A 54893-nucleotide genomic window follows, 5' to 3' on the forward strand; every position below is an offset into this window, starting at 1 on the left:
CCTGGGCACGGTGGAGCGCGCGCTGGTCACGGGCGGCCTGCTCGACGTCGGCGACCTTGCGGCGCAGCCGGTCCAGCTCGCCCGACTCCTGCTCGACGGCAGCGGGACGCTCGCGCAGCTCGCGGACGGCCTCGACCACGACGTCGTGCCAGCCCTCGGGCCGGGTCAGCCAGGTGACCGCCGCCCGCTCACCGGCGTCCTCGGGGACCGCGGGCACGCGCGCGGCCACCTGGGTGCCGACCCGGTCGCGGAAGTCGTCGTCCTGCACGAGCGCCTGGCCGATCGCGGTCGCGCCCAGGCGGGCCCGGCGTGCCGGCGCGAAGTCGGCCACCCGGCGCAGCGCCGGGGGCAGGCGCACCACGTCGGGCAGGGCGTCGGCGGTCAGCGCCACCACGCGCGTGCGCACCGCGTCGGGGAGGTCGGCGAAGGTCGTGTCGGCCACGGTCGCCCCGCTCAGCGGGACGCCGGGTCGTCGACCGCGGCCTCGTGACGGGAGACGTGCTCGATGGCGTCGGCGCGGCCGCACCAGCGGCAGGTCACGGCCTCGACGGTCTCGTCGAGCAGCTCGGTCTCCTCGACGCGGTGGTCGCCGGCGAGGTCGAGGTGCCAGTACTCCGTCGTACGACGGGTGCGCGTCACGTCGAAGCGGGTGAGGTTGCCGCACCCGGAGCAGCGCCAGCGATGGGCCGCATCGGGGATCGCGGTGCCCATGGCGGCCTCCTCTCGTGGTCGGTCCGGTCCCGGAGCCTCGTCCCCCAGCGTAGTGGCCAGCGCGATCGTGGCGGGTCCGCGCGCCGCCCACGCATTGTCGGTGGCCGCCTCTAGCGTCCGTCCCATGAGCAGCGCCGTTCAGGGTGCGCCTTCCCGCTGGGAGTCGCAACGAAGTTTCGACGAGCTGGGGCGACCGCTGCGCGACCTCACCTTCACCGTCGTCGACCTCGAGACCACGGGCGGCTCGGCGGGTGGCGGCTCGATGATCACCGAGATCGGCGCGGTCAAGGTCCGGGGCGGCGAGGTCCTCGGGGAGTTCCAGACCCTGGTGAACCCGCACACCCCCATCCCGCCGTTCATCGCGGTGCTGACCGGCATCAGCAACTCCATGGTCGCCGGCGCGCCGTCGATCGAGTCGGCCCTGCCGGCGTTCCTCGAGTTCGCCGCCGGCACCGTCCTGGTGGCCCACAACGCGCCGTTCGACGTCGGCTTCCTCAAGCACTTCGCGACCGAGCAGGGCCGGCCGTGGCCACGGTTCGAGGTCCTCGACACGGCGAAGCTCGCCCGCCGGGTGATCACCCGCGACGACGCCCCCAACTGCAAGCTCTCCTCGCTCGCCAAGGCCTTCGGCTCCACCACGACGCCCAACCACCGGGCCCTGTCCGACGCACGCGCCACGGTCGACGTGCTGCACGGCCTGATGGAGCGGCTCGGCAGCCTCGGGGTGCACACGCTCGAGGAGCTGCAGACGTTCTCCTCCCGGGTCAGCACGGCCCAGCGCAAGAAGCGGCACCTCGCCGAGGCGCTGCCGCACTCCCCCGGCGTGTACCTCTTCCGCGACGACCGCGCCCGGGTCCTCTACGTCGGCACCTCGCGCGACCTCCGCACCCGGGTGCGCTCCTACTTCACCGCCTCCGAGACGCGGTCGCGGATGGGCGAGATGGTCGGGCTGGCCTCGTCGGTGACGGGCATCGCGTGCGCGACGGTCCTCGAGGCCGAGGTGCGCGAGCTCCGGCTGATCGCCGAGCACAAGCCGCGCTACAACCGCCGCTCGCGCTTCCCCGAGAAGGTCCACTTCGTGAAGCTCACCCGCGAGGCCTGGCCGCGGCTCTCGCTGGTGCGACGGGTGCTCCCCGACGACGCCGACTACCTCGGCCCGTTCTCCTCGAAGAAGACCGCCGAGAAGTGCCTGGCCGCCCTCCACGACACCTTCCCGGTGCGCCAGTGCTCCGACCGGCTGGCCCGCGAGCCGTCGCGCGCCGCCTGCGTGCTGGCCGAGATGGGCCGCTGCCTGGCCCCGTGCGACGGGAGCGTCGACACGACGACGTACGCCGCCGTCGTCCGCCAGCTGCGCGACACCCTGCTGCGGCGTCCGGACGAGGTCGTCGAGGCGATCAACCACCGGATGTCCCTGCTGGCGGCGGACGAGCGCTTCGAGGAGGCCGGCATCCACCGCGACCGGCTGGCCTCCTTCATCCGCGCGGCGGCCCGCACCCAGCGGCTCTCCGCGCTGACCGGCTGCCCCGAGGTCGTGGCCGCCCGGCGTGAGGACGACGGGCGCTGGGCCGTGCACGTCGTGCGCTTCGGGCGCCTCGCCGCCGCCGGCACCATCCCGCCGGGCGCGGACGCCCACCAGTTCGTCGCCGAGCTCCGCGCCTCGGCCGAGACCGTGTCCGGTGCTCCCGGCCCGGTGCCCGCGGCCACCGCGGAGGAGACCGAGAAGGTCCTGCGCTGGCTGGAGTCGCCCGGCATCCGGCTGGTCGAGGTCGACGGCGAGTGGACGTGCCCGGTGGCCGGCGCGACCCGCCACCTGGCGCTGCACGACGCCGTCAACCAGTCCCGGCTCTCGCTGGTCCCCTTCGACGACCGGCGCGACCTGTCCCCGGTCCACCAGCCGGTTCGTTAGGGTCGGCCCATGATCACCGCCATCGTCTTCGTGAAGGCCGACGTCGCCCGCATCCCCGAGGTCGCCGAGGGCATCGCCGCGCTCGAGGGCGTCAGCGAGGTCTACTCCGTGACCGGCCAGATCGACCTGATCGCGCTGGTCCGGGTCCGCGAGCACGACGACGTCGCCCACGTCGTCGCCGACCAGCTCAACAAGGTGCCCGGGGTGACCGCCACCGAGACCCACATCGCGTTCCGCGCCTACTCGCGCCACGACCTCGAGTCGGCGTTCTCGCTCGGCCTCGACTGACGCGTCTTTCGGTGCACCCCGGGTAGTCCGAACGGACTACCCGGCCACCCCTCGCGCCCGTTGTCCCGTCCCCCGCGCGGCCCCTACGTTGCTCTCCTCGGGTCTCGACGGTGGAGGTGCACATGGACGGCAGCGCCTGCGTGATCGTCCCGGTCCTCAACGAGGCCGCCGTCCTCGGCCCGGTCCTCGAGCACCTGCTGCTGAGCTTCGACCACGTGGTCTGCGTCGACGACGGCAGCACGGACGGGTCGGCCGGGATCGCGGCCGCCGCCGGCGCCGTCGTGCTGCGGCACGCGGTCAACCTGGGCCAGGGCGCGGCACTGCAGACGGGCTTCGAGTACGCCCTGACCCACACCACCTGCTCCCACGTCGTCACCTTCGACGCCGACGGGCAGCACGACCCCGCCGACGCGACGGCGATGCTGGCCCTGGCCCGCACCAGTGACGTCGACGTGGTCCTCGGGACCCGCCACGGCAGCCGCCCGGCCGGGCAGCCACGCGTCCGGCGCCTGGTCCTCGGGGCCGCGCTCCGCTTCACCCGCTGGACGACCGGCCTGGCGGTCTCGGACACCCACAACGGCCTGCGGGTCCTCAACCGCCGGGCGGTCCGCCTCGTCGCCCTCGAGCAGCGCGGCATGGCCCACGCGAGCGAGCTGCTGGCCGCCGTCGCCCGTCACGAGCTGACCTGGGCCGAGCACCCGGTCTCGATCGCCTACACGCCGTACTCCCTCGGCAAGGGGCAGCACGGCCTGAACGCCGTCAACGTGCTCTACGACCTCGGGTCCGCCCGGCTGCGGGCCTGGTCGTGATCATCAAGGCGCTGCTGATCGCCAGCGTGGTCGCGATCGCCCTCTTCCTCCTGCGCGGGGACGGCTCGGGCCGGCACCTGGCGATCCGTCGTCTCGCCGGGCTGGTCTTCGCCGGCTGCTGGGTGGTCGCGGTGCTCGCGCCCGACCTCGTCACCCGGCTGGCCAACACGGTCGGCGTCGGTCGTGGTGCGGACCTGCTGCTCTACGTCCTTGTCGTCGCCTTCTTCCTCACCCTCGTCGCGCTCAACAAGCGGCTCGGGGAGCAGGACCGCAGGATCACCCAGCTGACCCGGGCCCTCGCCATCCGGGACGGGATGGCGCGTCCCACCCGGCCCGACGAGGTGGCCGCGGCCGCCTCCTCCCGGGATGACTGAGCGCGCACCGGCCGGCATCGACGTCGTCATCCCGTACGTCGGGGACCCGGCGTTGCTGCGCGAGGCCGTCGAGAGCGTGCTGCGCCAGCCCGGCGAGGACTGGCGGCTGGTCGTCGTCGAGGACGGACCGCAGGGGCACGACGTCGCGGGCTGGCTGGACGGGCTCCGCGACCCGCGGGTGACCCACGTCCTGCACGAGCAGAACCGCGGCCTGCCGGCGACCTTCCAGCACTGCCTGGAGCTGGCCACGGCTCCCTGGGTGGTCTTCCCGGGCTGCGACGACGTCCTGGCCCCGGACTACCTGGGCGTGGTCCGCGCGGCGATCGCCCGGCACCCGTCGGCCGTCGCGGTGCAGCCCGGCGTCGAGGTCATCGACGACGACGGTGAGGTCGTCCTCCCGCTCGGCGACCGGGTGAAGCGCCGGCTCGCGCCCGCCGATGGGTTGTGGGCGGGCGAGCAGCTGCTGCGCTCGCTGCTGCTGGGCAACTGGACCTACTTTCCCTCGATCTGCTGGCGCCGCGAGGCCGCGGCCGCGGTCGGCTTCCGGCAGGATCTCCCCGTGACCCTGGACCTCGCCCTGCTCGCGGGTCTGGTCCTGGACGGCGGCTCCGTCGCCACGACGTCCGAGGTCGCCTTCCGCTACCGGCGCCACCCGGCCAGCGTGTCGTCGGTGGCCGCCGAGGACGCGCACCGCTTCGCCGAGGAGGCGCGGCTGCACCGGGAGCTCGCCGCCGCCAGCACCGCACGCGGCTGGACGCGCGCCGCGCGGGCCGCCCGGCTGCGGCCGACGTCGCGGCTGCACGCCGCGCTACGACTGCCGGACACGCTGCGCTCCGGCCGGCGCACCGACACCCGGCGGCTGGTCCACCACGTGGCGGGCCGATGAGCGGCGCCGCCCGCCGGACCTGGGCGCTCTTCGCCCTGACCTTCGTGGGCATCAGCCTCGTCCAGCTCGCGTGGGCCCTCGTCGTACCCCCCTTCCGCGGGAGCGACGAGCACGACCACGTCTTCCGGGCCGCCGCGGTGGCCCGTGGCGAGTGGCGACCCGACTTCCAGCGCGTTGAGGACGGCCGCGGCGACCTCGTGACCGTCCCCGGCGACCTCGTCACCGCGGCCCACCCGGTCTGCGCGGCGCTCCCCTACACCGGTCCCGACGACTGCAGTGCCTCGCGCACCCTGGCGGACGGCCAGGTGCAGGTCGGCAGCGCCGCCGCGCGCTACCACCCGGCGTTCTACTGGGTGGTCGGCACCGCGGCCCGGCCGTGGCACGGTGCCGAGGCCGTCTACGCGATGCGGGCCGCCACGGCCGCCCTCTGCGCGGCGCTGGTCGCCCTGACGCTGGTCACGCTCCGACGCAGCGCCACCACCGTGTGGCCGGGGGCGGCGCTGCTCGTCGTGCTGACCCCCGTGACGACGTACTCCATGAGCATCGTCGCGGCGAACGGGGTCGAGATGGCCGCCGGCGCCCTGTTGTGGGCGGCGCTGCTCGGCGTCTCGCGACGGCGGGGCGCGCAGGACGTGCGCTGGTTCGGACCGGCACTCCTGGGGGCCTGCCTCCTGGTCACGCTGCGCAGCCTCGGCCCCCTCTGGTTCGTCCTGATCCTGCTCGCCGCAGCACTCGCCGTCGGACGCTCCGCCTGGTGGTCCGCACTCGTCGACCTCGGCCGCACGCGGCTCCTGGCCGGCGGCCTGCTGCTCGGCGCGTGCCTCGCGGGCGGCGTCGCGTGGACGATGACGTCCGGCACCAACCAGCCCGCGGCCACGGACTCCTTCACCGGCTCCCCGTGGCCGGGCATCGTCGAGCAGCCCGTGGTCTGGGTGCTGCAGACCGTCGCCGCCTTCCCGGCCCGCGACGACTCCGCCTCGCCGATCGTCTACGCGCTGGGGCTCATCCTGTTCTGGGCACTGCTCGCAGCGGGCTGGCGCACCTCCGACGGGCGCGGCCGGCTCGCCGCCGGGCTCGTGGTCCTCGCGTCGGTGCTGCTGCCGCTGGCGATCACGGTGCTGACCTTCGCGAGCGTGGGCTTCGCGTGGCAGGGCAGGTACGGCTGGCCGCTCGCCCTCGGGGTCCTGCTGCTGGCGGGACGGGCACTCGACGGCGCCGCCACGCAGCCGTCCCGACGTGTCGGCCTGGTGCTGGTCGCCGCCGTGGCCGCGGTCCTGGCGACGGCGACGGCGGTCGGCCAGCTCGGGGTGCTGCACGGCGAGCTCGTCACCAGCCCGCTCGCGACCGACCCGGCCTGGCTCCGTCCGTCCGGCGCCCTGGTCGTGCTCCTCACCGCGCTCGGCTGCGGCCTCGTCGCGCTGGCCGCCGTCAACAGGCGCGACGAGCCCGCGGAGGCGGCCACGACGATGCCCACCCGTCGTACGTCTGCCAGTAGCCTCTCCCGGTGAACTGGCTCGACGACCACTGGCTCGACCTCCTCGGCTGGGGCGGCAGCGCGCTGCTCGTCTTCTCCCTGCTGCAGGCCCGGGTGCTGCGGTTCCGCACCCTCAACCTCGTCGCCTGCCTGATCCTGCTGGTCTTCAACGCCCTGCTCGACATCTGGCCGATGGTCGGCATGAACCTCGTCCTCGCCGCGATCAACATCTGGTTCATCGTGAAGCTGCTCGGCGAGCGGCACGACGACGCGGCCTTCGAGGTGCTCGAGGTCGGCCCGGGCGACGAGTACCTCCGCCACGTGCTGCGCGTGCACGGCGCCGACATCCTGCGCTTCCAGCCCGACTTCGTCTGGGACCCGGCCGACGAGGGCGGGCACGCCTTCGTCGTGCTCAAGGGCGACGAGACGGTCGGCGTGGTGCTGCTCCACGCCGACGGCGAGGTGGCGCGGGTGCGGCTGGACTACGTGACGCCGCGCTTCCGCGACTTCTCCCCCGGCGAGTTCGTGTGGCGCCGCAGCGGCCTGCTCCAGGACAGCGGCTGCCGCAGCGTCGTGACGCCGCCCGGCATGGTCGGCGCGTACTACGACCGGCTCGGGTTCCGGCGCGAGGGCGAGTCCTACGTCCTCCGGCTCGGCTGACCACCCGCCCGGTCTCCTCCGATCGGTCAGACTTTCCCCGAACGCCGTTCCCGCCGTCCCACCGGCGGTTAGCCTCCTCGGGCTCGCGCTCTCGGGAGGACCTCCATGCACCAGCACCAGACCCGTCGACGCCGTACCCGGCACCTGCTCGGCGCGGTGCTCGCGACCGTGCTGGTGGTCGCGTCCGTGCCCGCCTCGGCACTCGGCTCGGCCCCGGCCCGCGGTGTCCCGGCGCCGTCGCACCTGAGCCCCTCGGGCACGGTCTCGACGCACACGCCGACGCTCTCGTGGAAGCGCGCGAAGCACGCCGAGCGCTACCAGGTGCAGGCCGACGACTCGTCCGGCTTCGCGAGTCCGCTGCTGGACGTGACCACCACCAACCGACGTCTGGTCCCGACCGTGGCCCTGCCGACCGGCACGGTCCGCTGGCGGGTCCGCGCCGTCGCGTCCTCGGGTCGCGCCAGCGGCTGGCGCTCCGCGTCCTTCAAGGTGTCGGAGACGGCGGCGCCCGCACCGATCGCGCCGGTCGAGGGCGCCGCGCTGCCGCAGCCCGCCAAGCCGGCCCTGCTCTCGTGGGCGCCGGTGCGGGGCGCGACCGGGTACGACGTGGAGATCGACTCGGACGGGGACTGGGTGGACGCCACGGCGTACTCCTCCCCCGGCCCGGAGCTCCAGGTCCCCGTGCCCCAGGCACCCCAGCAGTGGTCCTGGCGGGTGCGCGCCGAGCTCGGCGGCGGCAACGTCTCGCTGTGGAGCGCCGGGTCGACGTACGAGATCCTGCCCCTCGATGCCGTGCGGATCGACCCGTCGATGAGCACCACGACCCTCACCGACGTGGCGCTCAAGTGGCTGCCCGTGCCCGGCGCCACGAGGTACGAGCTGCAGGTCGGGCTCGACCGCGACTTCACGCAGCCGGTGGAGACGAGGACCGTGACCGGCACCCGCTACTCGCCGCCCACGACCTACGACAACGACCAGTACTTCTGGCGGGTCCGCGCGATCGACCCCGCCGGCACCAAGGCGCCGTGGCCGGCCGAGCCGTTCCAGGTGCAGCGCAACTGGCCCGAGCGGCCGCAGCTGCTCTACCCCCCGGACAGCGTCGCGCCCGCGGTCTCGGACGACTTCTACTACCAGTGGACGCCGGTGCCGCACGCGAGCTCCTACCAGCTGCGCGTCGGGACCGACCCGAACTTCTCGCCGGGAACCTTTGAGGTCTGCGCCACCGCGCAGACGACGTACACGGCTGGCTACCGGGGCGACCGGTGCATGCCGGGCCAAGGACAGACGTACTACTGGGAGGTGCGCGCCCTCGACGCACCGCGCAACGCGCCGGTCGAGGGCATCTACTCCGAGATCCACCGCTTCGCCTACGACTCCGGCAAGGTCAGGCAGGTCGCTCCCACCGAGGGCGCCGCGGTCGCGACGCCGGCACTGCGTTGGGAGGCGGCGACGGACGCGGTCGCGTACTACGTGGAGGTCAAGAACGCGGTGAGCACCGTGGTGGCGAAGACCACTACGAACTCGCTCAGCTGGACCCCCGAGGGCAAGGCACTCGACGCCACCAAGGGACCGTTCAGCTGGACCGTGCAGTCGATCGACGACAACGGCTCCTACAGCCCGCTCTACTCCGGCTCGACGTTCTCCCTCGCCGGCGCCCCGCCCACCAGCGGCGCAGCGCCCTTGACGCCCCTGGTCGGTCCGGACGGCGAGTCCAGCCTGCGCTTCCCGTGCCTGACGTGGGAGCCGATGGACGGGGCGACCTCCTACCGGCTCCGCCTCAAGGTGCACGGCGCCGACTACTGGGACCCCGCCACCACCTCGCGCATCAACACGGCCTCCTACGCGTACCCCTCCGCGACCGACACCGGCGACCACTACCTGAGCGCCGGGTCCTACGACTGGCAGGTGCAGGCGTACGGTGCGAACGGGGCACTGCTGAGCACCGGGCCGATCGGCACGTTCACAATCGCCGAGCTCGGTGCTGTCACGGGCCAACGCATCGCACTCGATGGGCTCGCCCTCGACTCCGGCGCCGCGTGCAACGCCGCGTTGCCGGCCACCGTCACGGACGACTTCATCTGCACAGGAGTGCCTGCGACGCCTGTTCTCGACTGGACGCCGGTGGCGGGTGCAGGGTTCTACATGGTCTACCTGGCCAACGACCGGGAGCTCACCAACCGGGTCTACGGCGACACGATCCACGCGACCGCCGGAAGTCGTTGGACACCGCGGTCATTGATGGATCCGTCTCAGCTGGCCGACAACCAGGCGGGCCAGTCGTACTACTGGATCATCCGACCGTGCAAGACCGAGAGCGTCTGTGCACCGGACCCCATCTCCACCCACGCGGCGGCGACCAACGCCTTCCGCAAGATCTCCCCGTCTCCAGAACTGGTGGCACCGGGAGCCAACCCGTCGAACACCTGCACCGACACGACCACGGTCAGCGGTGCCGTGTGCTCCGACGACATCGCGCTGTCCTGGGCGGATTACTACGACACGAATCAGAAGACGTCCTACCCGCCTGCACAATCGGGCGCACCCACGTCCTCCCAGACGGCGCAGCGGTACCTGGTGCAGGTCGCCACGTCCGACACGTTCACCACGCTGGTGGACTCTCGCGAAGTCGACCAGACGACCTACACCGCCTTCGACAGGACCTGGCCCGAAGGGCTCCTCTACTGGCGGGTCCAGGCCATCGACGACGAGGACAACCACCTCAAGTGGAGCGCTCCTGCGACCTTCACGAAGCAGTCCGACGTGGTGACCCTGACCCGGCCGACCGCCGGCGCCAAGGTCGGCGGCTCGTCGCCGTTCGTGTGGGAGGCCCATGACGGGGCGGCGAGCTACCAGCTCGAGGTCTACCGCGGGGACGACGCCACGTTCTCGCCCGCCAACAAGGTGCTGGGCGTGACGACGAAGCTGGTCGCCTACAACTGGTCGCGGTTCCTGCCCGCCGCCACCTCGGCCTACCGCTGGCGGGTGCGCTGGACCGACGCCGGCGGGCACGTCGGCGCCTGGGCCGACAGCGGCCGGTTCTTCGTCCAGCGCGGCGGGGTCGGGCTGGCGTCGCCGAAGAAGGGCGCGACCGTCCGCGGCGACGAGGCGCTGTTCAAGTGGCAGAGCACCCCGTCCGCGTCGTCGTACCGCGTGGACCTGCGCAACAGGACGACCGGCAGCAGCCTCTGGGTGCAGACCCCCGGGCTGTCGTGGGCGCCGACCAGCACCCTCGACAAGGGCCGCTGGACGTGGCAGGTCACGGCCTACGACCCCAGCGGCGGGTCGCTCGGCACCAGCGCGAAGCGCGGGTTCCGGGTGAAGAGGTGAGCGGCGCGGCCTAGCGGGCCGACGCCGCCACCCAGCGGTCCAGCAGCGCGGTCGCCGCACCCGAGTCGATCGCGTCGCGCGCCTTCGCCATCCCGGCGGCGAGAGCCTCGTCGGGGGTGCCGGGCGCGTCGTCGTACACCGCGAGCGCCGCTCCCGCGTTGAGGAGTACGGCGTCCCGCACCGCGCCCTGCTCCCCCTCGAGCAGCCGGCGGACGACCGCGGCGTTGTGCGCCGCGTCCCCGCCGCGCAGGTCCTCGGTCGTGCTGAGGGCGATCCCGTGGTCACGTGGGTCGACGGCGGCGGTGGTGACCTCGCCGTCGCGGACGATCCACACCGAGGAGGTCGTGGTCGTGGTGAGCTCGTCGAGCCCGTCGTCCCCGCGGAAGACCCAGGCCGAGACGCCCCGGCGGGCGAAGACGCCGGCCATCACCGGCGCGAGCCGGGCGTCGGCGCAGCCGATCGCCTGGGCCGCGGGGCGGGTCGGGTTGGTGAGCGGGCCGAGCAGGTTGAAGGACGTGGCGATCCCGAGCTCGCGGCGCGGGACGGCCGCGTGCCGCATCGCCGGGTGGAAGGCGGCCGAGAAGCAGAAGGTGATGCCGGCCTCGGTCGCGACCTCGGCGACCCGCGCCACGGGCAGGTCCAGCCGGATGCCCAGCGCCTCGAGCACGTCGGCCGAGCCGGACTGCGAGGAGGCCGAGCGGTTGCCGTGCTTGGCGACCAGGGCGCCCGCGCCCGCGGCGACGATCGCCGACATCGTGGAGATGTTGACCGACATCGACCGGTCCCCACCGGTGCCGACGACGTCGAGGAGCCGGCCGGGCACGGAGATCGGGGTGGCGCGCGCGAGCATCTCGTCGGCGAGGCCGAGGACCTCGTCGATGGTCTCGCCCTTGGCACGCAGCGCGACGGCGAAGCCGGCGATCTGGCTCGGGGTGGCTTGGCCCTCGAGGATCTCGCGCATGATCCAGGTGGTCTCGTCGGCGCCGAGGTCCCGGCCGGCGACCAGCGCGGTGAGGACGTCGGGCCAGGTGTGGCCCATCAGGTCGCGGCGGGGACGCGCGCCCGGAGCAGCGCGACCGCGGACTCGGCCAGCTGGATCGGGTCGAGCGGGTGCGGCACCGCCGCCTCGGCCCTCGACCAGGTCGCGAGCCACGCGTCCTGGGGGCGGCCGGTCAGCACCAGCACCGGCGGGCACTGGTAGATCTCGTCCTTGAGCTGCTTGGCGATGCCGAGGCCACCGGCCGGGACGGCCTCGCCGTCGAGGATCACCAGGTCGATGTGGCCGGCGTCCATGTTCTGGATGACGACGGGCTCGGTGGCGACCTCGACGTACTCGAGCTCGGGCAGGTCGGGGTGCGGCCGACGGCCGAGGGCGAGGATCACCTGCTGGCGGGTGTTCACGTCGTCGCTGTAGACGAGCACCTTGAGCGGGGCGGTCTTCGAGGAGGAGGCGTTCACGGCCGCGATGCTACCCGTCGCGACCGGCGACGCGCTGGCGCGCCTCCATCAGGTCCAGCCGGCGGTCCTCGCGCTCGGCCTCGCGCATCGACGAGCGCACCCACTGCGTGAACAGCACGGCGAAGAACACCAGCCCGATCAGGTCACCGGTCCCCCACAGGATCCCGCCGGCGAGGTGCTGGTCGTCGTAGGGGTCGGGCAGCCACGCACCCATCGGCCCGTCGTGCAGGGACGGGTACCAGTCGTGCCCGATCAGCTCGCTCTGCCCCATGATCGTCACGCCGAGGAACGCGTGGAACGGCAGCGTCAGCACGACCAGCATCATCCGGGCCGGGTAGCCCACCCGCCCGGGCACCGGGTCGATCCCCATCAGCGGCCAGAAGAACAGCGCCCCGACCATGACCAGGTGCACGTGCATCGCCTCGTGGACGTACGCCGAGTGCAGCGACGCGTCGTACCAGCCGGAGAAGTAGAGCGCCCACGGCGAGACGACGTACAGCAGCAGCGTCAGCGGGGGGAACGACAGCACCCGCGCGACCCGCGAGTGCAGCACCGCCAGCAGCCAGCGGCGCGGTCCGGGCGGCAGGGTGCGCAGCGCCAGCGTCACCGGGGCCCCGAGCGCCAGGGCGAGCGGCACCAGCATCGACAGGATCATGTGCTGGACCATGTGCACGCTCAGCAGGGTGAGGTCGTAGGTGCCGAGCCCCGAGGCCGTGGCGAGGTAGAACGAGCCCATCCCGACGACCACGAACGCGACCGTCCGACCGACCGGCCAGTGGTCGCCGCGACGCCGCAGCGCCCGCACCCCGAGCAGGTAGAGACCGGCCGCCCAGACCGTCACGACGAACGGCACGGGCGCCAGCGACCAGGCCGTGAAGACCCGCCCGAGCGTGAACTCCGGCAGGGCCGCGGAGGCCTCCATGACGACGTTCAGCGAGGGCCCCGGCACGGTGTGAACAATATGACCCCGAAAGTGAGGGGGTCGGGGTGCCCTCGTCGGCGGCTCACGACATAATGATCGCGTGGCGACAGCAACAGCGATTCCGGCATCCCGGCTGCACGGGCACCACGACCGTCCGAGCATGGTCAGCGTGGGGACGATCATCTGGCTCTCGAGCGAGTTGATGTTCTTCGCGGCCCTGTTCGCGTCGTACTTCACCATCCGGGCGGTGAGCCCGAGCCTGTGGGAGTCCAACACCGAGATGTTGAACGTCCCGTTCGCCTCGGTGAACACCACGATCCTGGTGCTGAGCTCGCTCACCTGCCAGCTCGGGGTGTTCGCGGCCGAGCGCGGCCAGGTCGGCCGGACCGGCTCGATCCTCAAGATCAAGGGCTGGGGCCTGCGCGAGTGGTTCGTGCTCACCTACATCATGGGCGCGGTCTTCATCGGCGGCCAGGCCACCGAGTACGCCGCCCTCGTGCGTGAGGGCGTCACGATCCAGGACTCGGCCTACGGCACGATGTTCTACCTCACCACCGGCTTCCACGGGATCCACGTGACCGGCGGTCTGATCGCGTTCCTGTTCGTGCTCGGACGCACGTTCCTGGCGCGCAGGTTCACCCACGAGCAGGCGGTCAGCGCGATCGTCGTCTCCTACTACTGGCACTTCGTCGACGTGGTGTGGATCGGGCTCTTCGCCACGATCTACCTCATCAAGTAGCCCCCTCCAGACTCCACCAGTGACTCCCAGCAAGGAATCAATGTGCGTCTCCTGAACCGCTCCGCAGGTCGACTCTCCCGGCACCGCCGCGGGCCGCTGGCCGGGCTGATGGTGCTGCTGCTCGGGCTCCTCCTGACCGGCGGGCTGTACGCCGCCTTCGCGCCGGCCCAGGCCGAGCAGGCCGACACGTCCGCCGACCAGGTCGCGAAGGGTCGCGAGCTGTTCCTCGTCGGCTGCGCGTTCTGCCACGGCCAGAACGGCGAGGGTGTCCTCACCGAGCGGGGCAACACCCAGCTCGGCCCGTCGCTCGTGGGTGTGGGCGCCGCCGCCGTCGACTTCCAGGTCGGCACGGGTCGCATGCCGATGGCCCAGCCCGGCGTCCAGGCGCCCCGCAAGACGGTGGCCTACTCGGACGAGGAGGTCGCCCAGCTGGCGGCGTACGTCGCCTCGCTGGCCCCCGGCCCGGCGATCCCCGACGCCGCCGACTACAGCATCGAGGGCCTCTCGGCCGACCAGCGCGAGGAGGCCATCGTCCGCGGCGGCCAGATCTTCCTCACCAACTGCACGGCGTGCCACAACTTCGAGGGCTCCGGCGGTGCCATGCCGCGCGGTGGCTACGCGCCCAAGATCCGTGGCGTCGAGCCCAAGTACATCTACGAGGCCATGCTGACCGGCCCCCAGGCGATGGACACCTTCTCCAACGGCAACCTGTCGCCGGAGGAGAAGCGTGACGTCATCGCCTACCTCGGCTCGATCAACGAGGAGCCCGGCTACGGCGGCTTCGGTCTCGGCGGCCTCGGCCCCGTGAGCGAGGGCCTCTTCGCCTGGCTGGTGGGCCTCGGCTCGCTGGTCGGCTTCGCCGTCTGGATCGCGGCCCACACGACGCGCTCGACGAAGGAGAAGGTGGAAGCGTGAGCTCCGAGACCCCCCACGGGAACGTCCCGGCCCTCCCCCCGGAGGAGCCCATCGCGAACCCGGGCCTCCCGGCCCACACGTGGCGTCCGACCGACGTCGACCCCAAGCTCGAGAAGCGTGCTGAGCGCCAGGTCGCGAGCATGTTCCTGCTCTCGATGGTCTGCGCCGTCCTCTTCCTCGTCAGCTACTTCGTCTTTCAGATCGGCGACAGCCACGACGAGCTCGCCGGCCTCGGCGCCTCGAACGTCGCCCTCGGCCTGACCCTCGGCGGTGCCCTGCTGTTCATCGGCGTCGGCATCATCCAGTGGGCCCGCAAGCTCATGGGCGACCACGAGATGGTCGAGATGCGTCACCCCGCCAAGTCCTCGGACGAGGACAAGGAGGAGACGCTGGCAGCGCTCAACGCCGGCATCGACGAGTCCGGCATCGGCCGCCGCCCGCTCGTGCGCAACAGCCTCCTGGGCGCCGTCACGATCCTGCTGGCCCCGGCCGTCGTCATGCTGCGCGACCTCGGCCCGCTCCCCGGCGACGACCTGCTCCACACGGTCTGGGCCAAGGGCATGCGCGTGGTCCGCGACGTCGTCGGCACCCCGATCAAGGCCTCCGACCTCGAGGTCGGCGACCTGGTCAACGCCGAGCCCGAGGTCATGTTCGCGACCAACGACGAGGGCGAGCCCGAGTACGAAGGCGTCGAGCTGCAGATCCTCAAGTCCAAGGCTGCCGTCGTCCTGCTCCGCATGGACCCCGACGACATCATCCCCGGCAAGGGCCGCGAGAACTGGTCCGTCGACGGGATCGTCTGCTACTCCAAGATCTGCACCCACGTCGGGTGCCCGATCTCGCTCAACGAGCGCACGACGCACCACCTGCTCTGCCCGTGCCACCAGTCGACCTTCGACCTCGCCGACTCCGGCAAGGTCATCTTCGGCCCGGCCGGGAGGCACCTCCCGCAGCTGCCGATCGCTGTCGACAGCGAGGGGTACCTTGTAGCACAGAGTGACTTCACGGAGCCGGTCGGACCGAGCTTCTGGGAACGCGACACCAAGGACATCGGCGAACAGGGTGAGGGCTCCTGATGAGCATCGACACGAGCAAGGTGGCGACCAGCAACTCGACGACCGCTGCGACCGCCAGCAAGCCCAGCAAGATCGGCGGCGTGGCCACCTGGGCCGATGACCGCCTCGGTCTCGCCACCGCCATGAAGAAGAACATCCGCAAGGTGTTCCCGGACCACTGGTCCTTCATGCTCGGCGAGATCGCGCTGTGGAGCTTCGTCGTCCTGCTCCTGAGCGGCGTCTTCCTCACGCTGTGGTTCACGCCCAGCATGGGCGAGGTCACCTACCAGGGCTCCTACGACCAGCTGCGCGGCGTCCAGATGTCCGAGGCGTACGCCTCGAGCCTCAAGCTCTCCTTCGACGTCCGTGGCGGCCTGCTCATGCGGCAGATGCACCACTGGGCCGCGATGCTGTTCGTCGCCTCGATGATGATCCACCTCCTGCGGGTGTACTTCACCGGCGCCTACCGCAAGCCGCGCGAGCTCAACTGGGTGATCGGCTCGCTCCTGCTGCTGCTCGGCACGCTCGAGGGCTTCACCGGCTACTCCCTCCCCGACGACCTGCTCTCGGGCACGGGCATCCGGGCCGCGGACGGCTTCATGAAGTCGATGCCGCTGGTCGGCACCTACATGTCGTTCTTCCTCTTCGGCGGCGAGTTCCCGGGCGACGCGATCATCCCGCGCCTGTTCACGATCCACGTGCTGCTGATCCCCGGCCTGCTGCTGGCCCTGATCGCCGCCCACATGCTGCTGCTCGTCTACCACAAGCACACGCAGTGGCCCGGTCCCGGCCGCACCGAGGAGAACGTCGTCGGCTACCCGATGCTCCCCGTGTACGCCGCCAAGGCCGGTGGCTTCTTCTTCATCGTCTTCGGCGTGACCGCGATGATGGGCGGCCTGCTGTCCATCAACCCGGTGTGGAAGTTCGGCCCGTACGACCCCAGCAAGGTGACCGCGGGCTCCCAGCCCGACTGGTACATGGGCTGGCCGGACGGCGCGCTGCGCATCATGCCCGGCTGGGAGTTCCACTTCTGGGGCCACACGTTCCCGTTCAACGTGTTCTTCCCGATCATCGTGCTCCCGGGCCTGATGTTCACGATCCTGCTGATGCTGCCCTTCATCGAGTCCTGGGTGACCGGCGACAAGCGCGACCACCACCTGCTCCGCCGGCCGCGCAACGCGCCGACGCAGACGGCGGTCATGGTCTCGCTGATGACCTTCTACGGCCTGATGTGGGCCGCGGGCGGCAACGACATCATCGCGATCAAGCTGCACGCGAGCATCAACCAGATCACGTACTTCATGCGTGGCGCGGTCTTCATCGGTCCCGCCATCGCGTTCTTCATCACGCGACGCTGGTGCATCTCGCTCCAGCGCCACGACCAGGAGACGCTGCTGCACGGCTACGAGACCGGCATCATCATGCGTTCGCCCGAGGGCGGCTACTCCGAGCGTCACCTGCCGGTCAGCCCGGCGACGGCGTACACGATGACGGCCCGCGAGCGTGACGACGAGCTGATGATCGGCGCCCCTGCCGAGACCGACGCCAACGGCGTCGCCGCTCCCGGTGGCACTCGCAAGGAGAAGCTCCGCCAGAAGCTCTCGACGCTGATGTTCGCCGACAACGTGCAGAAGCCCACCAAGGCCGAGCTCGACGAGGCGCACCACCACGCCGAGCACGAGCACGAGCTGCAGGCCCCGCTCGAGGGCCACGCGGCGGACGGTCACCAGTTCGACGGCCACCACTCCGTGGACGGCGAGAACCTCCGCTCGCACTGATCGACCCGCACCACCGCCGAAGGGCCCGGACCGCACCGCGGACCGGGCCCTTCGTCGTGCTCCTCTCCCCCACGCCCGCCGGGACGTCATACGGTCGGAGCAAGCGGGTGCACCGGACGTATGACGTCCTGCGGGCCCTGCCCCGGACTGGAGGCCCGCAGGCCCTGCAGCAGCCCGGTCGGCCCACCCGGGGACCGCGTCGGGCCCGAGGGACGTCATGCCGACGGGGCAAGCCCCTCCACGGGACGTATGACGTCCCGCAGGTCTCCCCCGCGGCCCGACGAGCCTCAGGCCCCCGTGGTGGCCGGGGCCGCCCGCCCCAGGCGTGGCGACCAGACCCAGCACGTCATACGGTTGGGGCCAGCGCCTCCACGGGACGTATGACGTCCCGCGGCGCAGTCGGGGTCAGCCGAGGGCGGAGCCGGCGCGGTACTCGGCGAACGAGTCGTTCCAGTCGCCGTAGCCGTTGGTGAGGGTCATCGGGCGGTCGGTGCCGGTGTACTCGACGACGTCGCCGCGGCGGGTCATGTCGTAGAGCCACTTGGCGTTCGCGTCGCTCATGCCGGTGCAGCCGTGGGAGACGTTCTCGCGACCCTGGGAGGCGACCGACCACGGGGCGGCGTGGATGAACTCGCCGCTGTAGGTCAGGCGCATCGCCCACTGGACGTCGTCGATGTCGTAGGCGTCCGGGCTGTCGGCGGGGATGCCGACGGTCTCGGAGTTCATCCGCTTGCTGGCGAACTTCTCGATGATGACCTTCGTGCCCGAGCGGGTGGTGAAGCCGGGCTTGCCGGTCGTGATCGGGATGGTGCGCAGCAGCGAGCCGTTCTGGAAGACCCGCATCTGGTCGGTCTGGGCGTCGACCTTGTAGACGTTGGCGTCGCCGACGTGGAAGTCCACGTGGCGGCTCTCCTGGCCGTAGATGCCGGCGCCGGCGGGGACGCTGTTGATGTCCACGTCGACGCTGACGTCGGAGCCGGCCTTCCAGTAGGTCTTGGGGCGCCAGTGCACCTCGGTGTCGCTGATCCAGTGCCACGTGCCGGCCTGGGCCGGGCTGGCCTTGACGGCCATGTGCTTCTCGATCGTCGCCTTGTCCGTGACCGGCACGTCGAAGGTGACGATCACGGGCATGCCGACGCCGACCGTCTCGTCCTGCAGCGGCGCCACGGAGGCGTAGGTCTGCTGGGCCAGGGTGAGGTCCTGGGTGTGGAAGCGGGAGGTCCTCGTGACCTTCTTGCCGTCGCTGCGCTCCGCGACGGTGCGTACGGCGTAGTCCGTGCCCGGCTCGAGCCGGCCGCTGGCGGTCCAGGAGTCCCCGGCCGACGAGAGCTTGCCGGCGAGCCGGCCGGCCTCCGAGGAGACCGTGACGGAGTCGAGGGTGCCGCCGCTGGCCGAGATCGTCACCCGCTGGTCGACCGGGACGGCGGTGCTGTCGCCGCCGACGTCCGAGCGGACCTTCACCGGCGAGACCTGGGCGGCCTCGGAGGTCGAGGACGAGCCGTCAGCGGCGGGGCCGGAGGCCTCGCCGGTCGAGTCCGACTGGCAGGCGGCCAGACCGGTGGTGACCAGGGCCAGGGTCGCGACGCCGGCCAGCCGACGGCGCAGGCGCCGTCCCTGACGGAACGTGTGGGTGCGACTCGTGGACATGCGACAACTCCCCGTGACGAGCGTGTGTGGACGAACCACCAGCGTAACCGCTGCCCGGGCATGCGAAGACCCCGCGCGGCGTGGGAACGCTCACGCGGGGTCTCGGCAACTTTTCCTGCTCGGAACGCGTCAGTGGGCGTGCTCGCCCCGGTAGTACTCGAAGATCCAGCCGCCGAGCGCCAGGGCGCCCAGACCGCAGCCGATGATGAACATCCACCACGCGCCGGCGGCGATGCCGAAGACGCAGACGCCCAGCGTCGCGCCGCACCACAGCGGCCACCAGGAGTACGGCGGGAAGAAGCCCAGCTCGCCCGCGCCGTCGGCGATCTCGCCGTCCTTGCGGTCCTCGGGCCGGGGCTCCATCTTGGCCGCGTGGACGCCGAGGTACAGCGTCACCATGAGCGCGAGCAGGGTGGTCATCGTGAGCGCGGACGTGCCCGTCCAGTCGCCGGTGATGAACCAGTAGGCGGGGCTGACGAGCACGAAGAACGCGGTCGTCATGCCGAAGATATAGGCCTCGGCCTTCATCAGGCGTTCTCCTCCGGGTGCTGGCCGCGCAGGTGCTCGGCACGACCCTCCATGTCGGGTGCGTCGGCGAACCCGCCCTCACGGGCGGCCTCGTTCTGCTCGAGCTCGATGGCCGCGACCTCGGGGTGGTGCAGGTCGAAGGCCGGCGACTCCGAGCGGATCCGCGGGATGGTGTGGAAGTTGTGCCGCGGCGGCGGGCAGCTGGTCGCCCACTCGAGCGACCGGCCCCAGCCCCACGGGTCGTCCACGGTCACCAGCGGCGCACGCTTGCTGGTGATGTAGACGTTGTAGAGGAACGGCAGGGTCGAGGCACCGAGCAGGAACGCCCCGATGGTCGAGATCTGGTTGAGCGTCGTGAAGCCGTCCTCGGGGAGGTAGTCGGCGTAGCGACGCGGCATGCCCTCGACACCCAGCCAGTGCTGGACCAGGAACGTCGTGTGGAAGCCGACGAACAGCAGCCAGAAGTGCAGCTTGCCGAGACGCTCGTCGAGCATCTTGCCGGTCATCTTGGGCCACCAGAAGTAGAAGCCCGCGAACATCGCGAACACCACGGTACCGAAGACGACGTAGTGGAAGTGCGCCACCACGAAGTACGAGTCGGAGACGTGGAAGTCCAGGGGCGGGCTGGCCAGGATGATGCCGGTCAGACCACCGAAGAGGAACGTCGTGAGGAAGCCGACCGACCAGAGCATCGGGGTGTCGAAGGACAGGGATCCCCCCCACATCGTCCCGATCCAGTTGAAGAACTTCACCCCGGTGGGCACCGCGATGAGGAACGTCATGCCGGAGAAGAACGGCAGGTCGACCGCGCCGGTCACGAACATGTGGTGGGCCCACACGGCGACCGAGAGGATCGCGATGCCGAGCGTGGCGCCGACCAGGCCGACGTAGCCGAAGATCGGCTTGCGGCTGAAGACCGGGAGGATCTCGGTCACGATGCCGAAGAACGGCAGCGCGATGATGTAGACCTCGGGGTGGCCGAAGAACCAGAACAGGTGCTGCCACAGGATCGCGCCGCCGTGGGCCGCGTCGAAGACGTGGGCGCCGAGCTGGCGGTCCGCCTCGAGCGAGAGCAGCGCGCCGGCGAGCACCGGGAACGCGATGAGCACCAGCAGGCTGGTGACCAAGGTGTTCCAGACGAAGATCGGCATCCGGAACATCGTCATGCCGGGCGCGCGCATGCAGATGATCGTGGTGATGAAGTTGACGGCACCGAGGATCGTGCCGAGACCGGCCATCCACAGACCCATGATCCAGAGGTCACCGCCGACACCCGGCGAGCGGACGGCGTCCGACAGCGGGGTGTAGGCGAACCAGCCGAAGTCGGCCGCGCCCTGCGGGGTGAGGAAGCCGGAGCCGGCGATGATCCCGCCGAACAGGAACAGCCAGTAGCTGAACATGTTCAGACGCGGGAAGGCCACGTCGGGCGAGCCGATCTGCAGCGGCATGATCACGTTGCCGAAGCCGAAGAACAGCGGCGTCGCGAACAGCAGCAGCATGATCGTGCCGTGCATCGTGAAGAGCTGGTTGTACAGCTCGTCGTTGACGACCTGCATGCCGGGGAAGGCGAGCTCCGAGCGGATCAGCATCGCCATGATGCCGCCGATCATGAACCAGGCGAACGACGTGCCGAGGTAGAGCTTGCCGATCAGCTTGTGGTCGGTCGTGGTGAGGATCCGGACGACCTGCTGGCCGAGGGTCTTGCGCGGCCCCACGGTCGTCGTCGGGTGTGCTGCTGTCGCGGTCACTCCGCGCCTCCGTCGGTCGTGTCGGACAGGCCGGCCTGGGTGGACGCCTGGGACCCGCCCAGCAGGGGCAGCTCGGACACCATGCCGGCGTCCTCGCGGTCCGCGAGGTACTGGGCGTAGTCGTCCTGGCTGACGACCTTGACCTTGAAGAGCATCCGCGAGTGGTAGACGCCGCAGAGCTCGTAGCACTTGCCGACGTACTCGCCGATCTCGGTGGGCGTGACCTGGTAGTGGTTCACCCGGCCGGGGATGACGTCCATCTTCATGAGGAACGCCGGGACGCCGAAGTCGTGGATGACGTCGGGCGAGTGCAGGTTGAAGCGGGTGGTCTCGTCGACCGGCAGCACGAGGGTGGGCACGTAGGAGCCGGTGCCGGCCTCGTAGACGTACTTGTCGTAGGGGTACTTCGTGTCGGAGGCGTCCTCGTCGGCCGCGTCGTCACGCTCCCCCACGCCGTAGTTGAACGTCCAGGACCACTGCTGGCCCACGACCTCGATCGTGTTGTCGATCGGGGCGTCCTCGTCGAGGACGGCGTTCTGGACGTCGACGGTCCAGTAGAAGAAGACGATCACCATCATGATCGGGGCGACGGTGTAGAAGATCTCCAGCGGCAGGTTGTACCGCGTCTGGATCGGGACCTCGTCGTCGCTCTTGCGACGGTAGGCCACGACGACCCACGCGATCAGGGCCCAGACGATGACGCCGGTGACCATGGCGGCGATCCAGGCGTAGCGCCACAGCAGGAAGGTGTGGTGCCCCTGCTCGGTGACGGGGTCCGGCATCGCCAGGTTCTTCCACTCGTGCTGCGTCTGGGCCGAGCATCCGGCCAGGAGCACGAGGACGGTGCCCAGCGCGGCCAGCAGGGCAACCCGGCGAAGGGTCCCAGCCGAGCGCTTGGGGAGTTGCAGACCCACGAACGAGCCTCTCTCTCGGGCGGTCACGATGTACGCCGCAGACTATCCGAATCCGAACCGCGTTTGGGGGCGGGGGCACCCGAGCCGCGTCCCCGGGCCGGTCCACTACGTTCGGCGTGTGACAAATGCCTCCGGCGCCCCGGAGCCCGGGCCCGACCGGCGCCCCCCGGTCCCCCTCGACAGCGCCTCCTCCGAGCCGCTGCACCCCGCGGCGCGCGAGACGCTGATGGCGGCCCTGGAGCACGGCTGGGCCGACCCGCGCCGCCTCCACGGGCCGGCCCGCACGACGCGACTGCTGCTGGACAACGCCCGCGAGGTCGTGGCCGAGTGCCTCGGCGTACGCCGTGACGAGGTGGCCTTCACCGCCTCGGGCACCGAGGCCGTCCACCGCGGCGTCCTCGGCCTGCTCGCCGCCCGCCCCCAGCGCGGGAGCACCGTGGTCACGAGCGCCGTCGAGCACTCCGCCGTCCTGCACGCCGCCGCCTGGGCCGCCCGGGGCTCCGGGGTCGACCCCGTGACCGTGGGCGTGGACCGTCTCGGCCGGGTCTCCCCCGACGAGACGGTCGAGCTCGCCCGCGCCGCGGGTGCGGCGGTCGTGGCCCTGCAGTCCGCGAACCACGAGGTCGGGACGCTGCAGCCGGTGGCCGAGGTCGCGTCCCTGCTCGACGACGTGCCGCTGTTCGTGGACGCCTCCGCGTCGACGGGACGGCTGCCGCTGCCCGACGGCTGGACGACCGCCGCCGCCTCCGCCCGCAAGTGGGGCGGGCCGGCCGGCGTGGGCGTGCTGCTGGTCCGGACGGGCGCGCGCTGGGCCAACCCCTTCCCCGGCGACGCCGACGAGCGCCAGACCGGCCTCGAGAACGTGCCCGCCGCCCTGGCCGCCGCGGCGGCGCTGCAGGCCGTCCTCGCCGAGGCCGACGCGACCAACGCCCGCCAGGCGGCGCTGGTGGACCGGATCCGTGCGGTCGCCGCGACCATCCCCGACGTCGACGTGGTCGGCGACCCGGTCGACCGGCTCCCCCACCTGGTGACCTTCTCCTGCCTCTACGTCGAGGGCGAGGCGCTCGTGAGCGCGCTCGACCGCCACGGCTTCGGCGTCGCCAGCGGCTCGGCCTGCACGGCCTCCACGCTGGAGCCCAGCCACGTGCTGGCGGCGATGGGCGCCCTGACCCACGGCAACGTGCGCGTCTCGCTCGGCCGCGAGACGACCGAGCAGGACGTCGAGCGCTTCCTGGCCGTGCTGCCCGGCGTCGTGCGCGACCTGCGTGCGGAGGTCGGTCTGTGAGTCAGGCGTCCCTGGAGCTGGACTGCCGCGAGATGCTCTGCCCGATGCCGGTCATCGAGCTGGCCCGGCACCTCGCGGACGTCCCGGTCGGCGGCACGATCGCGGTGCTCGCCACCGACCCGGCGGCCCGGGTCGACGTGCCGGCGTGGTGCCGCATGCGCGGCCAGGAGTACGTCGGCGAGGTCGGCGCCCCGGACGGGACCCCGACCTACGTGGTGCGACGGGTCAGCTGAGCGCGTGCAGGTGCGCGGCCACGTCGGCCGCCGCGGGCGCGCCGTACGACTCCTCAAGGCGCGCGAGGAACTGCTCGGCCGTGAAGGCGTACTCCTGCGTCCCGACCGTCTCCACGACGTACGCCGCGAGCACGCAGCCGACCTGCGCCGACCGCTCGAGGCCGACGTCCCACGACAGCCCGGCCAGGAAGCCGGCCCGGAAGGCGTCGCCGACACCGGTCGGCTCGAGGGCCGCGACGTTCCTGGCGGCCGGGAGCTCGATCGTGGCCTCGCCCTTGCGGAGCACGCGCACGCCGTCGGCGCCGAGGGTGGTGACCTGGGTGCCGACGCGCTCGAGGACCTCGTCGGCCGACCAGCCGGTCTTGGACTCGATCATGTGCGACTCGTACTCGTTCGAGAAGAGGTACGCCGCCCCGTCGATGAGCTTGCGGATCAGGTCGCCCTCGCCGAAGGCCAGCTGCTGGCTCGGGTCGGCGATGAAGGGGTAGCCGCGCTGGCGGCACTCCTCGGTGTGGCGCAGCATGCCGTCCGGGTCGTCGGCCCCGACGAGCACGAACTCGGGGGCGCCGACGCGCGCCACGATGGGGGCGAGCTCGATCAGCCGCGCCTCGCTCATCGCGCCGGGGTAGAAGGAGGCGAACTGCGCCATCGTGGAGTCGGAGGTACACACGAAGCGCGCGGTGTGGCGGTCCTCGGAGATGCGCACGGAGTCGCAGTCGACGCCGTGCCGCTCGAGCCAGGAGCGGTAGTCGGCGAAGTCCTCGCCGGCCGCGCCGACGAGCACCGGACGCAGGCCCAGCCGCGCCAGGCCGAAGCACATGTTGGGGGCCACGCCCCCGCGCCGGATCTCCAGGTCCTCGACGAGGAACGAGACCGACAGCTTGTCCAGCTGCTCGACGACCAGCGAGTCGGCGAACTTGCCGCCGAAGGTCATCAGGTGGTCGGTGGCGATGGACCCGGCGATGAGGAGCGACATGGCACGGAACACTACCCGTGGGTACTGCTGGGAGTACCCATCAGTAGCCCCTAGCGTCGAAGACATGACCGCCGCTCAGCACCCGACCCAGCCCGGGCGCCTCGCCTACGACGACGCCGCCACCCCCCAGGAGATGAGCGCCGACTGCCGCGCCGTCGGCCGGCACCTGCGTCTCGAGCGCGCCGCGGCCGCCGCCGTCCGGCCGGCCCCCAGCATCCACTTCGAGGACTACCCGACGGAGGTCGGCAAGCGCGAGATCCGGGTCTCCGACGCCGCCGCGCGCATCGCGAACGCGCTGCACCTGCACCTGGACTGATCAGTCGCGCGGAGCCGAGCCTGCGAGGCTCCGGAGCGCGGCGAGGTCGAGCAGCGACCGGGGACGCGTCAGCGGACCCGACGGAGCGTGTCGAGACCCGTCAGCCTTCACGAAACGAGAAAGCCCCCGTCATGTCGACGGGGGCTTTCTGTTCGGCAGATCTTGATTCTGCGACGACCGGGTTTCGACACGCTCCGTCGCGGCTTCGTCCCTCAGCCGCGGTCGCTGCTCAACCACCATCGTCGAGTGCGCTGGCGCGCCCTCGACTAGTGGAACGAGTCGCCGCAGGCGCAGGAGCCGGTGGCGTTGGGGTTGTCGATCGTGAAGCCCTGCTTCTCGATGGAGTCGACGAAGTCGATCTGCGCACCGTTGAGGTAGGGGACGCTCATCCGGTCGACGACGACGGACACGCCGTCGAAGTCGGTGACGACGTCACCGTCGAGGGTGCGCTCGTCGAAGAAGAGCTGGTAGCGCAGGCCCGAGCAACCGCCCGGCTGCACGGAGATCCGGAGTGCGAGGTCGTCACGACCCTCCTGCTCGAGGAGGCTCTTCACCTTGCTCGCCGCGACGTCGCTCAGGTTGATCTGGTCGGTGCGGCGCTCCGTGGTGGTCGACTGCTCGGTCATGTGGCTTGCTCCCAAGGTCGGGTGGAGGTCTGGTACTGACCTCAATGGTCGCACACGAACGGATATTCCCCACCCCGCCCGGGATCAGCGCGACCAGGTCCGCGCCACCCGCTCGGCCACCTCGGCCAGCGCGCCCGCGGGGTCGCCGAAGGAGCGCTCCTCGCCGACCAGGTCGACGAGGGAGTACGCCGACTCCACGCCCAGCGCGCGCATCTCCCGGGAGCCGACCAGCACCTGCCCGGCCACCGCGACGCACGGACGCAGCGCCTCGTTGGCGATGGTCGCGACGCCGTACGGCACCTTGCCCGAGCGGCTCGAGAAGTCGAAGGCGCCCTCGCCGGTGATGACCAGGTCGACTGCCCGGGCCCGCTCGGCGAGCCGGACCGCCCCGGCGACCAGGTCGATGCCGGGCTCGCGGGTGGCGCCCAGCAGCAGCAGGCCGTAGCCCAGTCCCCCGGCCGCGCCGGCGCCCTTCTCCAGCGAGGTGCGCCGGTCGACGGCGACCGCGAGCTCCTCGAGGACGGCGTCGAGGCCGGGGAGCCGCTCGTCGGGGACGCCCTTCTGCGGGCCGAAGACCTTGATCGCCCCGAACAGCCCGGTGAGCGGGTTGTCGACGTCGGAGGCGGCCACGAGCTCGACGTCGGCCACCCGGGCCCGGGCCGCCGACAGGTCCACGGTCGTGATGCCCGGCAGCGCGGCGGGGCCGGCGTCGAGCGGGCGGTCGCCGATGGCGCCGAGGCCGGCGAGCAGCCCGGCTCCCCCGTCGTTGGTGCCGCTGCCGCCGAGACCGACGACGACCCGGGTCGCCCCCGCGTCCACCGCAGCGGCCACGAGCTCGCCGACGCCGTACGTCGAGCCGTCCTCGGGCCGGTCCTTCCCGCTCAGGTGCAGGCCGCACGCCTGCGCGCTCTCGACGTACGCCGTGGCGCCGTCGACCAGGATCGTGGCGGGCACCGGGTCGCCGAACGGCCCCCGGACGGTCACGGCCAGCAGCTCGCCGCCCAGCGCCGCGTGCAGCACGTCGACGAATCCCGGCCCCCCGTCGGCCATCGGCGCCAGGTCCAGCTCGTCGTCGGGGCGGCGCCGGCGCCACCCCTCGGCGATCGCCTCCGCCGCCTCGACGGCGGTGAGCGTGCCGGCGAACTTGTCCGGGGCCACCAGGATGCGCATGCGAGGCATCGTGGCACGCCGCGGCGCCGCCGGCGGCGTCAGTAGGGTCGGCGGCGTGAGCGACGTGCAGATCCGGCCGATGCGACCCGAGGACGTCCCCGCCGCCGAGCGCCTCAGCGCCGTCGGCTTCCACGAGCTGGACCAGCGGATGTTCCCGCGCTCGTTCCCCGACCCCGTGCTCCGTCCGGCCGAGCGTGGCGCCAACTGGATCACCCGGACGCGCCACTTCCTCGAGACCGACCCCGGCGGCAGCTGGGTCGCCGAGGACGAGACCGGCATGGTCGGGATCGCGACGTCGTTCAACCGCGAGAAGCTCTGGTGCCTCGCGACGTACGCCGTCCGCCCCGGCCTGCAGGGTCGCGGCATCGGCAAGCCGCTGCTGGCCGCGGCGCTGCACCACGGGCGCGGCTCGCTGCGCGGGATGCTCTCGTCCTCCAGCGACCCCAAGGCGGTGCGTCGCTACCGGCTGGCCGGCTTCTCGCTGCACCCCCAGCTGTACCTGCGCGGCACCGTGGACCGGTCGGCGATCCCGGTGGTCGACAAGGTCCGCGAGGGCTCGGCCGGCGACATCGACCTGATGGACTCGATCGACCGGCAGACCCGCGGTGCCGCGCACGGCCCCGACCACGAGGTGATGCTGGGGTTCTGGCGGCTGCTCGTGAGCGACACGACCACGGGGTCGGGCTACGCCTACGTCGACGGCAGCGGCGTGGCGCTGCTCGCCGCGACCAACCGGCGCACCGCCGCGCGGCTGCTCTGGGCCGCGCTGGCCGACGTCGAGGGCGAGGCCGGCATCTCCCACGTCACGCCGGCCAACGAGTGGGCGGTCGACGTCGGGATCGCGGCGCGCCTCGACGTCCACACCGAGGGCTATCTCGGGGTGCGCGGGATGGCGCCGCCCTCGCCGTACCTCCACAACGGCGCGCTGCTCTGAGCGGCCGGCCCCCGAACTACGATGGGGCCATGACGACGATCGACCTCCCGCTGCTGCCCCTCGGACGCGGCACCGACCTCTCCGCCGAGCGTGGCGTCGAGTGCCCGGGCGACCTGCCCGCCGCCTCCGACCCCGACCTGGTGGCTCGCGCCCGCGCGGCCAAGGAGGCGCTCGGCGAGCGGGTGTTCGTGCTCGGGCACCACTACCAGCGCGACGAGGTCATCCAGTTCGCCGACGTCACCGGCGACTCCTTCAAGCTCGCGCGCGACGCGGCCGGCCGGCCGGACGCGGAGTTCATCGTCTTCTGCGGCGTGCACTTCATGGCCGAGTCCGCCGACATCCTGACCGGCCCCGACCAGCAGGTGATCCTGCCCGACCTGGCCGCGGGCTGCTCGATGGCCGACATGGCCGCGCTGACCCAGGTCGAGGCCGCCTGGGAGGCGATGACCGCCGCCGGTGTCGCCGACTCGGTGGTGCCCGTGACCTACATGAACTCCTCGGCCGACATCAAGGCCTTCTGCGGCCGCAACGGCGGCGCCGTGTGCACGTCGTCGAACGCCGAGGTCGCGCTGGAGTGGGCCTTCGAGCAGAAGCCGGACGCCAAGGTCTTCTTCCTCCCCGACCAGCACCTGGGCCGCAACACCGCGATCCTCAAGATGGGCCTGACCCTCGACGACTGCGTCGTGTGGAACCCCCACAAGCCGAACGGCGGCCTCACCGACCAGGAGCTCCGCGACGCGAAGATGATCCTGTGGAAGGGCCACTGCTCCGTGCACGGCCGCTTCTCCCCCGAGGTGGTCGACGAGCTGCGCGCCACGATGCCGGGCGTGCAGATCCTGGTGCACCCCGAGTGCCAGCACGAGGTCGTGCTCAAGGCGGACCTGGTCGGGTCGACCGAGTTCATCATCAAGACCATCGAGGCGGCCCCGGCCGGCTCGAGCTGGGCCATCGGCACCGAGATGAACCTCGTCAAGCGGCTCGCCAACGCTCACCCGGACAAGCAGATCGCCTTCCTCGACAAGACGGTCTGCTACTGCTCGACGATGAACCGCATCGACCTCCCGCACCTCGTGTGGGCGCTGGAGTCGCTCGTCGCCGGCACGGTCGTCAACCGGATCCAGGTCGATCCCGACACCGAGCACTGGGCGCAGGTCGCGCTCCAGCGGATGCTCGACCTGCCGGGCAAGTCCCACAAGGACTGACACCCGCCGGCGACCGGGGGCGTACGCCGGCCACCGGTCGGACGGAGCTCAGTCCGGCAGCTCGAACCACGCGGTGGTGCCGCCCGACGGCGACGCGGTGAGCCCGATCCGGCCGCCGTGCGCCTCGACGATGCGACGGCAGGTCGTGAGGCCGATGCCCGAGCCGTCCACCTCGTCGTCCACGCGGGCAAGCGGCTGGAAGACCCGGTCCCGGTCCTCGGGCGCGATGCCGAGCCCGTGGTCGGAGACCTCGACGCGCCACACGTCACCAACGTGCTGCGCCGTGATGGCGATCTGGGCCTTCTCACCGGGGCGGGTGAACTTCGCGGCGTTGGCGACCAGGTTCTGCAGGACCGCGCGCAGCTGCACGGGGTCGCCGGTGACGACCGGGAGTACCTCCACGTCGACGGTGGCGCCCTGCAGGGCCAGCGAGAGGTCCTCGAGCACGTCCCCCGCGACCCGGGTCAGGTCGACGTCGACGCGCTGCAGCTCGCCGCCGAGGCGGGCGAAGGACAGCAGGTCGTCGATCAGGCTCTGCATCCGGTCGGAGCCGCCGATGGCCCGCTTGACCAGCCAGCCGATCTCGGCCGCGTCGGGCTCCGCGTCGTCGCCCTCGACGCTCTCGCCGATCATCTTCAGCGACATGGAGACCGCGGTGAGCGGGTTGCGCAGGTCGTGGCTGACCTGGCCGGCGAACGCCGCGAGCTGCTCGTTGGAGCGCTTCAGCTCGGCCTGCGCCAGCTGGAGCTCGGTCAGCGAGCTGCTGAGCTCGCGGGTCCGCAGCTCGAGCTCGAGGAGGTCGACGATCCGGTCCGCCAGCCCCGTGAGGGCCCGCTCCTGCTCGGTGGACAGCGTCCGCGGCACCACGTCGAAGACGCACAGGGTGCCGATCACGACGTCGTCGGGCGTGACGAGCTGGTGGCTGGCGTAGAAGCGGACGTCGCCGATCACCCCCGTCACGAAGGGGTTGTCCTTGAAGCGGTCGTCCTTGCTGGCGTCCGGGACGATCACCGGGTGACCGAGGTGCAGGACCAGGTTGCACATCGAGTCCTCGCGGCTGCACACCGACGCGTCGAAGCCGTGCACCGCCACCTGGTGCTGCTCGGTGTCGGTGATCAGGTTGATGGTCGCCATCGGCACCCCGGCGACCTGCGCCGCGACTTCGACCAGGGCCATCAGGTCCTTGCGCGGCGGGTCGATGAGGACGCGGTACTTGCCGATCTCGGCAACCCTCAGCTCGTCGCGCTCGAGCTCGATCATCGTCACGTCGTACCCCTCCCCATGCCGCCCCCGCCCGTCGACCCTAGTGGACCGATCGGGTCCAGAAACTCGTCCGATCGGCCAGTTAACGACCATCCGCCCGCACCACGCCGGCCTACAGCCCTGGAGCACCCCACAGCGCCATCCAGCGGCCCAGGTCGCGCTCCATCGGGAGCTCCCTGCCGAGCTCGTCGCGCACCTGGATCTCCAGGAGGTTGTCGCGGGCCTGGGGACCGGTCGGGGCGAAGGGGTAGAACGTGCCCTGCTTGTAGAGGTAGACCAGCCCCACGTGCCGCCCGGAGGCGTCCGCGAACGGCACCAGCGAGCACAGCAGGCCGGGGCCGAACCCCTGCGCCTCGAGGGCGGTGTTGACCGCGTGCAGGTCGGTGCAGAGCCCGCTGGTGTCCGCGGGGTCGCGGTGCGCGGTCAACCAGGTGAAGCCGAACTCGTCGGTGCTGATGCGGACGTCCGGGACGTCGGGGTCGGCGTTGAGCAGCGCCACCACGTCGTCCTGCGTCTGCTGGAACGCCGCGCCGGCGGCGGCGCGGTAGCAGACGGCCCCGTCGCCGGTCGGCGTCAGCCCGGCCGCCGTCTGCAGCGTGATCGCCGCGCTCGGCACGAGGAACAGCGCGTCGAGGTTGGCCGGCCTGGACCGGCTGCGCCCGGTCAGGGTGTCCCAGAGACCCATCGGTGCCGGCCGCTCAGGCCGTCGGCCGGCCGAGCTCGGCCTGGATCCGGGCGAGCTGCTCGAGGCGCTGCTCGAGCGAGGGGTGCGTGGACGTGAGCGTCTTGAGCGTGGCGCCGCTGATGGCGGGGGCGATGAAGAAGGCGTTCATGCTGCTGCTCGCGCGCAGGTCGCGCTGCGGGATCGTCGCCATCTCGCCGGTGATCTTCTGCAGCGCGGAGGCGAGGGCCGCCGGCTTCATCGTGAGGTAGGCGCCGGAGCGGTCCGCGCACAGCTCGCGGTAGCGCGAGAGCAGCCGCAGCAGCACGAAGCTGATGGCGTAGACGACCAGGCTGACCACGATCGCGACGAGCACCGCGGGCGCCCCGCCGTTGTTGTTGTTCCGGCGGCCGCCGAGCAGCCCGAGCCCGCCGAACTGGGCGCCGCGGGTCAGCATGCCGGCGACGATGCCCGCGGAGGACGCGACCGTCATCACCAGCACGTCGCGGTGCGCGACGTGGGACAGCTCGTGGGCGAGCACGCCCTCGAGCTCCTCGGTGGTGAGCCGCTGGAGGATGCCGGTCGTCACGCAGACCACGGCCCGGTCGGGCGAGCGGCCGGTGGCGAACGCGTTCGGGAGGTCCATGTCGGCGATGCCGACCCGCGGCTTGGGCATGTCGGCCAGCGCGCACAGGCGGTCGATCATCCCGTGCAGCTCGGGCGCCTCCTCCGGGGTGACCTCACGGGCGCGCATCGCGCGCATGGCCAGCTTGTCGGAGGAGTACCACTGGTAGAACGCGACGCCGATGCCGCCGAGCCCGATGAGCAGGACGATCCCCGGCGAGCTGCCGAAGGCGTACATCAGCCCGACGATGAGCGCCACGAACAGCCCACCGAGCAGGAACATCACGAGCGTCATCCGGGCGGTGAGGCCGCGGTCGTTCACGAACCGGGTGCGTGCCATGGGCCCATTCTCGTCGGGTGATCCAAACGGTCGACCGGACGGCTCAGCCGGGGATCAGGCCGTCGCCGCCGAGCAGCTCGCGGACCTCGTCGATCGTCGCGTCGTCGGGCGGCAGGATCAGGTCGGACTCGTCGAGGCTGTCGGCAGGATGCGCGACACCGGCCGTCCGGACCCCCACGAGCAGCGCCCCCAGGGCGGTCGCGAAGGCCTCGACGTCGCCGGCCTCGACGGCCGCCTCGACCTGGGCGTCGAGCTCGTTGAGCCGGGGCAGGGCGTCGTCGGAGACGTCGTACTGGCCCTCGCCCAGGATCCGGATGATCATGCGTTGCCCTCGGTCTTCTTCTCGGGCTCCGCCTGCAGGATGTCGTTGTCGCCGGCCTCGATGGCCTGCGGCTGGCTGCCGCCCTTGAGCCGGGCCAGCTCGGCCTCGACGTCGGACTGCGAGCTCATCGCGTCGAGCTCGCGGGCGATGTCGTCACCGGAGTTCGTGGAGCTGACGTCGTCGAGCGCGCCCGAGGCGATCAGCTCGTCGATGGCACCGGCCCGCGCCTGCATCTGCGCGGTCTTGTCCTCGGCCCGCTGGATGGCCAGGCCGACGTCGCCCATCTCCTCGCCGATGCCGGACATCGCCTCGTTGATGCGGGTCTGCGCCTCGGCGGCGGTGTACGTCGCCTTGATGGTCTCCTTGCGGGTGCGGAACGACTCGACCTTGGCCTGCAGCCGCTGCTGGGCGAGGGTGAGCTTCTCCTCCTCGCCCTGGAGCTGCGCGTGCTGGGCCTTGAGGTCGGTGATCTGGCCGGTGACGCCGCTCTTGCGGGTCAGCGCCTCGCGTGCGAGGTCCTCGCGGCCCATCCCGATCGCCTTCTCGGCCTGGTCCTGGAGCTTGGCCTGCTGCTGCTCGAGCTGGTTGACCTGGAGCTCGACCCGCTTGCGGCTCGTGGCCACGTCCGCCACGCCGCGCCGCACCTTCGAGAGGAGGTCGAGCTGGCGCTGGTAGCTGTAGTCGAGCGTCTCGCGGGGATCCTCGGCACGGTCCAGGGCCTTGTTGGCCTTGGACCGGAAGATCAGGCTGATGCGCTGCATGAGACTCATGGCCCAACCCTAGGCGCAAACACAAGCCCGTGCGAGCACGCCGGTAGGGTTGGGGTGACCAGTTGCCGGCTCGTTCGAAGGCCCCACGTTGTTCCGTCGCAGCAAGACCGAGACCCCCGCCCCCGAGGCGACCCCCAAGCCCGACGGCAAGGGACGTCCGACGCCGTCGCGCAAGGAGGCCGAGGCCGCCGCGCGGGCCCGCGCCAAGGTGCCGCGGACCCGCAAGGAGATCGCGCAGGCCCAGCGCTCGGCCCGCACGGAGTCGAGCCAGAGCGTCCGCGCCGCCATGAAGGCCGGCGACGAGCGCTACTACCTGCCCCGCGACAAGGGCCCCGTCCGCCGCTTCGTGCGCGACTTCGTCGACAGCCGCTTCTCCTTCATCGAGCTGATGATCCCGCTGCTGCTCGTCACCATGGTGCTGGGCTACTCCGGCAACGAGCGGCTCGCCTCGATCGGCAACACCGTGCTGCTCGGCACGATCCTGCTGGTCGTCGTCGACATGGTCCTGCTGCGCTTCCGGATGCGTCGCCAGGTGGCGCAGCGCTTCCCGGACGAGCCCACCAAGGGCCTCACCTACTACGCCATCACCCGGGCCCTGCAGATGAAGTTCATGCGGCTGCCCAAGGCGAAGGTCAAGATCGGCCAGGGGCTGCCCGAGCACTACCGGTGACCACCGGCACCCTCGTCGGCCTGCTGGCGGCACTTGTCGCGGCGGTCCTGTTCGGCGGCGGCGCGGTCGTCCAGGCACACGCCGTACGCCGTCTGGACGGCACGCCGACCCGGATCGTCGACTTCCTGCTCCGGTCCGCGCGCGACCCGTGGACGCTCGCCGTCGTGGTGGCCTACCTCGTCGGCTTCGTGCTGCACGCGGTGGCGATCTGGCTGCTCCCGCTCTACCTCGCGCAGGCCGCCGTCGCGATGTCGCTGCCGGTCACGGCCGTCGCCTCCACCGCGATCAAGGAGCGCCTGCGGCCGCTGCACTGGTGGGCGATCGCCGTGGTCGTCGTGGGCCTGGTGCTGCTGTCCGCCGCGTCCGGCGACCCCGGCTCGCTGGTGGTGCACTGGTACTTCGCCGCGCTCGTCTGGGCCGGCGCCCTGGCACTGGCCCTCGCGGGCTGGCGCGGGGTGCGGCTGGGCGGGGCGTCGCTGGGTTGGCTCGCCGGCCTCGGGTACGCCGGCTCCGCGATTGCCGTGCGGGGCGTCGGGACGCCGGTCTCGGCCGCGATCGTCATCGCGGGTGCGGCCGTCGTGGTCTACGGGGTGCTGGCGTTCTGGCTCTACTCGATCGCCCTGGACCGGGCACCGGTCTCGGCCAGCACCGCTCCCCTGATCGTGGGCGAGACGTTCTTCCCCGCGGTCGTCGGGGTGCTGCTGCTCGGGGACGGCGTGCGCCCGGGATGGTGGCCGGCCGTCGTCGGGGGGTTGGTCCTCTCGACGGCCGGCGCCGTCCTCATCAGCAACGGCGACGCGGGCGCTGCCGCGTCCGGGGTCAGAAGTCGCGGCGCGAGGGCGACTGGGTCTTCGCCGCGTCCCGCTCCACGACCGGGTCGACGATCTCGTCGATCTTCGTGAGCAGCGCGGGGTCGAGCACGACGCCCGCGGCCTTGACGTTCTGGGTGACCTGCTCGGGCCGGCTCGCCCCGATGATCGCCGCGGACACGTTGTCGTTCTGCAGCACCCAGGCGACGGCGAGCTCGGCGAGGCTGAGCCCGGCCTCGTCGGCCAGCGGCTTGAGCTGCTGGACCCGCTCGAGGACGTCGTCCTGCATCCAGCGGCTGATCATGTCCGCGCCGCCCTTGGTGTCGGTGGCGCGCGAGCCCTCGGGCGGCTGCTGACCGGGGAGGTACTTCCCGGTGAGCACGCCCTGCGCTATCGGCGACCAGACGATCTGGCCGATGCCGAGCTCCTCGCACGCCGGGACGACCTCGGACTCGATGACCCGCCAGAGGAGGGAGTACTGCGGCTGGTTGGAGACCAGCGAGATCCTCAGCTCGCGCGCGAGGGCGTGGGCCGCGCGGATCTCCTCGGCCCGCCACTCCGAGACCCCGATGTAGAGCGCCTTGCCCTGGTGCACGACGTCGGCGAAGGCCTCCATCGTCTCCTCGAGCGGGGTCTCGTAGTCGTAGCGGTGCGCCTGGTAGAGGTCGACGTAGTCGGTGCCGAGCCGGGTCAGCGAGCCGTTGATCGACTCCATGATGTGCTTGCGGGACAGGCCGTGGTCGTTGTGCTTGCCGGGGCCGGTCGGCCAGTAGACCTTCGTGAAGATCTCCAGGCCCTCGCGCCGCTCTCCCTTCAGGGCACGGCCGAGCACGCTCTCCGCCGCGGTGTTGGCGTAGACGTCGGCGGTGTCGAAGGTGGTGATGCCCTCCTCGAGGGCCTGCCGGACGCACGCCGTGGCGGCGTCCTCCTCCACCTGGGAGCCGTGGGTGAGCCAGTTGCCGTAGGCGATCTCCGAGATCTTGAGGCCGGAGCTTCCGAGGTTGCGAGTCTTCATGGGGCGACCGTACCCACCCGCAGAAGGCGTACGCCGAGGGGTGGATCAGGCGTCGTAGTCGAGGACCACGCGCTCGGCCGTGGGGTGCGACTGGCAGGTCAGGACGTAGCCGCGCTCGACCTCCTCGGGCTCCAGGGCGTAGTTGACGTCCATCGCCACCGAGCCCTCGACGACCCGCGCGCGGCAGGTGCCGCAGACCCCGCCCTTGCACGCGAAGGGCAGGTCGGACCGCACCCGCAGCGCCGCCTCGAGCACGGGCACGTCGTCCGGGCGGAGGTCGAAGTCGGAGGCCCGGCCGTCCAGGCGGATCGTCACCTGCGCGGCCCCCTCGGCCCCACCGGCGAGCTCAGCGACCGGCGCCCGCGTGACGGGGTCCGCGTGGAAGAGCTCGGTGTGGATGCGGCCGGTGCCGCCGGCGTCCGTGATCGCCCCGCGCAGCTCGGCGACCATCTGCTGCGGTCCGCAGAGGAACCAGTCGTCGACGGTGTCGGCCGGCACCAGCGCGTCGAGGATCCCGCGCAGCCGCTCCGCGTCGAGCCGCCCCGAGAACAGCTCGACGTCCTGGGCCTCGCGGGAGAGCACGTGGACGATCTGGAAGCGGTCGGGGAAGCGGTCCTTCAGGTCGTGCACCTCGTCGAGGAACATCACGGTGCGGTGGGTGCGGTTCGCGTAGACGAGCGTCACCCGCGCCCCCGGCTCGCCCTCCAGCAGCGCCGCGACGATCGACAGGACCGGCGTGATGCCCGAGCCGGCCGCGATGGCGACGTACGTCCGGCGCGCGGTGGGGTCAAGCTCGGTGGTGAAGCGCCCGGCCGGGGTCATCACCTCGAGCTCGTCGCCGACGCGGAGCCGGTCGAGCACGCCCTCGCTGAACGCTCCCCCGGGCAGCCGCTTGACGCCGATGCGCAGCACCCGCGAGGAGGGCGCGGTGCAGAGGGAGTAGCTGCGGCGCACGTCGTCGCCGGTGCGGATGCTGAGGTGCTGGCCGTGCACGAAGGCGTAGTCGTCGGCCAGCTCGGGCGGGACCGCGAAGGTCACCGCCACGGCGTCGTCGGTCAGGGGATCGATCGCCGCGACCCGCAGGGGGTGGAAGGCGGCGCGGTGGGAGGTCGGGGTCACTCAGAGGGCCTTGAAGTGGTCGAAGGGCTCGCGGCAGGACTGGCACACCCAGAGGGACTTGCAGGCCGTCGAGCCGAAGCGGCTGGACTCGCGGGTGTCGAGGCTGCCGCACTGGGGGCAGCGCACGGCGAGCGTGAGCGGGACCGTGCCGTCGGCGCCGCGCGGGTGCGGCGGGGCGATGCCGTACGCCGCCAGCTTGGTGCGGGCCTCGTCGGTCATCCAGTCGGTGGTCCACGCGGGGGCGAGGACGAACTCGACGTCGACGTGCTGGTAGCCCGCCTGGGTGAGCGCGTCGACCAGGTCGGTGCTGATCGTCTCCATGGCGGGGCAGCCGGAGTAGGTCGGCGTGATCTGCACGTGCACCCGGCCCTGGTCGTCCTCGGTCACGTCCCGCAGGATGCCGAGGTCGGCGATCGTGACGACCGGGAGCTCGGGGTCGAGGACGTCCGCGGCGATCTTCCAGGCACCCGAGCGGCTCTCGCCGACCGAGCCCGTGGCGGTCACCACGACGCCTCGGGGTGCGAGCGGGCGAGGTGCTGCATCTCGGCGAGCAGGTAGCCCATCTGCTCGGTGTGCCGGCCCTGCCGGCCGCCGCCGATCGCGTCGCGGACCTGCGGCACCACGAGCGTCGCCTCGGCGAGGACGTCCTCGACGCGGGTGAGGACGGTGGAGTGCAGGTGCGGCGGGTCGACCGCGACCCCGGCCGCGACCAGGTCGGCGTCGACGGGTGCGAAGAGCTCGGCGAGGTAGGGCCACTCCGCGTCCAGCGCGTCCTGCATCCGGGCGTGGGACTCGTCGGTGCCGTCGCCCAGCCGCACGACCCAGCGGGAGGCGTGGTCGACGTGGTAGGCGACCTCCTTGACGGCCTTGCCGGCCACGCCGGACAGGGTGGCGTCGGTGCTGGTGGCGAGGGCGGCGTACAGCTCGTGCTGCCAGGTCGAGAACAGCAGCAGCCGCGCCATCGCGACGCCGAAGTCGGTCTGGGCGCGCTCGACCAGCCACACGTTGCGGAAGTCGCGCTCGTCGCGGAAGTAGGCCAGCTCGTCCTCGCCGCGACCGTTGCCCTCGACCTGCCCGGCGTAGGCCAGGAGCGTGCGGGCCTGCCCGAGCTGGTCGAGGCCGATGTTGGCGAGCGCCACGTCCTCCTCGAGCTGCGGGGCGCGGCTGATCCACCACCCCATCCGCTGGGCGGAGACGAGGGCGTCGTCGGCGAGCCCCAGGACGTAGCCGAAGAGCCGGTCGTCGCCCCTCACAGGTGCTCCACGCCCTCGGGGACGTCGTAGAAGGTCGGGTGCCGGTAGATCTTGTCGGCGGCCGGGTCGAAGAACGCGTCGCGCTGGTCGGGGCTGGACGCGACGATCTCGGCGGCCGGGACCACCCACAGCGAGACACCCTCCTGCCGGCGGGTGTAGACGTCGCGGGCGTTGCGCAGCGCCATCTCGGCGTCGGGGGCGTGCAGCGAGCCCACGTGCACGTGCGAGAGGCCGCGGCGCGAGCGCACGAAGACCTCCCAGAGCGGCCAGTCCCTCACGCGACGACCGCCTCGGTGCGCCGGGCCGCCTGCTTGTCGGCGTAGGCGTTGGCCGCGTCGCGGACCCAGGCGCCGTCCTCGTGGGCGCGGACCCGGTGCGACAGCCGCTGCTCGTTGCACGGCCCGTTGCCCTTGATGACCTCGAAGAGCTCGGTGAAGTCGACGGTGCCGAAGTCGTAGTGGCCGCGCTCCTCGTTCCACCGGATCTCCGGGTCGGGCAACGTCAGCCCGAGCGCCTCGGCCTGCGGCACCGTCATGTCGACGAAGCGCTGGCGCAGGTCGTCGTTGGAGAAGCGCTTGATCCCCCACGCCATCGACTGCGCGGAGTTCGGGGAGTCGTCGTCCGGCGGGCCGAACATCATCAGCGAGGGCCACCAGGTGCGGTCGACGGCGTCCTGCGCCATCGCCTTCTGGGCCGGGGTCCCGTGGCTGAGGGTGTGCAGGATCTCGAAGCCCTGCCGCTGGTGGAAGGACTCCTCCTTGCACACGCGGACCATCGCGCGGGCGTAGGGGCCGTAGGAGCAGCGGCACAGCGGGACCTGGTTGACGATCGCCGCGCCGTCGACCAGCCAGCCGATCGCCCCGACGTCGGCCCAGGTCAGCGTGGGGTAGTTGAAGATCGAGGAGTACTTCTGCCGCCCGGAGTGCAGCTGGTCCAGCAGGTCGGCCCGGTCGACGCCGAGCGTCTCCGCGGCGGCGTACAGGTAGAGGCCGTGGCCGGCCTCGTCCTGGACCTTCGCCATCAGGATCGCCTTGCGGCGCAGGCTGGGCGCGCGGCTGATCCAGTTGCCCTCGGGCTGCATCCCGATGATCTCGGAGTGCGCGTGCTGGGCGATCTGGCGCACCAACGTGCGGCGGTAGGCCTCCGGCATCACGTCGCGAGGCTCCACCCGGCCGTCCCCGGCGAGCAGCGCCGTGAACTCGGCCGGGTCGTCACCCGGGTGGTCGGTGGCGCGCGGCCCGGCGGGCCGCTCGTCGGGGGCGGTGAAGTCGTTGCCGTACACGTCGACCACGCTACCAGCGTTTGTTACAACTCTCAGCACTACGGGCGATGCGACGTAACATTCGCCCAGGAGGGACACTGGGCCCATGAGCAGCCCCACCGCCGACGTGTCCGTCCGCATCGCCTGGGGCGACGACGCCGGCGCCATCGCCGAGCTCCAGCTCCGCACGTGGCGCACGTCGTACGCCGACCTCGTGCCCATGGACGCGCTGCCCACCGACGTGGCGGGGGCCGCGGAGGCGTGGCGGCAGTCGCTCGCCGCGTCGAAGGACGCCCGCAACCGGGTCCTGGTCGCGCTGGAGCGCAACCGGGTCGTCGGCTTCGCGATCACCTCCCCCGCCGCCGACCCCGACTGCGACCCCGTCGCCGACGCCGAGCTGATGGAGCTCACGATCGACCCCGACGAGCGCGGCAAGGGCCACGGCTCGCGCCTCCTCCAGGCGGCCGTCGACACGATGCGGGCCGACCGCTTCACGCGTGCCGTGCTCTGGGCGATGTCGACCGACGACGCCCTGCGCGGCTTCCTCACCGAGGCCGGCTGGGCCCCCGACACCGCCCACCGGGAGCTCGACCTCGACGGGGACGGCACCACCCGGGTCCGCCAGGTGCGGCTGCACACGCAGTTCTCCTGACCCGGGCCGGGCGATTGGATCGTTCACTTGAATTGCCGGCGGATCGGGCGATCATGGAAGCCGCCGGTGCACCCCCCGAAGTCCGAGGGGCTCGGATCCGGACAGATCGGGAACACCATGCTGGGTCCGCTGCCCCGTCTCTACCGCTCGCTGGTCATCGCCGCCATCCTCCTCGTCGGCGTCGCCGGGGGCGCCTGGATCGCCTACGTCAGTGCCCTCCCGCTCGCCGCGACCGTCGGCGCCCTGTGCGGCGCGGTGCTCGCGCTCGGCATCGCCTTCGTGATGGTGCACGACTTCTCCCACCCCCGCCGTCCCGCCCGCGCCGTACGCCGTCCCTGAGCCCCGGCTGCACCCCGGCCGGTCCTAGGATCGGCCGGTGACCGAGCCCGCCCTGCCCGCCACCGAGCGCCGGGCGATCGTGCGCGACAGCCTGGGCGTCGGGCTGGCGACCGGTGTGTACGGCGTCAGCTTCGGCGCCGTCGGGGTGGCGGCCGGCCTGAGCGTGGCCCAGACCTGCCTGCTCTCGCTGCTGATGTTCACGGGCGCCTCGCAGTTCGCGCTCGTGGGCGTGCTCGCGGCGGGCGGTGGGCCGTTCGCCGGCGCCCTGACGGCCCTGCTGCTGGGCACCCGCAACACGCTCTACGGCCTGCGGCTCGCGTCCCTGCTCGACTGGCGGGGCGGGCGCCGCGCGCTGGCGGCGCACGTGCTGATCGACGAGTCGACGGCGATGTCGGTGACCCGGGGCTCGACGGCGGCCGCCCGCGTCGGCTTCCTGACCACCGGGGTCTCGATCTTCGTGATGTGGAACCTCGCCACGCTGGCGGGCGCCGTCGCGGGCACCAGCCTGGGTGACCCGCGCGTCTACGGGCTCGACGCCGCGGTGGGCGGGGCCTTCCTGGCGCTGCTGTGGCCGCGGCTGCGGGAGCGGCGCAACCAGGTCGTCGCCGTGGCGGCCGCCGCCGTGGCCCTCGGCATCGTCCCGCTCTCCCCCGCCGGCGTGCCCGTCCTGGCCGCGGCCGGCGTCGCCCTGCTCGCGGGCGTGCTGACCCGCGACGCCGTGGACCCCACCGAGATCCCGGAGGGGCCGTGAGCACCTGGCTGGCGCTCGTGGTCGCCGGCGTCGGCTGCTACCTGCTCAAGCTCGCCGGGCTGTCGGTGCCGCCGCGCGTCCTCGAGCGCCCGCTCGTCGCGCGGGTCGCCGACCTGATCCCGGTCGCCCTGCTCGCCGCCCTCGTCGCCGTCCAGGTGGTCGGGCGCGGGCAGGACCTGGTCCTCGACGCCCGCGCGGCCGGCCTGGCGGCGGCCGTGGTGCTGCTGCTCCTGCGCGCGCCGTTCCTCGTCGTGGTCTTCGGCGCCGCCCTGGTCGCCGCGCTCGTGCGGCTGGCCTGAGCACGCCGTCGTCGAGCCGGAACGACCAGGGCCCGCACCGGAGATCCGGTGCGGGCCCCTCTCGTCCCCCCAGTCAGGGGAGGACGGTCGTGCGGAGTGACCCCGCTCCCTCCGTAGGCCGCCACGAAGGGGCCGAGAGCGGGGCCACGCCCACGCACGTCAGCCGACGCTGACGGCACTCCAGGCGGCAGCCGTCGCGGCGTACTGCGTGCTGCCCTGGCCGTAGAGGTCCTTGGCGGCGTTCAGCGTCGCCGTGCGGGCCCCTGCGTAGTTGGTGTTCGACGTCATGTAGACCGTCAGGGCGCGGAACCAGATCTTCTGCGCGGCGTCGCGGCCGACACCGGTGACCGTCGAGCCGTTGCAGGTCGGCGAGTTGTGGGCGACCCCGTTGATGGTCTTGGCGCCCGAGCCCTCGGCCAGCAGGTAGAAGAAGTGGTTGCCGATGCCGGACGAGTAGTGCACGTCGTCCTGGCCCGCGAGCGCGGAGTAGCAGTCGTACGACGCGCCGTCGCTGCTCGGCTTGTCCATGCGGCGGAAGCCGACGTGGTTCTTGAGGTCGAACTCCTCGCCGATGAGGTAGTCGCCCGGGTCGCTGGCGTTGGCGGCGAAGAACTCCACCATCGTGCCGAAGATGTCCGAGGTGGCCTCGTTGAGGCCGCCCGACTCGCCCGAGTAGGTCAGGCCGGCGGTGTTCTCCGTGACGCCGTGCGACATCTCGTGCCCGGCGACGTCCAGTGAGACGAGCGGGCCGTAGTTGGTGCCGTCACCGTCGCCGTAGGTCATCTTGGTGCCGTCCCAGAAGGCGTTGACATAGCCGCTGCCGTAGTGGACGCGGTTGTAGGAGCCCTTGCCGGTGCCGAAGATGCCGTTGCGGCCGTGGACCTGGTTGTAGTAGTCCCAGGTCTCGTTGGTGCCGTACTGCGCGTCGACGGCCGCCGACTCGCGGCTGCTGGTGGTGCCGTTGCCGAAGGACGTGTCGGGGCTGGTGAACAGCGTGCCGGTCTTGCAGCCGGAGCCGAAGTACGAGCACAGCGCCGAGTCCTGGGCGTTGCCCATGTCGGTCGTGTAGGTGTTGCCGCGGGTCGGGTCCTTGAGCTGGTAGGTCGAGCCCGACTGCGTGAGCTGCAGCGGCACCGTGCCGCCGTAGAGCGATTGGCCGGAGCCGTCGACGGTCTCGATCTGCTCCTCGCGGCGGATCACCGCGCCGGACTTCGCGTCGACGTACGTCGCGAGGCGGCTGGGGGTGCCGTCCTTCTGCACGCCGCCGGTCATGACCTGCCAGGCCAGGCGCGGGGCGCCGGAGGTGGCGTCCACGACGAGCGTGGGGGCACCCGCGCTCTTGAGGCCCGCGATGGTGCGGGTGGCCTTCGCCGGGGCGAGGGCGCGGCTGGTGGCGGCGGAGGCGGCCACGGCCGGGCGCGTGGACAGCGTGAGCGGCGCCTTCAGCGTCTGGCTGACACCGCGCCAGCCCTTGCTCGCGCCGCGGTGGACCACGAGGTCGCCGCCGAGGACCGGGATCCCGTCGATGGTGCGCTGCATCCGCACGTGCGTGGCGCCGTTGGCGTCCGTGATCGTGTCGGTGACCCGGAAGGCCTGGCCCTCCGTGCTCCGGGCGGCACCCGGGTGCTGCTGGAGCGCCGCGACCGCCGCGGAGGCGATCGAGGGCTGGCCGGGGCGGGCGTCGGCGGTGAGGCTGCCGGCCGTCTGGACACCCAAGGTGCTGGCGGCGAGGACGGCCGCGGTGGCGAGTCCGAGTGTCTTGCGCATGAAGATGGTCCCTCTCGTCGTTCGCTTGGTTTTCGCAAACCCTTGCAAGGCTCAACGAGAGAGGGAACCGGACGTCACCTGCAGGTCTGTGCAACGCACGAACCTGCAGAAGTACGCCGCGGGCACGGCCGGCGGGGCTTGGTCAGGGCAGGTCGAGGAACCCTTCGAGCCCGACCGTGAGGCCGGGGTGGTCGGCGATCGACCGCAGGCCGGTGAGCACGCCGGGGGTGAACGAGGCCCGGTCGAGCGAGTCGTGACGGATCGTGAGGGTCTCCCCCACGCCGCCCAGGATGACCTCCTGGTGGGCCACGAGGCCGCGGATCCGCAGCCCGTGCACGCGCACCCCGTCGACGTCGGCGCCGCGGGCGCCCCCCAGGCCCGTCGAGGTCGCGTCCGGGACCGGCCCGAGACCCGCCTCGCGCCGCGCGGCGGCGATCAGCTCCGCCGTGCGCCGTGCGGTGCCGGAGGGTGCGTCGGCCTTGTCCGGGTGGTGCAGCTCGACCACCTCGACGGACTCGTAGAACGGCGCCGCGGCCGCGGCGAAGCGCATCATCAGCACCGCGCCGATGGAGAAGTTGGGGGCGATGAGGACGCCGACCCCGGGGGCGTCGGCCAGCCAGCCGCGCAGGGTCTCGAGCCGGGCCTCGTCGAAGCCCGTGGTCCCGACCACCGCGTGGATGCCGTGGCGGACGCAGAACTCCAGGGTGTGCATCACGACGCCGGGGTGCGTGAAGTCCACGACGGCCTGCGCCCCCGACTCGACCAGCAGGTCCAGCGAGTCGTCGACGTCGACCTCGGCCACGAGGGTCATCCCGTCGGCCCCGCGGACCGCCCGGCACACCTCGGCGCCGACCTTGCCCCGGGCCCCGACGACCCCGACGGCCAGCCCCGCTCCACGGTCGGACGTCCGGTCTGCGTCGCTGCGCTCAGTCACGGGCCCCACGGTAGTGGCTGACGCGACACGGCGGTCGGCCCGGCCCCCCGCACCTCGGTCGGCCGTTTCTGGCAGTCTGGGCCCATGGCATTGCAGACGATCCCTCCGCGGATCCGGTGGGCGGTCGAGCTGATGGACGTGCAGCCCTCGGACCACGTGCTCGAGATCGGGTGCGGACCGGGCGCCGGCGCCGAGCTGATCTGCAGCCGGCTGGACACCGGGAAGCTCTTCGCGATCGACCGCTCCGAGTCCGGGGTGGACCGCACGAAGCGGCGCAACGCGCGCCATGTCGAAGAGGGCCGCCTGACCGTGCGGCAGATCGACCTCGCCACGCTGCGGGTGCCGGTCAAGCGGCTGCACAAGGTCTTCGCCTTCAACGTCAACCTCTTCTGGGTGCGCGACTGCGCCGACGAGGTCGCCCTGCTCCACGAGCGGGTGCTCCCCGGCGGTGCCGTCTTCCTGTTCTACGAGGCCAACCGCGCCGAGCTGGTCCCGACGATCGTCAAGAAGGCCTCGGCCAACCTCGTCGGCCAAGGCTTCCGGGTCTCGGTCGTCGAGCAGAAGGCGCCGGCCGTCGTCGGGCTGATCGCGCGTCGATAAGGTTGAAGCCTTATGCATGCTTGTCATTAGGTAATTTCCTAATGTAACCTCGTCATCAGTCGAGCGCCGAGGAGGAGCAGATGGACGTCGTCGTCCTGACCGTGGACCAGCGCAGCAGCCGCTCCGGTCCCGACCTCGTCCCGGCCACCGTCGAGGCCCTCTCCGCGCTCCCCCTGCTCCGTGGGTTCGAGCGCACCGCCGGCGACGAGTTCCAGGGGGTGCTCGCCGACCCCGCCACCCTGCCCCGGGTCGTCGAGCGGCTGCTCCGCGAGGACGCCTGGAACATCGGCATCGGGATCGGCGCGGTCACCGAGCCGCTGCCCGACACCGCCCGGGCCGGCAGCGGGCCGGCGTACCTCCACGCGCGCCAGGCCGTGACCAGCGCCAAGAACAGCCCCTGGCACCTGCGCGTCGCGGGCGACGACCCCGCCGCGCGCCACCTCGAGACCACGCTGTGGCTGTGGGCCGCCGTCCTGGCCCGGCGTAGCGCGCGCGGCTGGGAGGTCGCGGATCTCGTCGACCAGGGGTTGTCGTACGACGACGCCGGGCAGCGGCTGGGCATCACGCAGTCGGCCGTCAGCCAGCGCGCCCAGGCCGCCGGCATCGTCGAGGGCCGCCGGGCCCGCGAGCTCGCCGGCGCCCTCACCGCGGAGCTGCTCGGAGCGGCGGTGCCCGCATGAGCCCGACCGACCTCGGCACCCTCGTCCTGGTCCTGCTCGCCGCGGCGGTCGTCGCGGGGGCCTGGGGCTGGACGCGCGCGGGCGCCTGGATCTGGGCGCCGGTGACGGCCGTGGCCCTGGCGGCGGCCGCGGTCGTGGCCGCGGTCCCCGACCGCGTCGACCTCGACGGTCGCGCGCTCGTGGCCCTGCTGGTCGTGCTCGCCGGGACGCTCGCGGTCGTCGGCGGCGGACCGGTCACCACCCGGGTCTTCGACCTCGTCGACGGCCAGGAGCACACCCGCCCGGACGACACCCTGGACCACGCCGGCGAGGTGCTGCGGGGCGGTGCGTGGATCGGCGCGCTGGAGCGCGCCGCGGTCTTCGCCAGCCTCGCGGTCGGCCAGCCCGAGGGCGTCGCGATCGTGCTGGCCCTCAAGGGGCTGGGCCGCTACCCCGAGCTGCGCAACGGCGAGGTCGCCGGCGCGGCCGAGCGCTTCATCATCGGCACCTTCACGAGCGTGCTCTGGGCGGCCGCCTGCGCCGGCGTCGTCCGCCTGCTCGTCTGAGCGTGCCTACGCGGGGCCGACGATCGCGAGTACCTCGGGCTGGGTGAACAGCTCGCGGGCGATCGCGTGGACGTCGTCGAGGGTGACCGCATCGATGCGCGCCATCACCTCGTCGATGCTCAGCAGCTCGTCGTAGACCAGCTCGGCCTTGCCGATGCGCGACATCCGGGAGCCGGAGTCCTCCAGGCCGAGCACCAGTCCCCCGCGCAGCTGGCCCTTGCCCCGGGACAGCTCCTCGGCGGTGATGCCGTCGGCCGCGATCTTGGCGAGCTCCTCGCGCACCACGGCCAGCACGTCGTCCAGCTTGCTGGGCAGGCAGCCCACCGCGACGCCAACCAGGCCGGAGTCGGCGTGGTGGCTGGCGAAGGAGAAGACGGAGTAGGCCAGGCCGCGGCGCTCGCGGACCTCCTGGAAGAGGCGGCTGGAGGTGCCGCCGCCCAGGGCGGTGTTGAGCACGCCGAGGGCGAAGCGGCGCTCGTCCTGCCGGTGCAGGCCGGCGACGCCGAGCACGACGTTCACCTGCTCGAAGGGGCGGGTCGCCTCGCTCAGGCCGGGGGTGACCCGGCGGCCCCGGGCGTGGCCGCGGGGCGGGACCGGGGGCTCGTCGCCCTCGAGGAAGCCGTTGCGGCCGAAGGCCCGTCGCACCAGCCGCACCAGCGCGGCGTGGTCGACGTTGCCGGCGGCCGAGACGACCATGTTGGCCGGCCGGTAGTGCCGCTTCTGGAACCGGGCGATCTGGGCCCGGGTCAGGGCGCGGATCGACTCCTCGGTGCCGGCGATGCCGCGTCCGAGGGGCGAGTCGCCCCACGCCTGCGCGGCGAAGAGGTTGTGGACGACGTCATCGGGATCGTCGTCGTGCATGGCGATCTCGTCGAGGATCACGTCGCGCTCGGCCTCGACGTCCTCGGGAGCCAGCGTGGAGTTGGTGATCATGTCGCCGAGCACGTCCACGGCCAGCGGCAGGTCCTCGTCGAGGACCCGCGCGTGGAAGCAGGTGTACTCCTTGGCGGTGAAGGCGTTGAACTCACCCCCGACGGCGTCGAGCGCCACGGAGATGTCGAGCGCCGAGCGCTCGCTGGTGCCCTTGAAGAGCAGGTGCTCGAGGAAGTGCGAGCAGCCGTGCAGGCGGGGCGTCTCGTCGCGGGAGCCGACGCCGACCCACACGCCGATACTGGCGGAACGGGTGCCGGCCAGCTGCTCGGAGATGACCCGGAGCCCGCCGGTCAGGACGGTACGCCGGACCCGGGAGGTGACCTGGCCGTCGGCGCCCGTCTCGGTCTGCAGCGTGCGGGTGCTGCCGACCTTCTGGGTGGCCCGGGCCGAGGGGGCGGGAGAAGCCGACGACCGGCCGGCGGTTGCCCGCCGGCCGGTCGTCGTCGCGTTGCTCTGCGTCACGCAGTGATCACTCGGCCGCGGGGGCTTCGGCAGCGGCGTCCGCAGGCGCCTCGTCCTCGAGCACCGGGGCGAGCGAGAGCTTGCCGCGGTCGTCGATCTCGGCGATCTGGACCTGGATCTTCTGGCCGACGGACAGCACGTCCTCGACCGCGTCGACCCGCTTGCCGCCGGCGAGGCCGCGCAGCTTGCTGATGTGCAGCAGGCCGTCCTTGCCGGGCATCAGCGAGACGAACGCACCGAAGTTCGTCGTCTTGACGACCGTGCCGAGGTAGCGCTCGCCGACCTCGGGCATGGTCGGGTTGGCGATCGCGTTGACGGCCTGACGGGCGGCCTCGGCCGCCTCGCCGTTGGTCGCACCGATGTAGATCGTGCCGTCGTCCTCGATGGACAGCGACGCACCGGTGTCGTCCTGGATCTGGTTGATGATCTTGCCCTTCGGGCCGATGACCTCACCGATCTTGTCGACGGGGATGCGCACCGTGATGATCCGCGGGGCGTGCACCGACATCTCCTCGGGCTCGTCGATGGCCTCGGCCATGACGTCGAGGATCGCGAGACGGGCGTCCTTGGCCTGGTTCAGCGCCGCAGCGAGGACCTCGGCCGGAATGCCGTCGAGCTTGGTGTCGAGCTGCAGCGCCGTGACGAACTGGCGCGTGCCGGCGACCTTGAAGTCCATGTCGCCCATGGCGTCCTCGGCACCGAGGATGTCGGTCAGCGCGACGTACTGCGTCTGGCCGTCGACCTCGCCGGAGATGAGACCCATGGCGATACCGGCGACGGGAGCCTTGAGCGGCACACCGGCCTGCAGCAGCGACAGGGTCGAGGCGCAGACCGAGCCCATCGAGGTGGAGCCGTTGGAGCCCATGGCCTCGGAGAGCTGGCGGATCGCGTAGGGGAACGTCTCGCGGTTCGGCAGGACGGGGAGGAGCGCGCGGCGCGCGAGCGCACCGTGGCCGACCTCGCGGCGCTTGGGCGAGCCCACGCGACCGGTCTCACCGGTGGAGAACGGCGGGAAGACGTACTTGTGCATGTAGCGGCGCGTCTTCTCGGGGCTGAGCGTGTCGAGCTTCTGCTCGAGGGTCAGCATGTTGAGCGTGGTGACACCCAGGATCTGGGTCTCGCCGCGCTCGAACAGGGCCGAGCCGTGGACCCGCGGGATCACGCCGACCTCGGCGTGCAACGGACGGATGTCGGCGAGGCCGCGACCGTCCATGCGGATCTTGTCGCGCAGGACGCGGGTGCGCATGAGGCTCTTCGTGACCGACTTGAAGGCGGCCCCGATCTCCTTCTCGCGACCCTCGAACTGCGGGCCGACCTGCTCGAGCAGGGACGCCTTGACGTCGTCGAGGGCGGCCTCGCGCTCGAGCTTGTCGGCGATGACCAGGGCGGCGGTGGTGCCCTCGGTCGCGGCGGCGGCGACGGCGTCGTAGACGTCGTCCTCGTAGTCGAGGAAGACCGGGAAGTCCTGGACGGGCTTGGCGGCCTGCTTGGCCAGCTCGGCCTGGGCCTCGCACAGCTGCTTGATGAAGGGCTTGGCGGCGTCGAGGCCACCGGCCACGATCTCCTCCGACGGCGCGGTGGCGCCGTTGAGGACGAGCTCGTAGGTGTCCTCGGGGGCCTCGGCCTCCACCATCATGATCGCGACGTCACCGGAGTCGGTGACCCGACCGGCGACGACCATGTCGAAGACGGCCTTCTCGAGCTGCGTGTGGCTCGGGAACGCGACCCACTGGCCCTCGATGAGGGCGACGCGGACGCCACCGACGGGGCCGGAGAAGGGCAGGCCGGAGAGCTGGGTGGAGAGCGACGCGGCGTTGATCGCGAGCACGTCGTAGGGCTGGTCGGGGTCGAGCGCCATCACGGTGATGACGACCTGGACCTCGTTGCGCAGACCCTTCTTGAAGGTCGGGCGCAGCGGCCGGTCGATGAGGCGGCAGGTGAGGATCGCGTCCTCGCCGGGGCGACCCTCGCTGCGGAAGAACGAGCCGGGGATCTGGCCCACGGCGTACATCCGCTCCTCGACGTCGATCGTCAGGGGGAAGAAGTCGAAGTGGTCCTTGGGGTGCTTGCCGGCCGTGGTGGCCGACAGGAGCATCGTGTCGTCGTCGAGGTAGGCGGTCACCGAACCGGCGGCCTGGCGGGCGAGCAGCCCGGTCTCGAACTTCACGGTGCGGGTGCCGAACTTGCCGTTGTCGAGAACGGTCTCGACGGCGGAGATCACGGGTCCCGCGTTGTCGGTCTGGGTCAAGGGTTCATCCCTTTTCTCTGTTTCGCGGAGCGAGCCGCGGCGTCCCGCTGGGTCGGCGGGTGTCTCCTCGTGGAGAGGTGCCCCGCCGGGTGGTCCCCCACCCGGTGGCGGGGGGGCCGGTCTTCGATCGAGGCCCGCAGATCGTGCGCCCGGCGACGGGCGTCTGCTCGCGGACGAGCGGTGGCTTGTGGTCGAGCCTGTCGAGATCTGAGGGCCACTACCGAGGACCGGGCCAGAACGTGCGGGTCGCTCCTGGTTTCGTGGGTGTTGAGTTGTGTGGTGCGCCGGGTCCGAGACTAGTCGTCCCCGGCCGAAATGCGACGGAGCGGCCACCCACGAGGGGCAGCCGCTCCCCACATCAAGCTGGGGTCAACGACGCAGGCCGAGGCGCTCGACGATCGAGCGGTAGCGCGCGATCTCGGTCTTCTGCAGGTAGTTGAGCAGCCGGCGGCGCTGGCCCACGAGGAGCAGCAGGCCACGGCGGCTGTGGTGGTCGTGCTTGTGCGTCTTCAGGTGCTCGGTCAGGTGGCTGATCCGGTAGCTGAGGAGCGCGACCTGGACCTCCGGCGAACCGGTGTCACCCTCGGTCGTGGCGTACTCGGCGATGATCTTCTTCTTGGTCTCCGCGTCGGTACCGATCGACATGCAGGAGCTCCTTCCGGCCCGTGGGGCCACTCGTTGCGCGGCGCTCCAGGTCTGAACTCCTGGGGCTCTCTGGATCCGCGGCCGTTGGACGGCAGTCGTCGCCCGCTGGGGGGCAACCGGTCAAGACTAGCAACGCGGGGGTCGTACGCCGAATCGCGTCGGGCGCGGCTCCGCCCCGGGCCGACCGTGGTCGGCGTCCGGGGCGGAGGGTGGGACGGGAGGTGCGGTGCGGGTCGCTCAGACGGTCGGGGGGACGTCGTCGCGACGCTCGCTGACGGTGCGGGAGCCGTCGGCGTGGGTGGTGACCGCCGTCGAGCGGCGGCTGCGGTTCATCTGGACGGCCGTGAGGACGATGATCAGCACGCCGGCGAGGGCGAGGATCCAGCCGAGCGTAGGCACCTCGACGGAGCCGATCTGGGTGTCGTTGACCGCGAACACCAGGATCAGCCCGAGCGCGAGGAGGAAGACTCCGAGTCCGTATCCCATGGGTCGTTCCCTTCAGGTGGGGCGCCCCCACGTCGGGAGCGCACGTCGGCAGGCTAGCCCCCGCGCGACGCGATCTCGTGGACCCGCCGCCCGTGGCGGTGGGCTGGTGGCACGATGACGCGCGTGGGCATCCTGACGAACGGTCCCGTACCCGATGACTTCACCGGCAAGCGCCTCGGCGTGTGCAACCTGTGCGAGGCGATCTGCGGCCTGGAGCTGACGATCGAGCGCGGCACGGTGACCGGGGTGCGGGGCAACCCCGACGACCCGCTCTCGCGCGGGCACGTGTGCCCCAAGGGCGTCGCGATCGCCGACATCCACGCGGACCCCGACCGGCTGCGGCGCCCGGTGCGCCGCGTGGGCGAGGGCGCGGACGCGACCTGGGTCGAGATCGGCTGGGACGAGGCGCTCGACCGGGTGGCCGACGGGCTGGCGGCCGCGATCAACGACCACGGCCGCGACGCGGTCGGCATCTACCTCGGCAACCCGAACGCCCACAGCCTCGGCTCGCTCACCCACGGCACCGCGATGGTCAAGACCTTCCGGACCCGCAACAAGTTCAGCGCCACCTCCGTCGACCAGCTCCCCCACCAGTTTCTTGCCCACCTGATGTACGGCCACCAGCTGTTCCTGCCGATCCCGGACATCGACCGGACGTCGTACTTCCTGGTCTTCGGGGCCAACCCGATGGCGTCGAACGGCTCGCTGATGACGGTCCCGGACTTCCCGGTCCGGCTGCGCGAGCTCAAGGCGCGCGGCGGCCGGATGGTCGTGTTCGACCCGCGCCGCACCGAGACGGCCCGGGTCGCCAGCGAGCACCACTTCGTCCGGCCCGGCACCGACGCCTTCGTCCTGCTCGCGATGGTGCAGACGCTGCTCGCCGAGGGCCTGACCTCGCCGGCGGCGTACGTCGACGGGCTCGACGTCGTCGAGCGGGTCGTCGCCGACTTCACCCCCGAGCTCGCCGAGGCGCACAGCGGCGTGCCGGCCGAGGAGGTCCGCCGGGTCGCCCGCGACTTCGCGGCCGCGGACGGCGCCGCGGCGTACGGCCGGGTCGGCGTCTCGACGCACGCGTTCGGCACCGTGTGCCAGTGGGCGGTCCAGCTGCTCAACCTGCTGACCGGCAACCTCGACCGCGCGGGGGGCACCCTCGTCACGACGCCCGCCATCGACGCCGTCGGGCTGGGCCTGATCGGCCGCGGGCACCACGACGTGTGGCGCAGCCGGGTGCGGGGGCTGCCGGAGTTCGGCGGCGAGCTGCCGGTGTCCGTCCTGCGCGAGGAGATCGAGACGCCCGGCGAGGGCCAGATCCGGGCGATGCTCACCCTGGCGGGCAACCCCGTCCTCTCGACGCCCGACGGCGCCGGGCTCGACCGCGCGATGGCCGGGCTCGACTTCGCGGCCGCGATCGACATCTACGTCAACGAGACCACCCGGCACGCCGACGTCATCCTGCCGCCGACCACGGCCCTCGAGCGCGACCACTACGACCTGGTCTTCCACGTGCTCGCGGTCCGCGACACCGCCCGGTTCACCCCCGCGGTGCTCGCCAAGCCGGACGGCGCGCTGCACGACTGGGAGATCTACCGCGAGGTCGCCCTGCGGACCCAGGCCCGGCTGCGCACGAAGCCGCCGCTCGGGAAGCGGCTCCAGCAACGGCTGCGGCTGTCGGTCAGCCCGACGGTCATGGTGGCGGCGCTGCTGCAGCGCGGCGGGTCCGGGGCGACGATGCGGCGGCTGCGGGCCGAACCGGCCGGGGTCGACCTCGGCCCCCTGCGCACCGGGCAGCTCCCGGAGCGGATCCCGCACCGCAGCAAGCGCATCGACGCGGCGCCGGCCCTCGTCGTGGCCGACCTCGAGCGGCTGCGCGCCGTCGAGGCGCCGCAGGGCGACGACCTGCTGCTCATCGGGCGCCGCCACCAGCGCGACTGCAACTCGTGGATGCACAACTCCGAGCGGCTGACCAAGGGCAAGGAGCGCCACCAGCTGCTGATCCACCCCGAGGACCTCGCGGCCCGCGGGCTGAGCGACGGGGCCGTCGCCACCGTCGCGTCGCGCGTCGGCAGCGTGCGCGTCGAGGTGCTCGCCACCGAGGACATGATGCGGGGCGTCGTCAGCCTGCCCCACGGCTACGGGCACGGTCGTGACGGCGTACGCCTCCAGCGGGCGAACGCCGTCGCCGGCGTCTCGATCAACGACCTCACCGACCCCGAGCTGCTCGACATGACCGGCAACGCGGCGTTCAACGGCGTGCCGGTGACGGTCACCGCCTGACCCGTTCGGGCCAGCCCGCCTGGCCCGGACAGGGTCGCACGACCGGGGCAACCCGGTCGGGTGAGACATCTCCGCGTCACCCGGGGCGCGTGACCACGCCTCGTCGACCCCGTCCCGGCGACCCCGCTCGTGGGACTACTGCACCCGCGCGGGCGGCCGTTCACTGGTGGCCATCCCACCGGCGTCACGTGCCCCTCCCAGGTCCGTGCCCCGGGTCGCGCAGAGAGGACATGGCCGATGACGCAGGCGCACACCGAGTTCGAGGACGAGCTCGAGATGGAGGACGAGTACGAGGCGGAGGACGAGGCCTTCCTCGGCGGCATCGCCCGGATCGCCGGCTCGCTCCTCGGCGAGGAGGAGTACGAGGACGAGTCCGAGCTCGAGATGGAGGACGAGCTCGAGGGCGAGTACGAGGACGAGTTCGAGATGGAGCTCGAGTCCGAGTTCGAGGAGGAGTACGAGGACGAGCACGAGGACGAGGCCTTCCTGGGCGGGCTCGCGAAGCTCGCCGGCTCCTTCCTCGGCGAGGAGGAGTACGAGGACGAGTCCGAGGAAGAGGGTGAGTACGAGGACGAGGCGGAGGCCGAGGCCGAGCTGTTCTTCAAGCGGATCGGCAAGGCGCTGCGCCGGGCCACCCCGCTGCTGAAGCGGATCGCCAAGACCGCCGCTCCCCTGCTCGCCACCGCCGTCGGCGGCCCCGCCGCCGGGATGCTCGCCCGGGCCGTCACCTCGCAGCTCGAGGGCGAGTTCGAGGACGAGCTCGAGTCCGAGCTCGAGGAGATGGCCACCGCCCCGGTCACCGCGAGCCAGGCGCAGGCGGAGTACCTCGCCGGCCGGGCGGCCGCGGCCGAGTCGGAGTCCGAGGCCGAGAGCTTCGTCGGGTCCGCCGTCGCGATGACGATCAGCCCCCGCGAGCGCCGCGAGCTCGAGCACCTGCTCCCGCACCTGCTGCGCGGTGCCACCGTGCTCACCCGGATGCTGCACCGGAACCCGGCCAGCCGTCCGGGCGTGCGCCTGGTGCCGGGCATCGTCGGCTCCACCGCGCGGACCCTGACCCAGCTGCAGGCCGACGGCCGACGGATCCGCCCCGAGGACGTCGGCGCCGTGATGGCCGGCAGTGCCCAGCGGGTGCTCGTCAACGGTCGCTGGCAGCGCGCGGTGTCGCGTCGCCACGCGCGCGGCCTCGCCAGCGTGCACCGCCGTCGCCGGACCCGTCCGACCTACCGCCGCGCGTCCGCCGCCGGCTACGCCGGAGGTCGCCGTCCGCGCACCACCACGGTCCGCCGCCGGCCGGTGGCCCAGCGCACCGTGCGCCCCGGCGCCCGCGTCGGGCGCCCCCGCCCCGGGATCGTGCGCGTCGTCACGCCGGTGCGGATCCCCGCCCGTGGCGGCGCTCCCGCCCGCACCGTGCGCGTCGTGAGCGACGTCCGCGTCCCCCGCGGCGCCGTGCCCGCCGGGCGCCCCGTCGGCGTCACCGCGCGGCGGCGCTGAGCGACCACCACCCCTCACCAAGGAGTCGAGATGACCACGATGAACCACCGCTACCCCGCCCTCCAGGGCGAGCTCGAGGACGAGTACGAGTCGGAGTACGAGGGCGAGCTGGAGGAGGAGCTCGAGGACGAGGCCTTCCTCGGCGGGCTCGCCAGCATCGCCGGCTCCCTCCTCGGCGAGGAGGAGTACGAGGACGAGGCCGAGGGTGAGTACGAGCTCGAGGAGGAGTACGAGTTCGAGTTCGAGGCGGAGGCCGAGGCGGAGAGCGAGAGCGAGCTGGAGGCCGAGTTCGAGGACGAGGCGGAGGAGGAGGCCGAGGGGTTCGTGAACCCCGTGCGCCGCGTCTACCGCGACGCCGAGACGATGGCCCACCTCGCCGTGCGCGCCGAGCGGGCCCAGAGCGAGTCCGAGGCCGAGGCCTTCATCGGCGCGCTGGTCCCGATCGCCGCGCGGCTGATCCCCCGGGCCGCGTCCGTGCTGGCCCGCAACGCGCCAGCCCTGATCAGGGGAGCCACCCGGATCGCGCGCCGGCTCCGGCGCAGCCCGCAGACCCGCCAGCTCGTGCGCGCCCTCCCGGTCGTGCTCCAACGCACCGCGCAGAGCCTGGCCGACCAGGCGGCGAACGGCCGCCCCATCGACGCCACCACCGTCGTGCGCACCCTCGGCACGATGACGGGCCGGGTGCTGCGCTCCCCCGCCGCACCCGTGCGCGCGGTCGACGTCTTCGACCGCCGCTGGCACCGCCGGGCCCGCTGGAACGCCCGCCGCCGTCCGCCCGTGCGGGTGGTGCGCAATCGCC

58 protein-coding genes (2 of these 58 only partly in view) are annotated in these 54893 nt (G+C 72.2%); 29 read left to right on the top strand and 29 right to left on the bottom strand.

Going from position 1 to position 54893, the window contains the following annotated elements; translation table 11 throughout:
* Positions 1-442: the 5' end (the start) of an NYN domain-containing protein gene (locus H5V45_RS22565; RefSeq protein WP_185251702.1), read on the bottom strand. 821 nt of this gene lie to the left of the window's left edge; only the first 442 of its 1263 coding nucleotides appear in the window; its start codon is at positions 440-442; the stop codon falls past the left edge of the window.
* Positions 443-453: 11 nt separating this feature from the next.
* Positions 454-711 carry a hypothetical protein gene (locus tag H5V45_RS03720; RefSeq protein WP_185251703.1) on the bottom strand — a complete coding sequence of 86 codons (258 nt, stop codon included), beginning with the start codon at positions 709-711 and terminating at the stop codon, positions 454-456.
* 124 nt (positions 712-835) lie between these two features.
* Between H5V45_RS03720 and H5V45_RS03725 the strand changes: the two genes are divergently transcribed.
* From H5V45_RS03725 to H5V45_RS03760, 8 genes are all read left to right on the top strand, one after another.
* Positions 836-2617, top strand: coding sequence for a DEDD exonuclease domain-containing protein (locus tag H5V45_RS03725; RefSeq protein WP_185251704.1), 1782 nt, complete (start codon positions 836-838; stop codon positions 2615-2617).
* A 9-nt stretch (positions 2618-2626) separates the two neighbouring features.
* Positions 2627-2905 (top strand): Lrp/AsnC family transcriptional regulator, encoded by a 279-nt coding sequence (locus H5V45_RS03730; protein ID WP_185251705.1) that lies wholly within the window; start codon positions 2627-2629, stop codon positions 2903-2905.
* A gap of 122 nt (positions 2906-3027) precedes the next feature.
* Positions 3028-3714 (top strand): glycosyltransferase family 2 protein, encoded by a 687-nt coding sequence (locus tag H5V45_RS03735; RefSeq protein ID WP_185251706.1) that lies wholly within the window; start codon positions 3028-3030, stop codon positions 3712-3714.
* Positions 3711-4088: a DUF2304 family protein gene (locus H5V45_RS03740; protein WP_185251707.1), complete on the top strand. Its 378-nt coding sequence runs from the start codon at positions 3711-3713 to the stop codon at positions 4086-4088. The genes H5V45_RS03735 and H5V45_RS03740 overlap by 4 nt, the downstream gene beginning before the upstream one ends.
* On the top strand, positions 4081-4974 hold the full coding sequence (locus H5V45_RS03745) for a glycosyltransferase family 2 protein (protein WP_185251708.1): 894 nt from the start codon (positions 4081-4083) through the stop codon (positions 4972-4974). Before H5V45_RS03740 ends, H5V45_RS03745 begins: the two co-directional genes overlap by 8 nt.
* Positions 4971-6482, top strand: coding sequence for a DUF2142 domain-containing protein (locus H5V45_RS03750; protein WP_185251709.1), 1512 nt, complete (start codon positions 4971-4973; stop codon positions 6480-6482). Before H5V45_RS03745 ends, H5V45_RS03750 begins: the two co-directional genes overlap by 4 nt.
* Positions 6479-7108 (top strand): YgjV family protein, encoded by a 630-nt coding sequence (locus H5V45_RS03755; RefSeq protein WP_185251710.1) that lies wholly within the window; start codon positions 6479-6481, stop codon positions 7106-7108. The genes H5V45_RS03750 and H5V45_RS03755 overlap by 4 nt, the downstream gene beginning before the upstream one ends.
* 105 nt (positions 7109-7213) lie before the next feature.
* Entirely contained in the window at positions 7214-10435 is a 3222-nt protein-coding gene (locus H5V45_RS03760; RefSeq protein ID WP_185251711.1) for a hypothetical protein, read from the top strand.
* A gap of 10 nt (positions 10436-10445) precedes the next feature.
* On the opposite strand, the gene trpD is transcribed toward H5V45_RS03760, so the two are convergent.
* Genes trpD through H5V45_RS03775 form a run of 3 tightly spaced genes read right to left on the bottom strand, consistent with a single transcriptional unit; the run spans position 10446 to position 12842 of the window.
* Positions 10446-11474 carry an anthranilate phosphoribosyltransferase gene (gene trpD / locus H5V45_RS03765; protein ID WP_185251712.1) on the bottom strand — a complete coding sequence of 343 codons (1029 nt, stop codon included), beginning with the start codon at positions 11472-11474 and terminating at the stop codon, positions 10446-10448.
* The gene (locus H5V45_RS03770) at positions 11474-11893 is read right to left on the bottom strand and encodes an Rv3143 family two-component system response regulator (RefSeq protein ID WP_185251713.1); all 420 of its coding nucleotides are present in this window, start codon (positions 11891-11893) and stop codon (positions 11474-11476) included. The genes trpD and H5V45_RS03770 overlap by 1 nt, the downstream gene beginning before the upstream one ends.
* 10 nt (positions 11894-11903) lie before the next feature.
* A complete protein-coding gene (locus tag H5V45_RS03775; protein ID WP_343061403.1) occupies positions 11904-12842 on the bottom strand; it encodes a cytochrome c oxidase assembly protein in 939 nt (312 codons plus the stop codon).
* A 73-nt stretch (positions 12843-12915) separates the two neighbouring features.
* Here H5V45_RS03775 and ctaE point away from each other — a divergent pair, with 73 nt between their 5' ends.
* Genes ctaE through qcrB form a run of 4 tightly spaced genes read left to right on the top strand, consistent with a single transcriptional unit; the run spans position 12916 to position 17302 of the window.
* Positions 12916-13554: an aa3-type cytochrome oxidase subunit III gene (ctaE, locus tag H5V45_RS03780; RefSeq protein WP_185251714.1), complete on the top strand. Its 639-nt coding sequence runs from the start codon at positions 12916-12918 to the stop codon at positions 13552-13554.
* 42 nt (positions 13555-13596) lie between these two features.
* On the top strand, positions 13597-14469 hold the full coding sequence (gene qcrC / locus H5V45_RS03785; RefSeq protein WP_343061404.1) for a cytochrome bc1 complex diheme cytochrome c subunit: 873 nt from the start codon (positions 13597-13599) through the stop codon (positions 14467-14469).
* The gene (qcrA, locus tag H5V45_RS03790) at positions 14466-15545 is read left to right on the top strand and encodes a cytochrome bc1 complex Rieske iron-sulfur subunit (protein ID WP_343061405.1); all 1080 of its coding nucleotides are present in this window, start codon (positions 14466-14468) and stop codon (positions 15543-15545) included. The genes qcrC and qcrA overlap by 4 nt, the downstream gene beginning before the upstream one ends.
* The gene (gene qcrB / locus H5V45_RS03795) at positions 15545-17302 is read left to right on the top strand and encodes a cytochrome bc1 complex cytochrome b subunit (protein WP_185251715.1); all 1758 of its coding nucleotides are present in this window, start codon (positions 15545-15547) and stop codon (positions 17300-17302) included. Before qcrA ends, qcrB begins: the two co-directional genes overlap by 1 nt.
* Positions 17303-17707: 405 nt before the next feature.
* On the opposite strand, the gene H5V45_RS03800 is transcribed toward qcrB, so the two are convergent.
* The 4 genes from H5V45_RS03800 to ctaC all read right to left on the bottom strand — a co-directional run bounded on the left by H5V45_RS03800 (position 17708) and on the right by ctaC (position 22139).
* Positions 17708-18949 carry a L,D-transpeptidase gene (locus H5V45_RS03800; RefSeq protein WP_185251716.1) on the bottom strand — a complete coding sequence of 414 codons (1242 nt, stop codon included), beginning with the start codon at positions 18947-18949 and terminating at the stop codon, positions 17708-17710.
* Between the two features lie 129 nt (positions 18950-19078).
* The gene (locus H5V45_RS03805; protein ID WP_185251717.1) at positions 19079-19477 is read right to left on the bottom strand and encodes a cytochrome c oxidase subunit 4; all 399 of its coding nucleotides are present in this window, start codon (positions 19475-19477) and stop codon (positions 19079-19081) included.
* Positions 19477-21225 (bottom strand): aa3-type cytochrome oxidase subunit I, encoded by a 1749-nt coding sequence (gene ctaD / locus H5V45_RS03810; protein ID WP_185251718.1) that lies wholly within the window; start codon positions 21223-21225, stop codon positions 19477-19479. The genes H5V45_RS03805 and ctaD overlap by 1 nt, the downstream gene beginning before the upstream one ends.
* Positions 21222-22139 (bottom strand): aa3-type cytochrome oxidase subunit II, encoded by a 918-nt coding sequence (gene ctaC, locus H5V45_RS03815; protein ID WP_185251719.1) that lies wholly within the window; start codon positions 22137-22139, stop codon positions 21222-21224. Before ctaC ends, ctaD begins: the two co-directional genes overlap by 4 nt.
* Positions 22140-22257: 118 nt before the next feature.
* On the opposite strand from ctaC, the gene H5V45_RS03820 reads away from it, so the two are divergent.
* Together H5V45_RS03820 and H5V45_RS03825 are read left to right on the top strand one after the other, a co-directional pair.
* Positions 22258-23424, top strand: a complete 1167-nt coding sequence (locus H5V45_RS03820) for a cysteine desulfurase family protein (RefSeq protein ID WP_343061406.1) — start codon at positions 22258-22260, stop codon at positions 23422-23424.
* Positions 23421-23657, top strand: coding sequence for a sulfurtransferase TusA family protein (locus tag H5V45_RS03825; RefSeq protein ID WP_343061407.1), 237 nt, complete (start codon positions 23421-23423; stop codon positions 23655-23657). The genes H5V45_RS03820 and H5V45_RS03825 overlap by 4 nt, the downstream gene beginning before the upstream one ends.
* On the opposite strand, the gene H5V45_RS03830 is transcribed toward H5V45_RS03825, so the two are convergent.
* Positions 23650-24633, bottom strand: coding sequence for a carbohydrate kinase family protein (locus H5V45_RS03830; protein ID WP_185251721.1), 984 nt, complete (start codon positions 24631-24633; stop codon positions 23650-23652). The genes H5V45_RS03825 and H5V45_RS03830 overlap by 8 nt on opposite strands.
* Positions 24634-24697: 64 nt before the next feature.
* Here H5V45_RS03830 and H5V45_RS03835 point away from each other — a divergent pair, with 64 nt between their 5' ends.
* A complete protein-coding gene (locus H5V45_RS03835) occupies positions 24698-24949 on the top strand; it encodes a hypothetical protein (RefSeq protein WP_185251722.1) in 252 nt (83 codons plus the stop codon).
* 266 nt (positions 24950-25215) lie between these two features.
* On the opposite strand, the gene erpA is transcribed toward H5V45_RS03835, so the two are convergent.
* A complete protein-coding gene (gene erpA / locus H5V45_RS03840) occupies positions 25216-25575 on the bottom strand; it encodes an iron-sulfur cluster insertion protein ErpA (protein ID WP_185251723.1) in 360 nt (119 codons plus the stop codon).
* An 84-nt stretch (positions 25576-25659) separates the two neighbouring features.
* A complete protein-coding gene (locus H5V45_RS03845) occupies positions 25660-26745 on the bottom strand; it encodes a glycerate kinase family protein (RefSeq protein WP_185251724.1) in 1086 nt (361 codons plus the stop codon).
* 55 nt (positions 26746-26800) lie between these two features.
* On the opposite strand from H5V45_RS03845, the gene H5V45_RS03850 reads away from it, so the two are divergent.
* Both H5V45_RS03850 and nadA read left to right on the top strand, forming a co-directional pair.
* Positions 26801-27679: a GNAT family N-acetyltransferase gene (locus H5V45_RS03850; RefSeq protein ID WP_343061408.1), complete on the top strand. Its 879-nt coding sequence runs from the start codon at positions 26801-26803 to the stop codon at positions 27677-27679.
* 29 nt (positions 27680-27708) lie between these two features.
* The gene (gene nadA / locus H5V45_RS03855; RefSeq protein WP_185251725.1) at positions 27709-28881 is read left to right on the top strand and encodes a quinolinate synthase NadA; all 1173 of its coding nucleotides are present in this window, start codon (positions 27709-27711) and stop codon (positions 28879-28881) included.
* A 48-nt stretch (positions 28882-28929) separates the two neighbouring features.
* Here the strand turns inward: nadA and H5V45_RS03860 are convergent, their stop codons facing one another.
* From H5V45_RS03860 to H5V45_RS03880, 5 genes are all read right to left on the bottom strand, one after another.
* The gene (locus H5V45_RS03860) at positions 28930-30141 is read right to left on the bottom strand and encodes a sensor histidine kinase (RefSeq protein WP_185254450.1); all 1212 of its coding nucleotides are present in this window, start codon (positions 30139-30141) and stop codon (positions 28930-28932) included.
* A 115-nt stretch (positions 30142-30256) separates the two neighbouring features.
* Positions 30257-30829 carry a PspA-associated protein PspAB gene (pspAB, locus tag H5V45_RS03865; protein ID WP_185251726.1) on the bottom strand — a complete coding sequence of 191 codons (573 nt, stop codon included), beginning with the start codon at positions 30827-30829 and terminating at the stop codon, positions 30257-30259.
* A 13-nt stretch (positions 30830-30842) separates the two neighbouring features.
* On the bottom strand, positions 30843-31769 hold the full coding sequence (htpX, locus tag H5V45_RS03870) for a zinc metalloprotease HtpX (protein WP_185251727.1): 927 nt from the start codon (positions 31767-31769) through the stop codon (positions 30843-30845).
* 43 nt (positions 31770-31812) lie between these two features.
* Positions 31813-32091, bottom strand: a complete 279-nt coding sequence (gene pspAA, locus H5V45_RS03875; protein ID WP_185251728.1) for a PspA-associated protein PspAA — start codon at positions 32089-32091, stop codon at positions 31813-31815.
* Positions 32088-32861: a PspA/IM30 family protein gene (locus H5V45_RS03880; protein WP_185251729.1), complete on the bottom strand. Its 774-nt coding sequence runs from the start codon at positions 32859-32861 to the stop codon at positions 32088-32090. Before H5V45_RS03880 ends, pspAA begins: the two co-directional genes overlap by 4 nt.
* An 88-nt stretch (positions 32862-32949) precedes the next feature.
* Between H5V45_RS03880 and H5V45_RS03885 the strand changes: the two genes are divergently transcribed.
* Positions 32950-33531 carry a DUF3043 domain-containing protein gene (locus H5V45_RS03885; RefSeq protein ID WP_185251730.1) on the top strand — a complete coding sequence of 194 codons (582 nt, stop codon included), beginning with the start codon at positions 32950-32952 and terminating at the stop codon, positions 33529-33531.
* Positions 33528-34433 carry a hypothetical protein gene (locus H5V45_RS03890; RefSeq protein WP_185251731.1) on the top strand — a complete coding sequence of 302 codons (906 nt, stop codon included), beginning with the start codon at positions 33528-33530 and terminating at the stop codon, positions 34431-34433. Before H5V45_RS03885 ends, H5V45_RS03890 begins: the two co-directional genes overlap by 4 nt.
* On the opposite strand, the gene H5V45_RS03895 is transcribed toward H5V45_RS03890, so the two are convergent.
* The 6 genes from H5V45_RS03895 to paaA are packed head-to-tail and all read right to left on the bottom strand — an operon-like array spanning position 34351 to position 39018.
* Complete coding sequence (locus H5V45_RS03895) at positions 34351-35355, bottom strand: aldo/keto reductase family protein (RefSeq protein WP_185251732.1); 1005 nt, start codon at positions 35353-35355, stop codon at positions 34351-34353. The two genes, H5V45_RS03890 and H5V45_RS03895, sit on opposite strands and share 83 nt — an antisense overlap.
* Positions 35356-35400: 45 nt before the next feature.
* Entirely contained in the window at positions 35401-36474 is a 1074-nt protein-coding gene (gene paaE / locus H5V45_RS03900) for a 1,2-phenylacetyl-CoA epoxidase subunit PaaE (protein ID WP_185251733.1), read from the bottom strand.
* Positions 36475-36978, bottom strand: coding sequence for a 1,2-phenylacetyl-CoA epoxidase subunit PaaD (gene paaD, locus H5V45_RS03905; protein WP_343061409.1), 504 nt, complete (start codon positions 36976-36978; stop codon positions 36475-36477).
* On the bottom strand, positions 36975-37727 hold the full coding sequence (gene paaC, locus H5V45_RS03910; protein ID WP_185251735.1) for a 1,2-phenylacetyl-CoA epoxidase subunit PaaC: 753 nt from the start codon (positions 37725-37727) through the stop codon (positions 36975-36977). Before paaC ends, paaD begins: the two co-directional genes overlap by 4 nt.
* Complete coding sequence (paaB, locus tag H5V45_RS03915; RefSeq protein WP_185251736.1) at positions 37724-38005, bottom strand: 1,2-phenylacetyl-CoA epoxidase subunit PaaB; 282 nt, start codon at positions 38003-38005, stop codon at positions 37724-37726. Before paaB ends, paaC begins: the two co-directional genes overlap by 4 nt.
* The gene (gene paaA, locus H5V45_RS03920) at positions 38002-39018 is read right to left on the bottom strand and encodes a 1,2-phenylacetyl-CoA epoxidase subunit PaaA (protein ID WP_343061410.1); all 1017 of its coding nucleotides are present in this window, start codon (positions 39016-39018) and stop codon (positions 38002-38004) included. Before paaA ends, paaB begins: the two co-directional genes overlap by 4 nt.
* Positions 39019-39094: 76 nt before the next feature.
* Here paaA and H5V45_RS03925 point away from each other — a divergent pair, with 76 nt between their 5' ends.
* From H5V45_RS03925 to H5V45_RS03940, 4 genes are all read left to right on the top strand, one after another.
* Complete coding sequence (locus H5V45_RS03925) at positions 39095-39640, top strand: GNAT family N-acetyltransferase (RefSeq protein ID WP_185251737.1); 546 nt, start codon at positions 39095-39097, stop codon at positions 39638-39640.
* 117 nt (positions 39641-39757) lie between these two features.
* Positions 39758-39979, top strand: coding sequence for a hypothetical protein (locus tag H5V45_RS03930; RefSeq protein ID WP_185251738.1), 222 nt, complete (start codon positions 39758-39760; stop codon positions 39977-39979).
* 37 nt (positions 39980-40016) lie between these two features.
* Entirely contained in the window at positions 40017-40730 is a 714-nt protein-coding gene (locus H5V45_RS03935) for an AzlC family ABC transporter permease (protein WP_343061411.1), read from the top strand.
* On the top strand, positions 40727-41029 hold the full coding sequence (locus H5V45_RS03940) for an AzlD domain-containing protein (RefSeq protein WP_185251739.1): 303 nt from the start codon (positions 40727-40729) through the stop codon (positions 41027-41029). Before H5V45_RS03935 ends, H5V45_RS03940 begins: the two co-directional genes overlap by 4 nt.
* A gap of 159 nt (positions 41030-41188) precedes the next feature.
* Here the strand turns inward: H5V45_RS03940 and H5V45_RS03945 are convergent, their stop codons facing one another.
* A complete protein-coding gene (locus H5V45_RS03945; protein ID WP_185251740.1) occupies positions 41189-42796 on the bottom strand; it encodes a M4 family metallopeptidase in 1608 nt (535 codons plus the stop codon).
* A gap of 142 nt (positions 42797-42938) precedes the next feature.
* Positions 42939-43682, bottom strand: a complete 744-nt coding sequence (gene dapB, locus H5V45_RS03950) for a 4-hydroxy-tetrahydrodipicolinate reductase (RefSeq protein WP_185254453.1) — start codon at positions 43680-43682, stop codon at positions 42939-42941.
* Positions 43683-43814: 132 nt separating this feature from the next.
* Between dapB and H5V45_RS03955 the strand changes: the two genes are divergently transcribed.
* The 3 genes from H5V45_RS03955 (at position 43815) to H5V45_RS03965 (ending at position 45555) form a co-directional block, all read left to right on the top strand.
* A complete protein-coding gene (locus tag H5V45_RS03955; protein ID WP_185251741.1) occupies positions 43815-44330 on the top strand; it encodes a class I SAM-dependent methyltransferase in 516 nt (171 codons plus the stop codon).
* A gap of 80 nt (positions 44331-44410) precedes the next feature.
* A complete protein-coding gene (locus tag H5V45_RS03960) occupies positions 44411-45010 on the top strand; it encodes a transposase (protein ID WP_185251742.1) in 600 nt (199 codons plus the stop codon).
* Positions 45007-45555 carry a hypothetical protein gene (locus H5V45_RS03965; RefSeq protein WP_185251743.1) on the top strand — a complete coding sequence of 183 codons (549 nt, stop codon included), beginning with the start codon at positions 45007-45009 and terminating at the stop codon, positions 45553-45555. Before H5V45_RS03960 ends, H5V45_RS03965 begins: the two co-directional genes overlap by 4 nt.
* A 6-nt stretch (positions 45556-45561) precedes the next feature.
* Here H5V45_RS03965 and H5V45_RS03970 read toward each other — a convergent pair whose 3' ends face one another.
* From H5V45_RS03970 to H5V45_RS03985, 4 genes are all read right to left on the bottom strand, one after another.
* Positions 45562-46950: an insulinase family protein gene (locus H5V45_RS03970; RefSeq protein ID WP_185251744.1), complete on the bottom strand. Its 1389-nt coding sequence runs from the start codon at positions 46948-46950 to the stop codon at positions 45562-45564.
* A 7-nt stretch (positions 46951-46957) separates the two neighbouring features.
* A complete protein-coding gene (locus H5V45_RS03975) occupies positions 46958-49198 on the bottom strand; it encodes a polyribonucleotide nucleotidyltransferase (protein WP_185251745.1) in 2241 nt (746 codons plus the stop codon).
* 369 nt (positions 49199-49567) lie between these two features.
* A complete protein-coding gene (rpsO, locus tag H5V45_RS03980; protein WP_185251746.1) occupies positions 49568-49843 on the bottom strand; it encodes a 30S ribosomal protein S15 in 276 nt (91 codons plus the stop codon).
* 237 nt (positions 49844-50080) lie between these two features.
* Entirely contained in the window at positions 50081-50329 is a 249-nt protein-coding gene (locus H5V45_RS03985) for a DUF6458 family protein (protein WP_185251747.1), read from the bottom strand.
* Between the two features lie 123 nt (positions 50330-50452).
* Here H5V45_RS03985 and H5V45_RS03990 point away from each other — a divergent pair, with 123 nt between their 5' ends.
* From H5V45_RS03990 to H5V45_RS04000, 3 genes are all read left to right on the top strand, one after another.
* Complete coding sequence (locus H5V45_RS03990; protein ID WP_343061412.1) at positions 50453-52603, top strand: molybdopterin-dependent oxidoreductase; 2151 nt, start codon at positions 50453-50455, stop codon at positions 52601-52603.
* A 237-nt stretch (positions 52604-52840) separates the two neighbouring features.
* Positions 52841-54094, top strand: a complete 1254-nt coding sequence (locus H5V45_RS03995; RefSeq protein WP_185251749.1) for a hypothetical protein — start codon at positions 52841-52843, stop codon at positions 54092-54094.
* Between the two features lie 30 nt (positions 54095-54124).
* On the top strand, positions 54125-54893 hold the 5' portion of the coding sequence (locus tag H5V45_RS04000) for a hypothetical protein (RefSeq protein ID WP_185251750.1). The gene runs 68 nt beyond the window's last position; the window shows 769 of its 837 coding nt (coding positions 1-769); it begins with the start codon at positions 54125-54127; its stop codon lies off the right edge, out of view.

The sequence above is a fragment of the Nocardioides luti genome (genome assembly GCF_014212315.1).
GTDB lineage: Bacteria > Actinomycetota > Actinomycetes > Propionibacteriales > Nocardioidaceae > Nocardioides > Nocardioides luti.

Coding starts and splice junctions, on each gene's coding strand:
- H5V45_RS03845 (WP_185251724.1), bottom strand. CDS start 26,745: ATGCGCATCCTGGTGGCCCCGGACAAGTTCGCCGGCACGCTCACCGCC.
- H5V45_RS03750 (WP_185251709.1), top strand. CDS start 4,971: ATGAGCGGCGCCGCCCGCCGGACCTGGGCGCTCTTCGCCCTGACCTTC.
- H5V45_RS03830 (WP_185251721.1), bottom strand. CDS start 24,633: ATGTCGCTCCTCATCGCCGGGTCCATCGCCACCGACCACCTGATGACC.
- rpsO (WP_185251746.1), bottom strand. CDS start 49,843: ATGTCGATCGGTACCGACGCGGAGACCAAGAAGAAGATCATCGCCGAG.
- H5V45_RS03965 (WP_185251743.1), top strand. CDS start 45,007: ATGAGCCCGACCGACCTCGGCACCCTCGTCCTGGTCCTGCTCGCCGCG.
- H5V45_RS03735 (WP_185251706.1), top strand. CDS start 3,028: ATGGACGGCAGCGCCTGCGTGATCGTCCCGGTCCTCAACGAGGCCGCC.
- H5V45_RS03995 (WP_185251749.1), top strand. CDS start 52,841: ATGACGCAGGCGCACACCGAGTTCGAGGACGAGCTCGAGATGGAGGAC.
- pspAA (WP_185251728.1), bottom strand. CDS start 32,091: ATGATCATCCGGATCCTGGGCGAGGGCCAGTACGACGTCTCCGACGAC.
- pspAB (WP_185251726.1), bottom strand. CDS start 30,829: ATGGGTCTCTGGGACACCCTGACCGGGCGCAGCCGGTCCAGGCCGGCC.
- nadA (WP_185251725.1), top strand. CDS start 27,709: ATGACGACGATCGACCTCCCGCTGCTGCCCCTCGGACGCGGCACCGAC.
- H5V45_RS03745 (WP_185251708.1), top strand. CDS start 4,081: ATGACTGAGCGCGCACCGGCCGGCATCGACGTCGTCATCCCGTACGTC.
- H5V45_RS03960 (WP_185251742.1), top strand. CDS start 44,411: ATGGACGTCGTCGTCCTGACCGTGGACCAGCGCAGCAGCCGCTCCGGT.
- H5V45_RS03805 (WP_185251717.1), bottom strand. CDS start 19,477: ATGAAGGCCGAGGCCTATATCTTCGGCATGACGACCGCGTTCTTCGTG.
- erpA (WP_185251723.1), bottom strand. CDS start 25,575: ATGACCGAGCAGTCGACCACCACGGAGCGCCGCACCGACCAGATCAAC.
- H5V45_RS03895 (WP_185251732.1), bottom strand. CDS start 35,355: ATGAAGACTCGCAACCTCGGAAGCTCCGGCCTCAAGATCTCGGAGATC.
- H5V45_RS03860 (WP_185254450.1), bottom strand. CDS start 30,141: ATGATCGAGCTCGAGCGCGACGAGCTGAGGGTTGCCGAGATCGGCAAG.
- H5V45_RS03725 (WP_185251704.1), top strand. CDS start 836: ATGAGCAGCGCCGTTCAGGGTGCGCCTTCCCGCTGGGAGTCGCAACGA.
- qcrB (WP_185251715.1), top strand. CDS start 15,545: ATGAGCATCGACACGAGCAAGGTGGCGACCAGCAACTCGACGACCGCT.
- H5V45_RS03945 (WP_185251740.1), bottom strand. CDS start 42,796: ATGCGCAAGACACTCGGACTCGCCACCGCGGCCGTCCTCGCCGCCAGC.
- H5V45_RS03880 (WP_185251729.1), bottom strand. CDS start 32,861: ATGAGTCTCATGCAGCGCATCAGCCTGATCTTCCGGTCCAAGGCCAAC.
- H5V45_RS03760 (WP_185251711.1), top strand. CDS start 7,214: ATGCACCAGCACCAGACCCGTCGACGCCGTACCCGGCACCTGCTCGGC.
- trpD (WP_185251712.1), bottom strand. CDS start 11,474: ATGGGCCACACCTGGCCCGACGTCCTCACCGCGCTGGTCGCCGGCCGG.
- H5V45_RS03800 (WP_185251716.1), bottom strand. CDS start 18,949: ATGTCCACGAGTCGCACCCACACGTTCCGTCAGGGACGGCGCCTGCGC.
- H5V45_RS03720 (WP_185251703.1), bottom strand. CDS start 711: ATGGGCACCGCGATCCCCGATGCGGCCCATCGCTGGCGCTGCTCCGGG.
- htpX (WP_185251727.1), bottom strand. CDS start 31,769: ATGGCACGCACCCGGTTCGTGAACGACCGCGGCCTCACCGCCCGGATG.
- H5V45_RS03955 (WP_185251741.1), top strand. CDS start 43,815: ATGGCATTGCAGACGATCCCTCCGCGGATCCGGTGGGCGGTCGAGCTG.
- H5V45_RS03930 (WP_185251738.1), top strand. CDS start 39,758: ATGCTGGGTCCGCTGCCCCGTCTCTACCGCTCGCTGGTCATCGCCGCC.
- H5V45_RS03730 (WP_185251705.1), top strand. CDS start 2,627: ATGATCACCGCCATCGTCTTCGTGAAGGCCGACGTCGCCCGCATCCCC.
- H5V45_RS03985 (WP_185251747.1), bottom strand. CDS start 50,329: ATGGGATACGGACTCGGAGTCTTCCTCCTCGCGCTCGGGCTGATCCTG.
- H5V45_RS03835 (WP_185251722.1), top strand. CDS start 24,698: ATGACCGCCGCTCAGCACCCGACCCAGCCCGGGCGCCTCGCCTACGAC.
- H5V45_RS03925 (WP_185251737.1), top strand. CDS start 39,095: ATGAGCAGCCCCACCGCCGACGTGTCCGTCCGCATCGCCTGGGGCGAC.